Genomic DNA, 55,376 nt, shown 5'->3' with positions numbered 1-55,376 from the left:
CCAGCTGGAACTCGTAGACGAAGGTCTTGCCGGGCGGGATATGCGGCTGCGTGAGGCCGCCGACGCCATCCATCCCGTTCGGCAGCCGCAGCCCGTGCCAGTGGATCGTCGTGTGCTCGGGCAGGCGGTTGGTCACGAAGATGCGCACCTTGTCGCCTTCGACGGCCTCGATCGTCGGGCCCGGCGACTGGCCGTTGTAGCCCCACAGGTTCGCGTTCATGCCGGGCGCCATCTCGCGCACGACGGGCTCGGCCGTCAGGTGGAACTCCTTCCAGCCGTTCTTCATCCGCCACGGCAGCGTCCAGCCGTTCAGCGTCGCGACGGGCGTGTACGGGCGGCCGTTCGGCGGCACGAGCGGCGGCTGCGTGGCGGTTTTCGCCATCGTGGGCGCTTCGGGCAGCGACGCGGCGCCGGCCTTGCTGACCATCGCCGCACCGAGCAGCGCGGCGCCCGAGCCGCTGAGAAATTGTCGACGGGACACCATGTCAATTACCTTCCGGATGGGTTTGCACCGCGGGCGCCGTTTGCGCCGCGGGGGTGGAAGCCGGCTGCGGTGCAGCGTCAGCATTTGAAGTGGATTCGGGTTGGGTAGATGGCGACGCGCCCGGCGACGGCAACCGGCCCCCGACGGCCATCTGCAGATCGGTTTCGGCGAGCCAGTAGTCCTTCAGCGCATCGATATAGCCGTTGACCGCGCCGACCTGTTCGCGCGCATCGGTCAGCAGCTCGAACACGCTCGCGAGCATCCCGTTGTAGCGCAGCAGCAGCTCGTCCGAGATCGTCTTGCGCAGCGGCACGACTTCATCGCGATAGTGGGTCGCGACGTCGTAGCTCGTCACGTATGCCGCATACGATTCGCGTACTTCGGAGCGCGCATCGATCGCCGTCTTCGCGAGCCGGTTCGCCGACTGCATGTAGACGGCCTCGGCCCGCGCGACCTTCGCACCGCCCCAGTCGAACAGCGGAATCTCGACACTGATCTCGTAGCCGTGCTCGTGGCCCTTGCCGGTTTCGTAGTTGTTCACGTAGCCGAGATCGACCGCATTGACGAAGCGCGTCGCCTTGCTCAAGCCGAGCGACGACGCGACACCCTGCGTCTGCAGCTTCGCGGCCTGGATGTCGAAACGGTTGCTCATCGCAAACCGCTCGAGATCGGGCAGGTTCGGCCGCGCTTTCGGCAGGTCGGGCAAGCGCTCGGGCAGCGTGTACTGCGTGCGTTCGCCCCACAGGCCCATCGCCCGCGTGAGCTTCTCGCGCGCGGCGACGGCCTGCTGGCGCGCCTTCGCGTGCTGCGCGACCGCATCGGCATGGAACGCCTGTTCGCGCGCGTAATCGAGGCGGCTGAGGTTGCCGGCCTGCCGCATGCGCAGCGCGAGTTCGGCGGCCGCGCTCGCGGCATCGCGCACCTGTTGCGCGTAGTTCGCGGCCTGCTCGGCGGCAACGGCCTCGACGTACGCGCGGCGTGCGTCGGCGGCCACCTTCAGCATCGCGTCGGCCGTTTCGAGCTTGGTCTGCTCGAAGCGGCGGCGTTCGATGTTCGTCGCGAGCGGCATCGTCAGCAGCGCGAACACGTTCGCCGAGAACGTACGGCCGAGCGTCAGCTCGCCGTCTCCGGCACGTGTGCGGCTGAACGCGAAACGCGGATTCGGCAGCCGGCCGGCCTGGACGAGATCGGCTTCCGACAACCCCAGTTCCGCGTAGGACGCCTGCAGGCCACGGTTGTTCAGGAGCGCGACCTGCACCGCGTCGTCCATCGACAGCGGCTTCGCAAGCAGTTCCTTCGTGCGCCTGTCGACGGCTTCGCGGTCGGCGTCGGTCTTGACCACGACCGCGTCTTTGCCGATGCGTTCCGACGCGGCGGACGACACCGCGTCGAAGCCGCCATCCTTCGAGAACGTCGTGCAGCCCGCGAGGAAGGCCAGCACGGCTGCGGCCGCGCCGATCCTCGGTGATATCGCAAGCATCGTCATGGCGCGGTGCCTCCGTGCTTCGAATGCGCGGCGCCGCTTCCGGTCGCGCCGCCAGTCGTACGTCCTTTCGCGGGTCGCTCCATCACGTCACGGTTCAGTTGTGTCCAGCCCGGGCCTTCGTCGTCCCGATACGGCCGATAGCCGTCGAATGCGGACGTCACGGTGACATCCGGCACCGCCGCGGCGGCGTCCGCCGGATCGGGCAGCGGGGTTTGCGCAGGCGCGAGCGACGGCACGAGGGCCGCCGCGCCAAGCAGCGCCGCAGTAATCAATCGCATGAATGGGTCTCGTCGTGAGTCGTCCGGCGGGCGTGATGCCGCCGCCGGAGCGGATGGCAGAGCGCGGCCGGTCGGGGCCGCGGGCAGGGTCTAGACGAGAAGCCGGCGCGGCGGCCGGTCGATGCCGCCGGTCAGGAACGACACGACGACCGGCGTCGGCGCGAAAGAGACGATCGCGATACCGATACCCGAAGCAACGGACATCGCGGGGAGATCCGCCATGCCGGTGCCAAGGCAGCAGGAACCGCACGCGGAGCACGGCGGTGCATGTCGCGCAGGGTCGGCGTGTTCGTGCTGATGCTCATGCTGGCCACCCTGCGCGTTCGGCATTGCATGTGGCACTGCCTCGACAGCACTTGCCCCGTCTTCCGCGTGCGGCATGGCAACGACCGCATCCGCGCCCGCGCATGCCATCGACACGGTCGCGAACGACTGGATCGGCAGGCTCAGCGCCAGCAGCACGACGAGGAGGAATTTGCGCCAGTACGACATGGATGCGAAATCAGGCAGGCAACGACCGGATGGGCCGGTGCGCGCCGCGATGGCGCGCTCCGGGGACAAGACGGCCGCAGCTTATCGCCGCCGCGGTGACGACGACATGGCCGAAACATGACGGAATTTTCATGAACCGCGGGCGGCGCAACGCACACGCTTCATGAAAATTCCGTCATCCCGCGATCATCCTTCGCGCACACACGACGCCGTAAGCTCACGCGTTACACTGACCGGCTGGAATCAAGGATGAATCACGGACGGCCTGCCTCACCATGCGGATACTGATAGTCGAAGACGAACCGAAGATGGCGTCGTACCTCCGGAAAGGGCTGATGGAGGCGAGCTACACGGTCGACGTCGCGGAAAACGGCAAGGACGGATTGTTCCTCGCGCTGCACGAGGATTTCGATCTCGTCGTGCTCGACGTGATGCTGCCGGAAATGGATGGCTTCGAGGTGCTCAAGCGGCTGCGCGCGCAGAAGCAGACGCCCGTGCTGCTGCTCACGGCGCGCGAGGCGATCGAGGACAAGGTCGCCGGGCTCGAACTGGGCGCCGACGACTACCTGCTCAAGCCGTTCGCGTATGCCGAGTTCCTCGCGCGCATCCGCTCGCTGCTGCGCCGCGCGCCGCGCAACATGCGCGACATCCTGCATGTCGCCGATCTGGAAGTCGACCTGATCCGCCGCCGCGTGCGGCGGGCCGACACCCGCATCGACCTGACCGCGCAGGAATTCGCGCTGCTGCAGTTGCTCGCCGAGCGCGAGGGCGAAGTGCTGACGCGCACCTTCATCACGTCGCAGATCTGGGACATGAATTTCGACAGCGACACGAACGTCGTCGATGCGGCGATCAAGCGCCTGCGCGCGAAGATCGACAACGCCTATGAGAAGAAGCTGATCCACACGATCCGCGGAATGGGCTACGTGCTCGAGGATCGTTCGTGACCACGAGCCCGGCCTCGTATTCGCTGTTGCGGCGCCTGACGCTCGCGTTCGCCGTCGTCGCCGCGCTCGTGTTCGCACTGACCGGCGCTTACCTGTATCGCTCGCTGTCCGCCGAGCTGACGCGGCGCGACGACATCGAGATCTCCGGCAAGCTCAACCAGTTCCTGCAGCTCGCGCGCGCGAGCGGATCGATCGCCGCGCTGCGCGCCGATCCGGCCGTGTTTCACGAGGTGCTGCTGTCGCATCCGGGCGTCTATCTCGGCATCTACGATGCGCAGAACCGCGCGCTCGTCGAACATTCCGACGAAGCCGGCAACACGCTGGCCTCGGTCATCTCGGCACCGCACCCGGCCAGCAGAGCCAGCAGGCCGTTCACCTGCTCGCCGCCCGGCATCGGCACGTCGCGTTGCGTGTACGCACGCGCAACGCTACCGTCCGGCGATGCGATCCAGGTCGCCCTTGCACGCACGGCAACCGATCGCCAGTCGCTGCTCGAAAGCTATCGTGTCGACATCTGGCTCGCGGCGGCGCTGGGTGCACTGCTGGTCGGCGCGCTCGGCTACGCAGTCGCGTCGCGCGGCCTGCGCCCGGTCAAGAGCCTCGGCCGGCAGACGTCGCGCATCGAGGCGCACAACCTGAACGCACGGCTCGACGCGCGCGGCGGCCCGGTCGAACTCCACGAACTCGCAACGTCGGTCAACCGGATGCTCGACCGCCTCGAACGCGCGTTCGTGCGGCTGTCGCAATTCTCGTCCGATCTCGCACACGACATGCGCACACCGCTCGCCAACGTGATCAGCTCGTCGCAGGTCACGCTGTCGCGCGCACGCACGACCGAGGAATACGAAGCGCTGATCGATTCGAACATCGAGGAATGCGAACGGCTGCAGCGGATGATCGAGAACATGCTGTTCCTCGCGCGCACCGACAATGCGCGACAGCACCTGAAAACCGCCGAACTCGACGCGGGCAGCGAGCTGCGCCGGCTCGCGTCGTATTTCCAGGCACTGGCCGACGAAGCCGGCGTGCGCATCGACGTGCATGGCGAAGCGCCGGTCGTCGCCGATGCGACGCTGTTCCGGCGCGCCGTCAGCAACCTCGCGTCGAATGCGCTCGAACATGCGGAAGCCGCGTCGACGATCGAGCTGGCGGTTTCCACGCAAGCCGGGTATGCGGTCGTCGAAGTCACGAATCGCGGCGCCGCGATTCCGCCCGAACAGGTCGACAAGATCTTCGAGCGCTTCTACCGCATCGATTCGTCGCGGCACGGCGCGGCGCGCAATGCGGGGCTCGGGCTCGCGATCGTGAAGTCGATCATGGAGCTGCATCGCGGCAAGGTCGAGGTCGCGAGCCGCGACGGGCGCACGACGTTTGCGCTTTATTTTCCGCGCGGCGCCGCAGGATAAGCCGTTCGTCTCGCATTTCGCATCGGCATGACGACCGGTGCAACGCGGAGCGAAGCGCGACGACCACCACCGCCGAACGCCTTCACTCCCCCGGTTCGCGCCGGATCTTCGCCTGCCTGCGCACACGGTCGTTCAGTATCTGGTGCCGGCGATGATCGGTCAGTTTCTTCCAGTCACGTGCCTCGTCGCGCGTCCTCAAACAGCCCACGCAGAATCCGGTGCGGCCATCAAACGCACACAGCTCGATACACGGCGATTTCACGGCCACGATCAGGCCGCCTTCGCAGGCGTCATCACTTCGACGGTCACGTGCGACACGCCGTCGAAACCTTCGACCAGTGCATGGTAAAAGCGTGCGTCGCGCGCCGCATCGACGGTCTCGACCGACACGATCGCGCTCATGTGGCCGGGGCCGACGCGCCACACGTGAAGATCGTTGACCTTGTCGCCGAGCGCCTCGATCGCATGACGGACGCGCTCGGCCAGCTTGCGATCGACATTGACGTCGAGCAGGATGCCGCCCGTATCGCGCATCAGCCCATACGACCAGTTCGCGATGACGAGTGCGCCGATGATGCCCGCGACGGGGTCCATCCAGACCCAGCCGAATGCACGCGCGAGCAACAGCCCAACGATGGCCAGCACCGACACGGCCGCGTCGGCGATCACGTGAACGTAGGCCGACCGGATGTTGTGGTCGCGACGGGCTGCCGCGTGCGAACCGTGATCGTGATGCGCGTGATGGTCATCGTCGTGATCGTGCCCATGATGATGACCGTGCCCGTGACCATGCGCATGGTGATGGTCGCCGCTCAGCAGCCACACGCTGGCGAGGTTCACCGCGAGCCCCAGGACGGCAATCGGAATCGCTTCACCGAAGTGAATGGGAACGGGCGCCAGCAAACGCGCGACAGCCTCGTAGCCGATCAGGATCGCGATCATCGCGAGCACGATCGCACTCGTGAACCCGGCCAGGTCGCCCAGCTTGCCGGTGCCGAACACGAAGCGCGGATCGTCGGCGTGCCTGCGCGCATAGGTATAGGCCAGCGCGGCGATCAGCATCGCCCCTGCGTGCGTCGACATGTGCAGCCCGTCGGCGATGAGCGCCAGCGAACCGAACAGCGTACCGCCGACGATCTCGGCCACCATCATCGCCGAGCACAGACCGATCACCATCCATGTCCGCCGCTCGTTCTGCTTGTGCGCCGCGCCGAGGAAGATATGGTCGTGCCCCGCGCCGAACGCGTCATTCGTGAAATTGCCCATGTTCCGCCCCGATTACTTGAAATAGCTGTGCACCACGTCGATCAACTGCTCGGTCGCGCTGCCTTCGTGCTCGTCCGGCCCATGTGCATCGACCATGTGCTCGCGAATGTGGTCCTCCAGCACGACCGCCAGCAGCCCGTTCATCGCGCCGCGACAACTCGTGATCAATTGCAGCACCTCGTTGCAGCCGCGCTCTTCCCCGAGCGCGCGCTCGATCGCCTCGACCTGGCCCTTGATACGGCGCACGCGGTTCAGCAGCTTCTGTTTTTCACGAACGGTATGGCTCATCGCCGGCAGACTCCTGGATAGGGCGGGGGAGTATATCTCCAGAAGGCTCCCCATATAGGGGAGAGGGGTATATTTTTCTGAGATGAAGGCTTGTCGAAAGCAAATCGCTCGGCTAGACTGCCCTTCGTCTTTGGGGAGTAGCCTGCTTTCCATCCCCGGAAAGCGAACGCGTCAACACACTCGGCCTGCGGCCGTGGCGCGTTCAGCCTGATCGGCCTGGCGAGACCATGGGCGCATCGCGTCGTTCCTGGTCGGACGTCGTCGGATGCGCCATGGTTCGTCAGCGTCCGACCACGGAGTCCCCATGTTCCCCACCGCCCTCTCCCCGCGTTTCGCCGCCGTCCGCGCGCATGCCTGCGGAGGTGCCGCGTGACCTTCATGTTCCTCGAACTGGCGTTCATGCTGCTCGTCATCCTCGTCGCCGCCGAGGTCTTCACCAACGCACTCGAACATCTCGGCGAGCGCCTGAAGATTTCCGAAGGCGTCACCGGTTCGCTGTTCGCCGCCGTTGGCACCGCGTTGCCCGAAACGATGGTGCCGCTGCTCGCACTCGCCGGCGGCACGGCGAACCAGACCGTGAACGAGGAGATCGGCGTCGGCGCGATTCTCGGCGCACCGCTGATGCTCGCGACGCTCACCACCTTCCTGATGACGCTCGCCGTGATCCGCTCGCGCGGGCTGCGCGGCACGATCGCGCCCGAACGCACGGGCTTCGTGCGCGACATGAACTACTTCCTCGCCGCGTTCTCGCTGGCCACCGCCGCGATGTTCGTCCCGCATCACAACTGGGCCGTGCGTGCGCTGCTCGCGGCGATGCTGGTCGGCATCTACGTGATGTATGTGGTGATGACGTTCCGCGCATCGAACCAGCTCGTCGATGCCGGGCACGGCACCGAGGCGCCGCACAAGATGTTCCTGTCACGCCTCGGTATGCCGACCAACCTCGCGACGATCGCGCTGCAACTGCTCATCGGCCTCGCGCTGCTGGTCGGCGGCGCGAAGGGCTTCATTCACGGGGTGGAAGGCGTGTCGCACGTGCTCGGCGTATCCGCGCTGCTGCTGTCTCTGATCATCGTGCCGATCGCAACCGAATTGCCAGAGAAGGTCAACAGCGTGCTGTGGATCCGTCGCAAGAAGGACACGCTCGCGTTCGGCAACATCACCGGCGCGATGGTGTTCCAGGGCACGCTGCTGCCCGCGATCGGCATCATGCTGACGCCATGGGAGCCGCGCCCCGAAGTGCTGACCGGCGTGATCATCACGCTCGCGGCGGCGGCATGGCTGCGCTTCAATGCACGCACGCGCGGGCTCGCGATCTGGGCGTTGCTGGCGAACGGCGCGGGCTATGCGGGGTATCTGTTCCTGACGCTGGCGCGCTGACCTTGTTCAACGGACACGCCGGGCACGATCGCGCTGCCCGGCGCGAACGAAACATCGTCGCGCCACCCGCCCGCAAGCGATTCAGATGCGCGTCTGGTTCACACGCTGCGACAGTTGCTCGGCGCTTTCCTTGCGCTCGCTGTACCGGTCGGTCAGATACGCGCCGACGTCGCGCGTCAGCAGCGTGAATTTGACCAGTTCCTCCATGACGTCGACGACCCGGTCGAAATACGCGGACGGTTTCATCCTGTCGTCGTCGCCGAATTCCATGAACGCCTTCGCGACGGAAGACTGGTTCGGGATGGTCAGCATGCGCATCCAGCGCCCGAGCACGCGCATCTGGTTGACCGCGTTGAACGACTGCGATCCGCCGCTGACCTGCATGACCGCGAGCGTCTTGCCCTGCGTCGGCCGCACCGCGCCGACCGACAACGGAATCCAGTCGATCTGCGATTTCATCACGCCGGTCATCGCGCCGTGCCGCTCGGGGGAGCACCACACCATGCCCTCCGACCATTGCACGAGTGCGCGCAGCTCCGCCACTTTCGGGTGGTTGTCCGGCGCATCGTCAGGCAGCGGCAAGCCGGACGGATTGAAGATCCTTGCTTCGGCACCCATCGCCGTCAGCAGCCGCGCCGCCTCCTCGACCAGCAGCCGGCTGAACGAGCGCGTACGCAATGACCCATAGAGCAGGACGATTCGAGGCGGATGCGTCGACGGCTGCGCGGGCTGCAGCCGGCTCGCGTCCGGTACGCTAAACAGCGTGGCATCGAGTTGCGGCAAATCGTTCAGACAGTCAGACACGCTTGCCCTCCGCATCGATCACGATTTCGCCGTCTTCCTTCGCAAACGGCCCCTTCTGCGGATCGGGCAGGATATCGAGCACCTGCTCGGACGGACGGCACAGCCGCGTGCCGAGCGGGGTGACGACGATCGGGCGATTGATCAGGATCGGGTGAGCGACCATGAAGCCGATCAGGTCGTCGTCGCTCCATTTCGGATTGTCGAGATCGAGCGCTTCATAAGGTGTCCCCTTGCGTCGCAGCACGTCGCGCACCGGGATGCCCATCGCCGCGATCAGCGCGCGCAGTTCTTCGTGACCCGGCGGCGTTTCCAGATAAAGGACGACGCGGGGCTCGACGCCCGTGTTGCGAATCATCGCCAGCGTGTTGCGCGACGTACCGCAATCGGGGTTGTGATAGATCGTGATGTCGGTCATTTCCGGATTCCTGAATGATTTCACGCGCGCTCGTACCAGCCCTTCGAACGGTTGACGACGCGCACGACGAGCAGCATGACCGGAACTTCGATGAGCACACCGACGACGGTCGCGAGCGCTGCGCCGGAGTGGAAGCCGAACAGGCTGATGGCGGCCGCGACGGCCAGCTCGAAGAAATTGGACGCGCCGATCAATGCCGACGGACACGCGATGCTGTGTTTCTCGCCGACGACGCGATTGAGCCCATAGGCGAGCGCCGCGTTGAAGAACACCTGGATCAGGATCGGCACCGCGAGCAACGCGATCACCAGCGGCTGCTTCAGGATCGCCTCGCCCTGGAACGCGAACAGCAGCACCAGCGTGGCCAGCAGCGCGGCAATGGAACAGGGGCCGATCTTCGCCATCGCGCGATCGAACGCCGCTTGCCCCCTGGCGAGCAACAGCCTGCGCCACACTTGCGCGAGGATCACCGGGATGACGATGTAGAGCACGACCGACGTGAGCAGCGTCGCCCACGGCACCGTGATGGCGGACATCCCGAGCAACAGGCCGACCAGCGGCGCGAACGCGATCACCATGATGCTGTCGTTCAGCGCGACCTGCGACAGCGTGAACAGCGGATCGCCGCCCGTCAGCCGGCTCCACACGAACACCATCGCCGTGCACGGCGCGGCAGCCAGCAGGATCAGGCCGGCGATATAGCTGTCGATCTGGTCGACCGGCAGCATCGGCGCGAACAGTTGCCGGATGAACAGCCAGCCGAGCAACGCCATCGAAAACGGCTTGACGAGCCAGTTCACGGCGAGCGTGACACCGATCCCCCGCACATGCTGCCGAACCTCGTGCAACGCACCGAAGTCGATCTTGACGAGCATCGGCACGATCATCACCCAGATCAACATCCCGACGGGCAGGTTGACCTGTGCGTATTCCATGCGGCCGATGTGCTGAAAGAGTTCCGGCAGTGTGTGGCCCAGCGCGATGCCGAGCACGATGCAGAGCGCCACCCACACGGTCAGGTAGCGCTCGAAGAAACCGATGGCGGGCCTGGCGGCCACCGCATGCGACGGCGCAACGTTCGAACCGGTCATGTGCGATCCGCGCAGCAGGCGGGCGCCGCCGGTACGCCACAGGCCGCGCCGGCGCAGCAGTTCTCGGTCAGAAACCCGATGAGCCCGCTCATCGATTCGAAATTCGCCGCGTAATAGATGAACCGGCCTTCTTGTCGCGCGGTGACCAGATCCGCATGCGACAAATCCTTCAGATGGAACGACAGGCTCGATGGCGACAGCCCGATTTGCTGGGCGATCGCACCGGCCGGCAGCCCTTCGGGCCCGGTCACCACCAGCGCGCGAAAGATGGCCAGGCGCGCTTCATGAGCAAGCGCGCCCAGGGCGCGCACGACGAGATTGGAGTCCATGGCGCGAAGGATAGCGCCATCATTTCGATATTTCAAGTATTGTTGAAATATAAACACCGCCCTGCCGCGCCGTACCTAACCCGTCGCGCACCGTCACATACCGACGCACGAGCGGCATCCGACGCGACAGGGGCGGCGCCGGTGCGGCCGCCGTCCCGGTTCACGGGGGGCGGTGCACCGGCGCGCCTTCAGGTCAGGACGCCTTCACGAGCTTGACGATCGTCAGCGTGCCGTCGACCTTCTCGATCCGCACCTTGACCTTGTCGCCCGCATGCGCGTGCTCGAGCATCGCCGCGTCCTTCGCCTTGAAGGCCATCGTCATCGGGGGCATCCCGACGTTGTCGAGCGCGCCGTGCTTCAGCGTGATCTTGCCGCTCGCGGCATCGACCTTCTTCACTTCGGCGTCGGTCAACGCGGCATTCGACTCGCCCGCGCCGCCCGGCGACATCTTCATGCCGGACATGTCCATGCCCGCCATGTCGCCTGCTGCAAAGGCGGGTGCGGCGAACGCGCCGATCGCGAGAACGGCTGCGGCGGTGGTGACAGTGATCAACTTCTTCATCGGGATTCTCCGGTTGGGATGGATGGCACGTGTGTGCCGTGAGGAACTGCATCGGAATGCCGCGTGTCGCGCATGCGTCGCGCACGACGGCGCTGCAGCAGGAGCCACGCGGCTGGAATGACGAACATCGACAGCAGCGGCGCCGTGACCATGCCGCCGACCATCGGCGCAGCAATGCGCTGCATGACTTCGGAGCCGGCGCCGTGCCCGACCATGATCGGCACGAGGCCGGCGAGCACGACGGCGACCGTCATCGCCTTGGGCCGCACGCGCAACACCGCGCCTTCGCGGATCGCGTCGAGCAGCAACGCATCGGTCAGCGGTTCGCCGGCATCGAGCCGGCGCTGCAGCGCGCCCTTCAGGTACAGCAGCATCACGACGCCGAACTCGGCGGCCACGCCCGCGAGGGCGATAAAGCCCACCGACGTCGCGACGGACACCGCATGGCCGAGCGCCCACACGAGCCAGAAGCCGCCGACCAGCGCGAACGGCACCGTCGACATCAGCAGCAGCGCATCGGCCGCCGAGCCGAACGTCAGGAACAGCAACACGAAGATCACCACGAGCGTGACCGGCACGACGGTGCGCAGCTTGGCCGCCGCGCGTTCGAGATACTCGAACTGCCCCGACCACGCGATCGAATAGCCGGGCGGCAACGCGACCCGCTGCGCCACGGCCTGCTGCATCGCGCGCACGGCGCTCTGCAGATCGGTGCCGCGGATGTCGACGTACACGTAGCCGGACAGTCGCGCGTTCTCGCTGCGGATCATCGGCGGCCCGTCGGCGATCGCGATGCGTGCGACGTCGCCCAGGCGGATCTGCGCGCCGCGCGCGGCGACGACCGGCAGTTGCCGCAGATTCTCGACCGAATCGCGCACCTCGCGCGGGTAGCGGACGCTGATCGGGAAGCGCTCGCGCCCCGCGATCACCTCGCCGACGTCGTCGCCGCCGACCGCCGACGACACGACCGACTGGATATCGGCTACCGACAGCCCGTAGCGTGCGGCCGCGAGCCGGTCGATGTCGACGTCGATGTAGCGTCCGCCGTTCAGCCGCTCCGCGAGCGCGGACGCGACACCCGGCACGGGTTTCACCGCTGCCTCGACCTGCTTCGCGATCGCGTCGATGCCGGCCAGGTCAGGCCCGGAGATCTTCACGCCGACCGGTGTCTTGATCCCGGTGGACAGCATGTCGAGCCGGTTGCGGATCGGCGGCACCCACACGTTCGACAGGCCCGGCACCTTCACCGTGCGATCGAGTTCGTCGACGAGCTTCTCCGGTGTCATGCCGGGCCGCCATGCGCTGCGCGGCTTGAACCGGATCGTCGTCTCGAACATCTCGAGCGGCGCGGGATCGGTCGCGGTATCGGCACGGCCCGATTTGCCGAACACCGTGTCGACCTCGGGCACAGTCTTGATCAGCCGGTCGGTCTGCTGCAGCAGCTCGCTCGCCTTGTCGGCGGAGATGCCCGGCAGCGCGGTCGGCATGTACAGCAGGTCGCCTTCATCGAGCGGCGGCATGAATTCGCCGCCGAGCCGCGACACGGGCACGGCCGTCAGCACCAGCGCGACGACCGCGACGCCGATCGCGAACCACGGGCGCGCGAGCGTCGCTTCGAGCAGCGGCCGGTACACGCGGATCAGCACGCGGTTGATCGGATTCGCGTGCTCGTGCGGAATGCGGCCGCGCACGAGATAGCCCATCAGCACCGGCACCAGCGTCACCGACAGCCCGGCGGCGGCGGCGATCGTGTAGGTCTTCGTGAACGCCAGCGGCGCGAACAGCTTGCCTTCCTGCCCTTCCAGCGAAAACACCGGAATGAACGACAGCGTGATGATCAGCAGCGAGAAGAACAGCGCGGGCCCGACCTCCGCGGCCGACGTCGCGACGAGCTCCCACCGCCGCGCCGGCGTAATCGGTTCGCCGGGATGCGCGTGGTCGTACGCCTCCAGGTGCTTGTGCGCGTTCTCGATCATCACGATGGCCGCGTCGATCATCGCGCCGATTGCGATCGCGATCCCGCCAAGCGACATCAGGTTCGCATTGACACCCTGGTATCGCATCACGATGAACGCGGCCAGCACGCCGAGCGGCAGCGACAGGATCGCGACGAACGCGCTGCGCAGATGGAACAGGAACACCGCGCAGACGATCCCGACGATCACGAACTCCTCGATCAGCTTGTCCTTCAGGTTGCCCACCGCGCGCTCGATCAATTGCGAGCGGTCGTAGGTCGTGACGATCTCGACACCGGGCGGCAACGAACGCTTCAGGTCGGCCAGCTTCGCCTTCACCGCGTCGATCGTGGTCAGCGCGTTCTTGCCCGAACGCATCACGACGACGCCGCCCGTCACCTCGCCCTGCCCGTTCAGCTCGGCGATCCCGCGCCGCATCGCGGGGCCGACCTGGATGCGCGCGACATCGCCGAGCAGCACCGGCGTACCGGCGTCGTTCGTGCGCAGCACCACCTGCCGGAAATCGTCAAGCGTGCGCAGGTAGCCGGTCGAACGCACCATGTACTCCGACTCGGCCAACTCGACGACCGAGCCGCCGGACGCCTGGTTCGCATTGCCGAGCGCGTTCGCGACTTCCGCCTGCGTGATGCCGTACGCGCGCAACCGATCCGGATCGAGCACGACCTGGTACTGCTGCACCATGCCGCCGATGCTCGCGACTTCCGACACGTCCGGCACCGCCTTCAGCTCGAACTTCAGGAACCAGTCGTTGAGCGCGCGCAATTGCCCGAGATCGTGACGGCCGGTGCGATCGACGAGCGCGTACTCGTACACCCAGCCGACACCGGTCGCATCCGGCCCGAGCGACACGGTGGCGCCTGCGGGCAGCCGGCTCTGCACCTGGCTCAGGTATTCGAGCACGCGCGAGCGTGCCCAGTACGGATCGGTGCGGTCGTCGAACAGCACGTAGACGAACGCGTCGCCGAACGACGAGTACGCGCGGACGGTTTTCGCGCCGGGCACGCCGAGCAGCGTGGTCGTCAACGGATAGGTCACCTGATCCTCGACGATCTGCGGCGCCTTGCCCGGATACGACGCCTTCACGATCACCTGCGTATCCGACAGGTCAGGCAATGCATCGAGCGGCGTCTGCCCGAGCGAGTGAATGCCCCATGCGGCGATCAGCACGGTGGCGAGCAGCACAAGGAAGCGGTTGTGGACCGACCAGCGAATGATGCGCGCGATCATCGTTCGCCTCCCTGCGGCTCGACCTTCGTCAGCCGATAGCCGTCGTCGCTCGGCGTGAACGCGAAGCGCACCGTCTGGCCCGGCTTCACGTCCGGGAACGCGCCGGCCGACGGCTTGCCGAACGCCATCGTCATCGCGCCCCAGCCGAGCGCCGGAACGGGACGATGCGAGAACGTGATGTCGTCGGCCGTGACCTGTTCGACCTTGCCGGTGGTTTCATAGATCGGTGCCGCCGCCGTGCTGGCGCCGCTGTCGCGCGCCAGCCGCGGCAGCACGCTTTTCAGGCTCGCCTCGGAGTCGATCAGGAACTGGCCCGACGCAACGACCGTGTCGCCTTCGCTCAGCCCGCCGAGCACTTCGGTGTCGCTGCCGACGTCGTTGCCCACCGTCACCGTCGCGGGCTGAAGCCGGCCGTCGCGGTTCTTCACGATGACGATCGAGCGCTTGCCTGTCGCGATCACCGCTTCGGACGGCACGAGCAGGCGCGACACGGTCTGCCGCGCGGCAACCTGCACGCGCATCAGCATGCCGGGCGTGAGCTTCAGCGCGGTGTTGTCGAGCTCCACGCGCGCCTGCAGCGTGCGGCTGCTCGTGCTGATGCCGGGCAGCACCTCGCGGATGCGGCCGGTGAAATGCCGCGTCGGGTCGCCCGCGAACGTCGCGTCGACCGGCATCCCCGGCTGCACGTTCAGCGCAAGCGCTTCCGGCACCTCGACGATGAGCCACAGCGTCGACAGTCCCGCGATCTTCGCCAGCGTCTGGCCGGGCGCGACCATCGCGCCGTCCCGCACGTTCAGCTCGCTGACGACGCCGGTTTCCGGCGCGCTCAGCACGACGTGCGTCTGCACGCGACCGGTGCGCTCGAGGCTCGCGATCATGCCGTCGGGAATCGACAGCGCCCGCATCCGTGCGCGCGCTGCATCGAGCAGGCTGCCGTCCATCCCGCCGCGCCTGAGCGCGAGGTACTCCTCCTGCGGCGCAAGCCAGTCGGGCACGAACAGCGATGCCACCGGCGCGCCCTTCGCGATGCGCTGCATCGGTGCGCGCGCATACAGACGGTCGATGTAGCCGGTCACGCGCGACTGGACGACGTCCGCGCGCGATTCGTCGAACTGGGTGGTGCCCACCGCATCGAATCCGGCCGCCGTCTGCTGCCGATGGACGGTCGCGAAGCGGATGCCGAGATTCTGCTGCAGGCCCGGATCGATCCGGATACCGGACGCGCCGCCGCCTTCGTCCGCATAGACGGGCTGCAACTGCATGTCCATGAATGGCGACTTGCCCGGTTTGTCGAAGTGCTGGTTCGGTACCATCGGGTCGTGCCAGTACAGCACCTTGCGTCCGGTCTTCGGGTCGGTTTTGGCGATCGAGGTCGACCCGGTGGTATCCGTGGCCGTCGCGGCGGTCGCCGCATGGCGCATCCCCGCGAAATAGCCCGCGCCGAGCAGCGCGGCACCAGCGAACGCCAGCAAGGCCGCTCGGGCCCGTGTTTGCTTCGTCATGTCGTTCTCCTTTATTGCGAGGCGGCCAGCGTCGACGGCACGACCTGGTATTCGAGCTGTGCCCAGGTCTGCGCAACCTCGCGCCGGAGATCGAGCACCTGCAGTTGCGCATCCAGTTGCGCGCGGCGCGCGGCGAACGTCTCCGCGAGCGAGCCGGTGCCGGCGCGATACGCGGCATTCGCCAGCTGCACGCGCTGGTCGGCCGCGGGCAGCAACGCAGCGCCGAGATTCGCGATGCGTGCACGACCGCTCGCGAGCGTCGCGGACTGCGTGCGGATATCCGCCTGTACCTGGCGCAGCGTGTCCTCGTACATCAGGCGCGCCTTCGTCGCGAGCGCGGCCTTTTCGGCGACATCGCGGTTCTGGCGGTTCCCGCGATTGAGCGGCAGCGGGATCGTGACGCCGACGGACACCATGTTCGAATACGCGCCGCCCCGCTGCTGGTACGCCACTTCCCATGTCCAGTTCGGGCTGCGTTCGCTGTTCGCGACGGCGGTATCGGCTTCGGCGACGGCGATATCGTCGGCGGCCGTGATCAGCGCCGGCTGCGACAGGCGCAGCGTGTCCGGCGGCAACGACGACACGAAGGATTCCGGCGCGGGCGGCGCGCCCGTGACGTCCGACGCCGGCACGGCGGTCCAGCGCGACAACGCGATGAGCGCGGTCTGGTAGACCTGCTGCGCCTTCAGCCACTGATCCTGCGTCTGCGCGAGCATGGCCCGCGCCTGGACGACATCGGCCGCACTCGCCTTCGCGCCGCGATACGACGCCTTCGTCGCTTCGAGTTCGTGGTTCATGTGATCGAGCAGCGCCTGCTGCAGCGCGAGCGCCTGCTTCGCGTAGACGGCGTTAAGCCACGCCGTCGCGGTTTGCTGGCGTACGGCCGCGAGTTGCGCGAGATAACCGGCGCGCTCGCGCCCGACCTGCTCGTCGGCGAGCGCCGTGCGCAGGCGCCGCTTGTCGCCGGACACCCACTCCTGCTCGATGCCGATGCGACGCATCGTCATGAAGTCCTGGCCGATCGTGAAGCGCTGGCCGCCATTGACCGGCAGGTTGTCGATGCCGGCCTTGAGCATCGGGTCGGGCAACTGCCCGGCCTTCACGGCCGCCTCCGAGCTGGCGCGCACCGATGCCTGGGCGGCCTGCATCGACGCGGAATGATCGGTGGCGGACTGCAGCGCGGCGTCCAGCGTGAACGGCGGTTGCTGCGCGTGAACCGCGCCCGCGACCAGCAGCGCCGCCCAAAGCATGGGCGCGCGCCGACGCGCACGCCGCGCAGGCGGCGTGCCGAAATGGAATGACATGGTTTAACCCCAACGGCGGAACCCCATAGGGATTCCACGTCCTGATACAGGACGAACCTCACCGCGAATGCGGCGAACCTATCGGATCGGGATCAGCTGATGCGTGGCGGGCGCCACAACCCGTTCGGGTCGCGGACCGGGAGGATCTGCGCGTAGTGGAAGGCGACAGTGCTGGCGAATGCAGCGGGGCGACTGACTTCGGCACGAGCGGCCGGATGATAGAGACTGCCGAACTGGCATTGCGCCGTCAGCTTGCAGGACATGCCCTTCGCTTTCGCGTGGGCCTTGCCGGCAGGCGACGACTTCATCGAATCGCAACCCGGCATGTCGGCGGTCATGCCGGTACCCATGTCCATCGACATGCCCTGCTGCATCATCGGACATTCCCCGGCCAAGCCGCTGGCTGCCAGCCCGCTGATGGGCAGCACCGCGCAGAGCAGCAACAGGATGATGGTCCGGAGGAATTTCATGGCGGCGATTATAGCGCGGGGCCTTGATGTGTGGCGGTGCGTCGATACGGCGCTACGACGCGCCGTATCCGCGACCGCCGCCGCACGCTACCGCGCCAGAGCGTCAGCCTCCAGCACGGCCCGCACCGCCGGACGCGCCCGCACCCGCTCGTACCACGCATGCAGATGCGCATACCGGGTCAGGTCGATATCCGCGTGGTACACCGAGCGCATCCAGTCGGCCTTGCCCCAGCCCGTCAGCGCGAACAGGTACGCATCGGCAACCGTGAACGTGTCGCCCATCAGGAACGTATGGCCGTCGAGCTGACGGTCGATCCATGCAAAGCGGCTGTCGAGCTTCGCTCTCGCCGGGTCGACGTACTTCCCCGCCTGCACCGCGTACAGCAGCGGAATGAAGCCCTTGTGGATTTCCGCCGTGAGAAAATTCAGCCACTCCATCAGCCGATAGCGGCCGAGCGTGCCGTACGCGGGCGCAAGTGCGGCTTGCGGGCAGCGGTCCGCGAGATACTGCGCGATCACGGGGCCTTCGCGCAGCAGCGTGCCGTCGTCGAGTTCGAGCAGCGGCACGTAGCCGAGTTCGGTCACATCGTAGTAATTGCGCCCGTCTTCAATGACATGCTTGCGCGCGTCGACCTTGACGATCTCCGCATCGATGCCGCCTTCGCGCAGCACGATGCAAATGGCCTGCGAACAGCTGCCGGGAGCGTGATAGAGCTTCATGCGTTTCCTTCGTGGGTGGTCCATGTATCGATTCGCCGCGACGCGGGCGCTAATATCTCGCATCGGCGCAGGGCTGAGAAGACGGCAGTCGTTTGTGCCGTAGTCACAAAAAATTTACCGACCAGGATTGAGCGCGATGAAAACGAGTGCGACCGGATGTTCCGTCGAAGAAGCGATGCGCCTGCTCGGCGGCCGCTGGCGGCTGCTGCTGGTGTCGTATCTGCTCGACGGGCCGCGGCGCTTCAGCGACCTGCGGCGCGACATGCCCGGCATCTCGCAACGGATGCTGACGCTCGACCTGCGCGCGCTCGAAGACGCCGGGCTCGTATTGCGAACCGTCTACCCGGAAGTGCCGGTACGGGTCGAGTACGACCTGACCGCCGACGGCGACCGGCTGCGGCCCGTCGTCGAAGTGATGCGCGAATTCGGGCTGTGGCTGAAGGCGCGCGATGCCGATGCGGCGTGCGCTACCGGCGTGACGCCCGGCGCGGCAGCCGCGATCGACACGGCCCTCCATTCAACCCGATAACCCCTACTCCCTTATGCAGGAACCCACCTTCATGGAACTTCACGCCACTATCGGCGCGGCGACGTCCGATCTCGACGACGACGAAAGCTTCGCCAACATCTACTGTCACGACGCCGAGCAGGACTATTGCTTCGCGCTGTCGCGCTTCCCGGACGACGCGCTGATCGAAGTGATGGTGCGCGACCAGATCAACGTGCGCGTCAAGGATCTGTCGGTGCGCCTGACGGACGACACGATCGACGTCGAGATCGAACCCGCCCTCGCCGCGCGGCTCGACGGCCAGACGCGCTACGTGATCCATCTCGCGCCCGGTCAATACGATCCGGTCGCGCTGCGCGCCGCGCTGAAGGAGATCTTCGTCGGCAAGAACGGCTTTCAGGACGACAGCACGCGCGGCTAACGGCTCAATCGTACGGTCATCGTCGCCTGCGCGATGGCCTGGTAGTGCGCGGTGAAGCCGACGACCGCCGGCGTCGCGTCACGCTCGACCGGCAGCTTCGCCACCTTGAGCGCGGTCAGCGTGATGACGTAGCGATGTGTCTCGCCTTGCGGCGGGCACGGGCCGAGATAGCCGGCGTGGCCGGTGTCGTTCTTCATCGGGACGGCACCCGCCGGCAGCCTGCCAACGTCATTACCCGAGCCAGGCGCGACGCCACGCGCAGACGCCGGTATATCGGCGACGACCCAGTGCCAGAAACCCGAGCCCGTCGGTGCATCGGCATCGAACATCGTCAGCAGGTAGCTTTGCGTACCCGCCGGCGCATCCGTCCATCTTATGGATGGCGAAACATTCTCGCCGTGGCAGCCGAAGCTGCCCGATACCTGCGCGTGATCGAACGCGCCGCCAGCCAGCTCCGCGCTTTCGATCGAGAAATCGCCGGCCCGCGCCGTCCCGACGGCGATCATGGCGGCACACAGGGCCAAACCGGGCTTGAGTGTCTTCATCGTCAATCTCACGAGCGAGCAGGAATGGAACGGCCATTCTTGCAATCGCGCCGATCCCGAACAAGGCGAGCAAAGGTACCGGTATCGCGACTACCCGGCAGCGGCCGGTCCGGCGAAGCGATGCCGGACGACCCGCGCGACCGGTTCGACATCGATTCCGGCCCGTCGTCGGTGCTGCTGACCTGCGACGCACACGGCAAGCGCGTCTCGCGCCACGATCGCCGCCCTTTCCCACATATTGAGCGCCGTTCGTCCCATTAATAGGGATACCTGTCCAAATGTTGACGCGCTGCGCGCCACGGCTCTAACGTTCGCCCCAACGCCATTCGATTCGGCCGCCCCGCTCGCGGGCGACGGCCGGGCATAGAACACAGGAGACAACCGTGGCCCATTCTGCGTCACGCACGCACGCCAACCCGCCGGAACAGCGGCCCGCACACACCGGCATCGCATCCGATTCCGCCGCCCGCGCGGCCGCGACGCAGGCTGCGCCACCGAGCCGCAAGCGGCTGCTGATCCTCGCGTTGCTATTCGTCACCGTCGTGATCAATTATCTCGACCGCAGCAACCTGTCGATCGCCGCGCCCGCGCTGTTCAAGGAGCTGAACATCGATCCGGTGCGCGCGGGCCTCGTGTTCTCCGCGTTCGGCTGGACCTACGCGCTGATGCAGATCCCGGGCGGCTGGCTCGTCGACAAGGTGTCGCCGCGCGTGCTGTACGCGGGTGCGCTCGCACTGTGGTCGGCCGCGACGCTGCTGCTCGGCTTCGCGGGCTCGTTCGTCGGGCTGATCGTGCTGCGCCTCGCGGTGGGCGCGCTCGAGGCGCCGGCCTACCCGATCAACAACCGCGTGGTGACGACGTGGTTCCCGACCCGCGAACGTGCGAGCGCGATCGGCGGCTACACGTCGGGCCAGTTCGTCGGCCTCGCATTCCTCACGCCGGTGCTCGCATGGTTGCAGGTGCATCTCGGCTGGCACATGGTGTTCGTCGCGACCGGCCTCGCCGGCATCGCGTGGGCCGCGATCTGGTACGCGGTGTACCGCGAGCCGCGCGCGTTTCGCGGCGTCAACGCGGCCGAGATCGCGCTGATCCGCGACGGCGGCGGGCTCGTCGATCTCGAAGACCGCGTCGCGGCACGCAGCGAACGCGCACCGTCGACGTGGCGCGACCTCGGCGTCGTGCTCGGCCGGCGCAAGCTGTGGGGCATCTATCTCGGCCAGTTCGCGCTGAACTCGACGCTGTGGTTCTTCCTCACGTGGTTCCCGACCTACCTCGTGAAGTATCGCGGGATGGACTTCATCAAGTCGGGCTTCCTCGCGTCGCTGCCGTTCCTCGCCGCGTTCGTCGGCGTGCTGTGCTCGGGCGTGCTGTCGGACTGGCTGATGCGCCGCGGCGCATCGCAGGGCTTCGCGCGCAAGCTGCCGATCATCTCGGGGCTGCTGATCTCGACCTGCATCATCGGCGCGAACTACGTCACGTCGACGGGCTGGGTGATCGCGTTCATGACGATCGCGTTCTTCGGCAACGGCTTCGCGTCGATCACGTGGTCGCTCGTGTCGGGGCTCGCGCCCGCGCGGCTGCTCGGCCTGACGGGCGGCGTGTTCAACCTGATCGGCAACCTGTCCGCGATCGCAACGCCGATCGTGATCGGGCTGCTGGTGGACGGCGCGGACTTCTCGCGCGCGATCACCTACATCGCCGCCATGGCGCTCGCGGGCAGCCTGTCGTACGGGCTGCTGGTCGGCAAGGTCGAGCGCATCGACGCATAGGCGTCGGCAACGCACGGGCGGCCCGCGCACGCCGCCCTGCTTTACCGCTACCGCTGAACGCGCGTCGCGTCAGAACCGCTGAGACCAGCCGCGCGCCAGATCGTGCGGATTGCCTGCCACGTAGTCGAGCACGCACGCATCGGTATCGATGCCGACGGTCAGCAGCGTTTCCCAGCGCTCGGTGTCGGGCATCGACAGGTCCGGATGGAAACACACGACGGCCTGGTCGCCGGCCACTCCGCACATCGCCGCCGCGCGTTCGCGCACATCGGCACTCGTCATCCCGTTCACGACGTCGTTCAGGTGCGAGAAACGCTCGCGCGTGGTCGAGCTGTCCGGCATGCACTCGCCGCCGCTCAGCGCTTGGTCGAGGAAGTGATTCGTATGCAGCAGCCATCCGTCCGGACGCGGCACGACGATACCCACGCCCGACGGGCTCAGCTCGATGCTCGCCGCGCGCGGTTTCGCGTCATGCCGCGTGAATACGGTCAGCACCGTCGACGCGCTCACGCGTGCGGTGCGGGCCAGTTCGATCGCTTCCTGAACCGTCGTCGCGTCTTCGAGAATCCGCCGTGCGATCGCATGCACGGGCACGCCCGCGCTGCCGTTGTCGCTCGTATGGTGCAGGATGTTGAAGTGCAGCCCGAGCCCCGCGCTGTTCACGCCGAGCTTCGCGAGCATCCCGAATTCGGAGAACAACTTGACGGTGCGGCCGTGCCGCGTCTCCAGCTTCAGCAGCAGCCCCTGCGGCGCGAGGCTGTCGTGCCAGTCCCACGTCTGCAGCGTGCGCGGCGCCTGCGGGCCGGCCGGCGCGTAGACGGTCGTCGAACATTCGCCTTCCGTCGATGCCGGCGCGATCGCGAGAATCTCGGTGCGCGCGTTCAGGCACGCGAGCTGCCAGCGCGGCAGGTCGACGGCATGTGCGATCGCGTCGATTTCGCCGACCAGGTCAGGCGCCCACGCCTCGAGCGACGCGACGCTCGCCTCGCCGATCTCCCGAGCCCGCTGCGGATCGATGCCGAGCTTCGGGAAGAACGCGAGATAAAGCGCGACGGTCTGCCGGATCTCCGGCGCGAAACGCTCGCCGATCTGGCGGCCGCGCTCGCGCGAATCGCGGGTGTCGGTCACGAAGGTGTGCAGTTTCACGATGGTTTCTCCTGGGTTGAATGCGGACCGAGGGATGCCCGGCCCAGAATGTCACGCGTCGCGAGCGACGACAATGAAAAAAGCGGGGCCGTGCCGCGCGACGCGGCGCGGCCCCGTGCTCAGAACGAATAGATGAACTGCATTCCGGCGAGATCGTTGCTGCGCGAGTACGTACCGTTGCTCTTCAGGAACACCGGATGGTTCGCCGCGTCGTGGCGGTATTCGAGCTTCACGGTGATCTGCTGCGTCGGATAGAACAGCAGGTCGGCCGTGATCGCGTAGCGCTGCGCGCCCTTGCACTCGGTGCCGTTGCTCGACGAGCCGTGGAAGCACGCCGGATCGATGCCGAAGCCGCTCGACCCGTTCACCGACGGATTGCCGCCCGCGAGCCCGTACTGGATGTTGGTGCCGCCGCCGCCGTTCGACGTGTTGTTCAGGTAGTCGAAACGCAGCGTCGCGCCCATGCGGCCGACCCACGACGTCGTCCACTTCGTATGGCCGAGCAACGACATCCCGTACCAGCGGGCGGTACCGCCGTTCCATGCGCCCTTCTGCAACTCGCCGTAATCGACCTGCGCGTTGACCTGGGTCTTGTCGTGCGTATAGGTCACGTCGGCCTCCACGTACTTGTAGAGACCGGTCGGCGACGAGCCGTTGCACTGGTAACCGTAGCCGCCCGGCGTCGCGCACGGCGAGAACAGCGACTGCCGGCCGAGCATCCCGGAGATGCCGAAGTCGAAGGCGGTCGATGTCGCGTTGTCAAAGCGCGCGGTGATCGTCGGCGTCCAGTTGGTCTTCGTCGTGTTGTTCGCCGCGTTCGCGATCGCGCCGGCGGTGCGCAGCACCTCGTTGCCGATCACGACCTGCCAGAAGCGCGTCATCGCCGCGTTGGAGCCCTTCAGCCCGACGCCGATCAGGTTGCCCGGTTCGCTGAAGTCGTACAGCAGCCCGTGCGTGAGCGTCAGCATCTGGTTCGACGGCTGCACCTCGTAGCCGGCGAGGCTCGGCATCATCCCGACCTCGAAGGTGCGCGTCGTGCTGAGCGGCACCGTGACCACCGCCTGCGTGACGATGTTGTTGCCGATGCCGCCGTGCGAATTGCTGAACACGTTGCCGAAGCCTCGGTTCGGCTGGATCACGACCTCCGCCGACGGCGCCATCGGGCCGACGCCGAAGGTCTTCTTGATGTCGAGGTAGACGTCGCCGATCGTGCTGTTGAAGTAGTCGTACGCGCCCGGATCGTGGTTCAGGAACTGGAAGCCGGACGTGCGCTGCGCGCGGTTGAACAGATACACGGGATCGACGTAGCCGGTGATGCTCAGGCCCGCGAGCGGGCCGGTGGTCGCCGCTTCCTGCAGCGAGTCGACCTTCAGCGATGCGTTCGCGATCTGCTCGCGCATCTGCTGCAGGTCGTCGTTCGTGAATGCCGGCGCCGAGTCGGCGGCCGGCGCGGCGGCCGCTGCCGTGTTGATCGAACCGATCTTCGCGCCGCCCGAGGCGGCGGTGGCCGTCGTTGCGGCGGCGGCAGGCTTCGCCGCCAGCATGCTCGCGCGCAGCTCGTTCACCTGCTGCTGCAGCGCGGTGACCTGTGCCTGCAGCGCCTTCATCTTGCTCGCGTCGGTCGCCTGCGGCGTGTGCGCGAATGCCGAAGCGGCTTCGAACGCGAGCACGCACAGCGCCGTCATGTGTTTGATTTTCATGTCGTGGGTGGTCGTCGGGACGAGCGCGCCCCCGCCCGCCGCGATGAGCGGCGGGGCGCGCGAAAGGTAGACGGGAGTGGGGAGAGCGGCGGCCGGCTTACTCGGTCTTCAGCTTCGTCCAGAGACGGTTCTGCAGACGCATCAGCTCAGGCGGAACCGGCTTGCTGAGGCTCAGCTTGCGGATCACGTCGGCGGGCGGGAACACGGCCGGATCGCTCGTCACTTCGGCGCGCACCAGATGCTTCGACGACGGCACGGCCGACGGGTACGACGTGTCGTTGGTCAGGTTCGCGCTCTCCTTCTCCGACAGCACGAAGTTGACGAACTTCAGCGCGGCGTCCGGGTGCGGCGCATCCTTCGGCACCGCCATCATGTCGAACCACATCGCGCTGCCCTCGGCGGGGATCACGTACTTGATGTGATACGGCTTCTTCGCGGAAGCAGCCGCGATCCGCGCGGAGTTCACGTCGCCCGACCAGCCGAGCGCGAGGCAGATGTCGCCGCCCGCGAGGTCGTTGATGTAGCTGCTCGAATTGAACTGCGTGATGTACGGCCGCACCGTCTTCAGCAACTCGTACGCGGCCTGGTAGTCGGCCGGGTTCGTCGTGTTCGGGTCCTTCTTCAGGTAGACGAACGCCATCCCGAACGCATCGACCGGCGAATCGAGCACCGATATGCCGCAGTGCTTCAGCTTCTGCGCATACTTCGGGTCGAACAGCAGCGCCCAGCTGTCGAGCGGCGCGTCGTTGCCGAGCGCGGCCTTCACCTTCTCGACGTTCATCCCGAGCCCGTCGGTGCCCCAGGTCCACGGAATGCCGAACTGGTTACCCGGATCGTCCTTCGCGAGCACCTTCATGATTTCCGGATCGAGCAGCCCGTAGTTCGGCACCTGGCTCTTGTCGATCTTGCGGTAGATGCCGGCCTGCAGCTGCCGCGCCCAGAAGATGTCGGACGGCACGACCACGTCATAACCCGACGTGCCTGACAGCAGCTTCGCCTGCAGCGTCTCGTTCGAATCGAACTCCTGGTAGACCACCTTGATGCCGGTCGCCTTCTCGAAGTTCGCGATCGTCGCCTTGCCGATCGAGTTGCCCCAGTTGTACACGTTGACGACGTCCGCCGCGTGCGCGACCGGCGCGCCGGCCCACAGGACGCCGCCCAGCGCGAGCGCCGCGCATGCCGTTTTCAGATGCTTGCTCCAATCCCCTGCCATGGTTTCCTCCGTCGATATCATGATCCGCTCGCGATGAACGGTGTGTGCTTCGGTCCGGAAAAATGTAGCCAGAGGAAATTGGCCGGTCTGCCCTGCCAATAGGGGGACACGCCGCACAATCGGGGCATCCGGTTCCGGACGGCGGCCCCGATCGGCACAACACGGAAGCGATATGAAAGCTTCCGCTGCCGCGTCGCCGGCGTAAAACCGCTCAGGATGCCTGCACGCCCGTGCGCACGCCGAAGTCCTCGCCCACGTGCGTGACGCGGCCGTCCATCATCGTCAGCGCGACGTCGATGCGGCCGATGTCGTACTGGCCGACCTCGAACAGGTCGTTTTCCAGCACGACGAGATCCGCGCGCTTGCCGGGCGTGAGCGAGCCGACCTCGTGCTCCATCCCGAGCTGGTACGCGCCGTGGATCGTGTACGCGGCGATCAGCTGCGGAATGCTCAGGCGCTCGGCGAGGTCCGGAAACACCGGCGCATCGGGCTCGCCCGCGAGCTGGCGCGTATGGCCCGACTCGATGTGTTCGAGCGGCTTGTGCTGGCAGCGGCACTGGCACGCGAGGCCGTCCATGCCGATCGACACCGTCACGCCTTCGTCGAGGAACGTGCGGAACTTGTACATGTTGCTCCAGCGCGCGTGGCCGTAGTGGTCGCGCAACTGCTCGGTGTATGCGTCGACCACGCCCCACTGCAGCTGCGTGTTCGCCATCACGCCCGTGCGGCGGAAGCGCGGGATGTCGTCCGGATGCGTGAGGAACGCGTGCGTGATCACGTGGCGGCGGTCGCGCGGCGGGTTCGTGCGGTTGACCGCGTCGAAGCCGTCGAGCGCCATCCGCACCGCCGCGTCGCCCACGCAATGCACCATCACGTTCGCGTTCGCGCGATCGGCTTCGACGAGGTAGCGGTTGAACGTATCGGCCGGCATCGTCGGCGCGCCGCAGGTGTCGGGGCGGTCCGCGTACGGTTCGAGCAGGTAGGCGGTGTGGTTCGCCTCGGTGCCGTCGAGGAACAGCTTCAGCGCGCGCGCCTTCACGAGCGGCGAATCGTACTGCTCGCGGTATTTGACGAGCGTGCCGACCGGATCGTCGATCTCGCCGATCACCGCGACGCTGCCCACCACGCGCAGCTTCAGGTCGCCCGCGCGCTCCATCGTCTGCAGCGTCTCGTACAGCAGCGACTGGTCGCCGCTCGCGTCGAAGAAGCCCGCATCGAACACGGTCGTCACGCCGGCCGCGCACAGCTTCTTCTGCCACGGCGGGATCGATTTCAGGTACAGGTCGATGCCGGTCGGCAGCAGGCCGGCCGCGCTGATCCGCTGCAACACCAGCGAATACGCAGCGCCGTCGACGATCAGGCCGGTCGGCTCGCCGGTCACGGCGTCCTTCTCGAACCAGCTCGCGCCTTCCTGCACGGGCGGCGTCGATGCGTCGATGCCGGCGATCTCCAGCGCCTTCGAGTTCACCCACATCGAATGGAAATCGGTCGACAGCAGGCACACCGGGCGATCCGCGCAGATCGCGTCGAGCGTCTCCTTGCGCAGCAGCGCCGGCGGAATCGTCGCCTGGATCCAGCCCATCCCGGTGATCGCCGGCTCGTCCGGATGCGATTCGACGTAGCCGCGCAGCGCGCCGAGCACCTTCTGCGGATCCTCGTAGTTCACGAACGCCTGGAACGCGAACGCGGTCGTCTCGAAGTGCCAGTGCGATTCGACGAAGCCCGGCAGCACGAGCCGGCCGGCCGCGTCGACGACCTTCGTGTCCGCACCGATGTACGCCTGCACGGCCGCCGTATCGCCGACGTGGACGATCCGGCCGCCGCGCACGGCGACGGCCTGCGCCCAGGGCTTGTGCGGGTCGACGGTGTAGACCTTCGCGTTGGTGAGGATGAAATCCGCCGGCGTCGAATCTTTTGCGGCGTGCGTCGGTTGCATCTGCATGGCCTGTCCTTTCTGGTGATCATGTTTTCGAAGTGCTTTCACTATAGGCAGACGATTCGCGCCGGTATGCCCCCCCGCCGCGGGGGCTCGGGCGAATTCCGGCCACCGCGCGCCCGTTCTTGTCGTCGTTTTGGGGACAACGCGCGAAATCCACCGCGCGAATCCGGTGAATTCCCGGCTGACGCGTGCACGGCGTTCGCGTAACGTCGCGCTGTCCCCTGCCCCCCACGCCCGACCATGCGACTTCTCCAGCCCGACCCGGCCGCCCGCGGCCACTACCTGATCGGCGTGCGCCCCGACACGCTCGGCGCCACGTTGCGCGCGGTCGGCACGCCGGATTTCGTCGGCGCGGTCACGGCGTTCGTCAACGACAGCATCGACGCCGACGCCGTGCACCTCGAACGCTGGCGAGCCGATACGGGCAGCACGTCCGGTTTCGTCGTCGAATGGCTCGGCAGCGGCAGCCTGCGTTTCGCGGCCGATACGCTGCGCGTGATGGATGTCTATTACCAGGACTACTGCCAGGTCGATCCGCTGGTCGCGCCGCTGCGCGGCAAGGCCGGCACGCTGCTGGTGCAGCGCCATGTCGACGGCATCGCGCAGGGCGAATTCCGCCGCCGGATCTTCGACGAGCCCGGCATCGCGCAGGAATGCCTGCTGGTGCACGGCAACGCGCACCAGCAGTACGCGCTCGGGCTCGCGCGCACCGTCGGGCGGGCCGCGTTCACGACGGACGAGCTGTTCCACTTCCGGCAGATGGTCGACCTGCTGTTTCCGATGTTCGAGCTGCATGCGCGCACCTGCGCGGCGCGGCGCGTGGCGGCGGTGTCGGTGAATGCCGCGTCGCAGGCAGGCTTCGACGCGCGCCTCGAACGGCAGGACGTGCAGTTGTCGCGCCGCGAGCACGAGATCTGCCGGCTGATGCTGTGCGGACGCTCGGTGCCCGAGGCCGCGCAGCAGCTCGACGTGAAGCTGTCGACGGCCGAGTCGTACGTGAAGCGCGCGTTCGCGAAGCTCGGCGTGCGCACGCGCCGCGAGCTGTTCGACTGGGTGCTGGTCGACTGCTGAACGCGTAGCGCGTGCTTATGCGGCCAGTGCGGCCGCCTTGATGTTGAACGCGCGTAGCAGGTCCTCGCAGAATGCGTCGACGATCGGCTTGTCGCTTGCGCTGCGCTTCATCGCGAGATGCAGCGGCACGTCGAAGCTGAACGTCGTGCGGCCGACGGCCTTCACGAGCCCGCGCTGCTCGAACGGCTCCGCGTAATGCGCGGGCAGGTAGCCGAGATGGCCGCCCGACAGGATCAGGATCGTCGCGGCCTCGATGCTGTCCGCACTCGCGGTCACGCGCCGCTCGGGCAGCGGATACTGCTCCTCCGGCACCGGATAGGTGCGCCATACCCAGTCGTGAAGCTGCAGGTCGTCCGCCGTCACGGGCCGCGACGCATGGAACAGCGGATGCCCGCGCCCGCAATAAATCACCTGCTGCTCGGTAAAGAGCGGCGTGTAGAGCAGCCCCGGCACGCGATGCCAGAAATAGCCGATCGCGAGATCGAGCTGGTTGTTGACGAGGCTTTCCTCGAGTTCCTGCGGCGACGCGACCTTCATCGCGAACGTGACGGCCTGGTCGCGCTTGCGGAACGCGCCGATCGCGTCGGCCACGCGCGCGTTCTCGACGAGTGGCGCCTGGCCGATCAGCCCGATCGACAGCGTGCCGACCAGCTTGCGATCGATGTCGCGCACGCGCGCGACGAATTCGGAGGTCGCCGCGACGAGCGTGCGCGCGGTGGCCGCGAAGCGCTCGCCCTTCGACGTCAGGCGAAAGCCGCCACGCCCGCGATCGCACAGCTTGAAGCCGACGCGCGCTTCGAGCGCCGACAGCTGCGTGCTGATGGTCGACTGCCGAACGCCGAGCGACGCCTCGGCGGCCGTGATGCCGCGTGCGTCGACGACGGCCAGAAAGACCCGGATGAGCCGGAGATCGAGATCGGAGGTATTCGAGAACATGCTTCAAGCCGCTGCGCGTGTGCGCGTTACCCGGCCAGCCGGCACGATGCGCATCGCGCACCGCGCCTGCCGCCTGCGCCGATGAACCGAACCGGATGCGCGCCGCCATCGGCAGCGGCGCGCGTCGCCACCGTCATTCCGATACGACCGCGAGCGCGCGTTCCATCCCGAACACGGCCGGCCGCAGCCGCCGGTAGCAGAGGAACGCCACCGCGCACAGCACGATCGCCGCGATCAGCGCCGACTGCGTGCCCGCGCTCTCGATCAGCGAGCCGCCCGCGACCGAGCCGACGCCATAGCCGAGCGCGACGCAGCCCGGCGACAGCGCGGCCGACTTGCCGACCAGGTCGTACTGCGGAATCGTCGCGTAGATCAGCAGCGCGCCGCCGGTCCAGCAGCCGATGAAGACGATCGCGCCGAGCGTGAACGTCGCGGCCGATGCCGGCAGCGCGAGCAGCACGGCCGCAACCGCGCAGCCGCCGAGATTCACGAGCGCCCAGCGGCGCAGACCCGCGCCCGCGCCGAGCTTCGGCATCGCCGCGCAGATCACGAGGCTCGCAATGTTCGCGATGCCGAGCACGAGCGACACCGACTTGCCGCTCAGGCCCGCCGTGGTACCGATCTTCTCGAGGAAGGTCCACACGACGCCGACGCCGCCGTACAGGGCGAGTTGCGCGCACAGCACCAGCATCGCGCCCTTGCGGTCGATGCGGCCGGCGACGCCGGCCGGCGCCGGTGTGGCCATCGTCTCGCCGCGGCGAAACAGCGGCGTCGCGAGCACGAACATGCCGAGCACGCACGCAACGAAACCGAACACGCCGTGCGCACCCCACGTGTCGCTCAGCATCGGGAAGATGTAGGCGAGCAGCACCATGCTCCACGTCACCTGCCCCATCAGCATGATCCCGAGATTGCGTTCCGGTGCGCGCGAATACGACAGGTAGCGCAACGCGATGCCGTTCAGCCCGCCCGAGCCGACGCCCGCGATGAACTGCAACGCCGAATAGGCGACGAGCCCGTGCGTCGCGAGCGTGCCGAGGTTCGCGCCGGCCGCGAGCGTCACCGCACCCGCGAGCACCCACCGGACCGGCTGGCGGCCGAGCACGAACGCGACGAGCAGCGTGCCCGTCGATTCGCCGAGCACCTCGATGAAGCTCGACAGCCCGAGCGCCGCTTCGCCGAAGCCCCAATGACGCTCGACCTGCCCGACGATCGCGGGCAGGCCGAGGAAGACCGTCGGCCCGAGCATGCCGAGCAGCAGCATCACGACGACGAACAGCGCGTTTTCCTGTCGCGCCTCATCCTGCAGGTTGACTACATTCATCTGGTGTCTCTCTCCGTGTCCGCGGCGCGGACCGTCTCCTCTGGGGATCGTTTTGGGTGTCGCTACGACGCGGCGGCCCGGCGCGGGGCCGCCACGCCGCCGCTTACATCGGGAAGCCCATCGCCTTGATGCCGCTGATCCACGCGCGCTTCCAGCCGCCTTCCGCATCCGCGCCATCGAACGCATGGAACGTGATCTTCGCGGCCATCCAGCGCATCGGTTCCGGCGGGATGTAGCTCGGGCTCTGGTTCGCGATGTCGAGCTTGCGCTCGGGGCTGTCGCGATCGAACAGGATGTTCAGCCCCATGAATGCGCCGAACCGGCTCGCCGCGACGCCGAAGCCCGTATAGCCGGCGACGAACACGGCCTTGTCGCCGAGATAGCGCTTCGCGAACACCGAGCCGCGCGAGCAGTAGTCGATCGGCCCGCCCCACGCGTGCGAGAAGCGCACGTCGCACAGTTGCGGGAACGTGCGGTAGAACGCTTCCGCGAGCCGGTAGTACGTTTCGCGCTGGCCGTCCTGGTGCGGTTCCGGATCGCCGTCGAAGTGATAGCTCACCAGCCCGCCGAAGATGATGTTGTTGTTCTTCGTCAGACGGAAATAGTTGAGCTGCGTGCGCGTGTCGTACACGCCCTGGCGATTCTTCCAGCCGATCCGCGCGAGCTGTTCGTCGGTGAGCGCCTCGGTTGCGAGCACGTGATCGCGCACCTGCATCACGCGACGGTTGATGTCGGGAATCCCGACTTTCGCGGTGCCGCTGCCGAACACGACGCGCGGCGCACGCACGCTGCCCTTCGGCGTCTTCACGAATACCGTGCTGCCTTCGTCGGTCACGGTCACGAGCGGCGTGTGTTCATACAGCTTCACGCCGAGCGACAGCGCCGCGCGCTTCAGCCCCCACGCGAGCTTCGCCGGGTGCACGATGCCGCTGCGGTTGCGCGACCACAGCGCGCCCGCGAACAGCGGCGAATTCAATTGTTCGAGCGTTTCCTCGCGATTCAGCAGCACGACGTTGTGGCCGTACTCGCGATGCAGGTCGTAATCGCCCTTCAGGTGCGCGATGTGCTCGGGATCGACCGCGACCGTCATCTCGCCGTTCCACTCGATGTCGGCGTCGATGTCGTAGCGCTTCAGCGTGTCCTCGAAGCCGTCGAGGTTGTGATGGCCGAAGGCCTCGAGCTGCGCGATGTCGTTCGGGAACACGCGCACCGCGTTCGGCAGCCCGTGCATCACCGATGTCGAGATGATCCCGCCCGCACGGCCCGACGCGCCGTGCGCCACCTTGCCGGCCTCGATCAGCACCACGTTCAGGTGCGGCATCTGTTCCTTCGCCTGCACGGCCGCCCACAGCCCCGTGAAGCCGCCGCCGACGATCAGCAGATCGGCCGTCACGTCGCCGACGAGCTCCGGCTCGGTCGCAGGCGCCGCCGGGTTGTCGAGCCAGTACGGGAACAGCTTCGTATTCGCGAGCGCCGCCTCGACGCCCAGTGCGACCGGCGCGCCACGCATTGCGTGCGCCTGCACCGGCGCAGTCTCTCTTGCTTTGACTTCCATTTCCATGATCCCAGCCATCACACGCGAAAAACGAAACCGCCGCCGGGCGCGCGTCACACGGACGACGACACCACGGCGGCGGCTTCGGACATCACGACTTCTCGAGCAGCACGTAGAACTTCTTCGCGTCCTCGATCGTTTCCCAGCGGCCCGCGAAGCCGGCCGGCAGCAGGTAACCCTGGCCCGGCGTGAATTCCTTGCGGTTGCCTTCGACGTCGGTCAGCGCGATCCGGCCCTCGACGAGCCACACCGCCTCGTCGGCCGCGGTTTCCGGAAACTCCACCGAGCCGACCTTCCCTTCCCACCAGCCGATGATGTAGTTGCCGCTCTTGCCTTCCGCCGCGCGCCAGTCGCTTTCGTCCATCCCGAAGTCGAGCTTCGTGAATTCGCCGATACCTGCGCCGAGCGGCAGGATGTCCTTGATCAGTTTGGTCATCTGAATCTTCATCTCTTGATTGAAAAAAGCAGAGACAAAGTTACTCATTTACACTGCCCCGGTATGCCCCCCTTCGGGGGGGACAAGCGGTGTTTTCCGGGGCGAACGGGTCGACAGGACAACCGACGGTGTTTCCCCCTAATGACGTTTTCGGTTGCGAACGCTACAATCCGCCGGCTTTTCACCCGGGGAACCGCATGCTGCTCAACGTGAACCCCTTCCACCGCGACAACGACCGTTTCAACGTGTCGTTCAAGGCGCTGGGCGAGCTGATCGAGACGGTCGGCACGCCGCACTTCGTGCCGCGCCTCACGCAACTGCTCAATGACGTGGTGCCGCTCGACGTCGCACACGTCGAACGTTCGCGCGTCGACGGCTCGATGCCCACCGGCTATCGATGCGAATGGATCGGCAGCAGCGGCATCGATACCGAATCCACCGAAATCTCCGATGTGATGACGCTCTACTACGAGCGCTTTCTCGACAGCGACCCGCTGTTCGCGGGGCTGCGCGGCAAGACCGGCACGATGCTCGTGGTGCGCGACATCGCCGCGATCCCGCCCGGCGAATTCCGTCAGCGCCTGTTCGACGACGTGCATATCGGCCATGAATGCGTGCTCGCACGCGGCACCCGCTATGCGCAGCATTCGATCGCGCTGGAGCGCGGCCGCGACCGGCCGCCGTTCACGCTCGCCGAGATGAACCGCTTTCGCAGCATCAGCGACATGCTGTTCCCGCTGCTCGAACTGCATGCGTCGACCACGGCCGCACGGCGCGTCGCGCACCCGACGCCCGAGGTCCATCCGCTCGCGCAGTTCGATACGCGAATCGCGGCCGATGGCGTCAAGCTGTCGAAACGCGAATACGAAACCTGCAAGCACCTGCTCTCCGGCAAGACCGTGCCCGAAACGGCCGAGATCCTCGGCGTGCGCGTCGCGTCGGCCGAGTCGTACGTGAAGCGCGCGTTCGCGAAGCTCGGCGTGCGCACGAAGCGCGAACTCGCCGCGTGGGGCTCGGCCACCACCGCGTTCCCTTCCGCCGGCTCGCACGACGGCACCGCGCCGCCGGCCATCCCGCGCTGACGCGACCCGGCCTCACCCGCGCGGCCGCGTTCGGTTGCGCCGCGTCGATGCGGCGGCGCCACTTGCATCGAGACCCGTCGATGTAAACGTTGCGACTTCAAAATCTTCGCGCGGGCGTTCTCCTCTACCATCGGCCGATCGCTTTACCTCAGAAAAAGGAGACGGCCCATGCCCCGCGAACTGAATCAACCGATGGGCGGCAATGAAATGCCGCGCTTTGGCGGCATCGCCACGATGATGCGGCTGCCGCAAGCCGCGACGACCGACGGCCTCGACGTGTGCTTCGTCGGCGTGCCGCTCGATCTCGGCACGTCGAACCGCTCGGGCTCGCGCTTCGGCCCGCGCCAGATCCGCACCGAATCCGTGCTGCTGCGCCCGTACAACATGGCCACGCGTGCGGCGCCGTTCGATTCGCTGCAGGTGGCCGACATCGGCGACGTCGCGACCAATCCGTACGACCTGAAGGACTCGGTGCGCCGCATCGAGGAGGCATATGACGAGATCGTCGCGAACGGCTGCCGGCCGATCACGCTCGGCGGCGACCACACGATCGCGTGGCCGATCCTGCGCGCGCTGCACAAGAAGTACGGCAAGGTCGCCGTCGTGCACGTCGACGCGCACGCGGACGTGAACGACACGATGTTCGGCGAGAAGATCGCACACGGCACGCCGTTCCGCCGCGCGGTGGAAGACGGGCTGCTGCAATGCGACAAGGTCACGCAGATCGGCCTGCGCGGCACCGGCTACCACGCGGACGATTTCGACTGGTGCCGCCAGCAGGGCTTCACCGTCGTGCAGGCCGAAGCATGCTGGAACAAGTCGCTCGCGCCGCTGATGGCGCAGGTGCGCGAACGCGTCGGCGACACGCCCGTCTATCTGAGCTTCGACATCGACGGCCTCGATCCGTCGTTCGCGCCCGGCACCGGCACGCCGGAAATCGGCGGCCTCACCGTACAGCAGGGCCTCGAGATCGTGCGCGGGATGAAGGGCCTGAACATCGTCGGCGCGGACCTCGTCGAAGTCGCACCGCCGTACGATCCGACCGGCACCACCGCGCTCACGGGCGCGAACCTCGCGTTCGAGATGCTCTGCGTGATGCCGGGCGTCGCCTACCGCTAACCCGACCGACAGGATGACCCTCATGTCCACCGCCGAGCTTTCCCGTTCCACTGCCACGTTCGTGCTGCCCGCGGCGCACATCGCCGGCCAGCCCGTGCGCGCGCAGGCCGACGCGCCCGGCGCGCCGATCTTCGACGCGTCGACGGGGGCTGCGATCGGCTGGCAGGAATTCGCGACGGCCGCGCACGTCGACGCCGCGGTGCGCGCCGCGCGCGATGCATTCGCCGGCTGGCGCGATACGCCGCCCGCCGAACGCGGCCGGATTCTCGCGACGATCGCCGAGCGCGTCGAAGCGTCGCGCGATCGCCTTGCCGCGCTGCAAATGCAGGTGAGCGGCAAGCCGCCGTTCGAGGCCGAGGCCGATGTCGCCGACGTCGCCGCCACGTTCGCGTACTACGCGAAGCTGTGCGAAGACCCGGCACTGTTCGCGGCGGAGCCGGTCGCGTTGCCGAGCGACGCCGTCACGGCCGAACGCTTCTACGATTCCGTCGGCGTCGCGGCGCTCGTCATGCCGTGGAACTTCCCGATGGTCACGACCGCGTGGAAGCTCGCGCCCGCGCTCGCGGCCGGCTGCGCGGTCGTGCTGAAGCCGTCCGAACTCACGTCGCCGACCGAACACGCGTTGCTCGAGATCGTCGCCGAAGCCGGCGTGCCAGCCGGCGTGGTCAACGTCGTGAATGGCGGTGCCGAGGTCGGCGCGACGCTGACCGCGCATCCGCTGATCGACAAGATCTCGTTTACCGGCAGCACGGCGGCTGGCCGCAAGGTCATGCAGGCCGCCGCCGTCGACATGAAGCGCGTGACGCTCGAACTCGGCGGCAAGTCGTCGCTGATCGTGCGCGACGACGCCGATCTCGACGTCGCGGTGTCGCTTGCGGTTGCAGGCGCCTTCACGAACGCGGGCCAGATGTGCTCGGCCACCGCGCGCATCCTCGTGCACGACAGCGTGTACCGTAGCTTCATGGCCGCGTTCGAGACCGCCGTGCGCGCGCTCGTCGTCGCGCCGCCGGCTGCGGAGCAGGTCGCGATGGGGCCGCTGATCTCGGCCGCGCAGCGTACGCGCGTCGAAGCGATGCTCCAGCACGGCATCGATGCGGGCGCACGCGTCGCCTTCAGCGGCCGCGTAACGGATGCCGGCGGCGACGGCTTCTTCATGGCGCCCGTCGTGATCGCCGAACCGGCGGCCGACAACCCGCTGTGGACCGACGAAGTGTTCGGCCCCGTCGCATGCGTGAAATCGTTCCGTACCGACGACGAAGCGATCGCGCTCGCGAACGACACACGCTACGGGCTCGTCGCAACCGTCGTGACGCGCGATGCGGAAATCGCGAAGCAATTCCAGCAGCGCGTGCGCGCGGGGCTCGTATGGATCAACGCGCCGCAGCTCATCTACCCGCACGTGTGCTGGGGCGGCTTCGGGCTCAGCGGCATCGGCCGCGAACTCGGCGTTGCAGGGCTGCGCAGCTATCAGGAATTGCGCCACGCGATGCGCGCGATCGACTGACCAGGGCGGCCGTTCAGGCCGTTGGCGGCACCGTGTCACGTGCACGGTGCCGTTTTTTTTTTGCCGATTGCCGGGGAGAGGCCCGGCAGCCGGCGTTCGTCAGCCATGCGTTTGCACGGCGCATGCGCAACCGTCAATGCGACCGCGCCGCGGCGTGATCGTGCTCGCGCAGCTCGCCGGGAATCGCACACTCCGCGAGCCCGCCCGCGTCGATCCATGCGCGCGTGCGTTCCGCGGCCTTGTCGATCAGCTGCGCGCACTGCGAGTAATCGTATGACGAGACGTCGAGCGGACAGAGCGGCGGCACGACATGGATGTGCGCGTGTGCCGCGTACAGCGCCAGATCGCGCACCAGTTGCCGCGCGATCACAAGCGTCAGCGCGTGCGTCGCATGCGCGATCGGGCTGCGCGGCGGGACGCGCAACGCGCAGGCGAACCCGGCCGGCAGCACGACGATCCGCTTGACGCCAAGCGCAATCGCAACGGAGATCGGCGTATTGTTCGCGACGCCGCCGTCGACAAGTTCCACGCCGCCGATGCTGACCGACGGAAACACGCCGGGAATCGCCGTGCTGGCCTGCACGGCATCCACGACCGAGCCGGCGGACAGCACGACTTCGCGGCCATTCAGCACGTCGGTCGCGACGATGTGGAGCGGCAGCGCGGCCTGCTCGATCCGGCGGTACGGCAGATTCTTTTCCAGCAGCAGACGCAGCGCATCGGCGTCGACCAGATGCGGCCGGTTGCGCAGCAGCATCGCGATGATGCTGCGCAACGAGAATGGCATGACGTCCTGGCGGCGGATCCTGCACCACAGCGCGGCGAGCATCGCAACACCGTCCGCGTCCGGCCGGCCGGCGAAATAGGCGGCATTGATCGCGCCCGCCGACGCGCCGACGACGCAATCGGGCCGTTCGCCGCTCGCGACCAGCTCGCGCAGCATGCCGACCTCGATCGCGCCAAGACTGCCGCCGCCGGCGAACACGAAGGCGGTCGAGGGAGTGGGATCGGACGTCACGGTGCGCCCTCCTGCAGTTGGCTGCGACAGTGCTTTCACCATGATGGATCGTGCGGCGCCCCGGATGTCCTGATGAAAACCCTGCCGGCACGCGGATCCAGCCGGCGGCCGACGACGGACGAAACGGCCGGCGCCCGGGCCGCCGTGCTGCCCACGGCGCTCACGCGGCAGCAATAGGCGTACGCGCGATCACGCACGCGGGCCGGATGTGCGCGGCTACCGTGCATATCCTCGTGCCCGACAGCGCGTACCTCCGCTTCATAGCCGCGTTCGGAACGGCCGTGAGCAACATCGACTGACCAGTCGGCCGTTCAGGCCGTTGACGGCACCGTGTCTCATCGACGGTGCCGTCTTTTTCTGCGCACGCGATATATTCCGTAGAATATATCGATACCTGCACTTCCGGAGACTCACCATGCCCCGCACGCCGACGGATCGCGCCCCGCAGCGCACCGCACGGGAACAGCCGCTCGCGCGCAAGATCCGCGCGCTCAGGCCGCTGTCGAGCGACGCGCGCGCGCAGCAGGTCACGGATGTCGTCGACGCGTTCCGGCGCCTGCGCGGCAGCATCGTGCGCTTCATCCTGATGTTCTCGGCCGCGCATGCTGACGACGCGCTGTCCGCCCTGGGCTTTCGTGACCTGTTGTCGACACTCGAAGACCATGCTCGCACCGCCCGCTTCACGCGCCTGCCCGAACTCGAACGGGCGATCGGCCACGCGCGCCGCCTCGAACGCACGCGCGACGACGTGTTCTCCGATTCGTTCAGCAACGACCCGGCCGCGATGCGCGACGCGGTCGCCGCACTGGAGCGTGTCGACCTGCTGTTCGTCGGGCTGTGCGTCGAGTACGTGATGGCGCGTCATGCGCCGGCATCGCTCCCCGTTTCGTCCGAGGCCCCGTCCGCACGATCGCTCACCGACCATTCAACCGCGCTCTGCTGACCGCGCGACGCGACCTTGCTCCGTGATTTCCCCGGAATTTCGTTCGTTATATTCCGTGGTATATTTCGCGCATCCGTCTCCGGCCCGACCACGCCGGACAGAGGTCAACATGCACGCTCCGCCCTTTCGCCTTGCCCGCACGGCGGATCTCTCGTCGCCCGGCGGTAACCTGCCCGCGGCAACCGGCACGCGGGTCGACGCATGCTGCGCGCCGTCACGCGCGCAACTGACCGAGCTGAAGCGCCGCGCGCGCCTGTCCGAGCTCGATGCGAACCTGCACTGCTCGATCATCGGCACCTGCCTGACCACGCACGAACTGCGCAGGCTCGTACCGAAGTTCACCGACCTCGACCGCCAGCACGCGACCGATCTCGACATCCATCACGCGGCCGTCGAGCTCGCGATCGGCGGCACGGCCGGCGCCAAGGCCTTGCACAAGGCGCTCGACGAGCGCTACGCGGGCGCGATCCGCGCATTCGACAGCGCGAAGGACGCGGACGAACTCCTCGCGCGCTGGAAGGAAGCGCTGAAGAGCGGCGACATTCCGCCCGCGTACTGGGCGCTGATGACGCATCCGCGCACGACGATGGGCGTGCGCCAGACCGCGTTCGGCGACCTGCACATGCTGTCGCACCTGGTCGGCGCGGCCAATCGCGCCGATATCCGGCGGCTGGTCGCGCTCGAGGAAGAGAATGCGGCGCTGCACGCGAAGCTCGAACGGCAGCAGGTGCGCCTGCACGACATGAGCACGCAGCGCGACGCGGCGCTGCAGGAACGGGATGCCCTCGCCGCGCGCCAGCACGCGCAGCCGCTGGCGGCCGAAAGCGTCTTGCGCGACGAAGTACACGAATTGCGCGAAGCGCTGGCCGCACGCGACGAACGGCTCGCGCTGCACACGAGCCGCCGCGAAGCGGCCGAGCAGCGGATCGCCGCGGAACAGGCGAGCGCCCGCGCGATGCGCGCGCGGCTCGACGACCTGATGGCGATGGTGAAGACGCTGCGCGCCGAAGCGAGCGCGATCGAACAGGCGGTGCAGGCGTCGGCGGAAGACCCGGCCGAGCGCGCGGCCGATCCGCTGTCGATCCTTCAGGGCACGCGTCTGGTGTACGTCGGCGGGCGCCCGGGCTCGAACCGGGCGATCAAGCGGATCGTCGAAACGGCGGGCGGCGACATGACGCTGCACGACGGCGGCATCGAGGATCGCAAGGGCCTGCTGGCCGCGGCGCTACCGGGCGCGCAGATGGTCGTGTTCCCGGTCGACTGTATCGACCACGATTCGATGAACCTGCTCAAGCGCATCTGCGAACGCCACCACATCGCGTACTACCCGTTGCGGACTGCGAGCGTCGCCAGCTTCGTCGAGCTGATCGGGCGGCTCGATGCGCAGGCGCGCGATGTGATGGCACCGGATGCCGCCACGGGCGACACGCCGCGCTTCTGCCTGCGGCACGGCTAGGGCCCGATTCGCTTCGTCGCTGTCCTTGCGCACTGCCCTTCATGGGCCAGTGAAAGCCCGCCGTTAGGCTCAACAGGCCTCCGGGCAAGCGCACATGCCGCGCACTTTCAGCGCCGCACCATTTTCGTGAGCGCGGTAATTTCGGCGGCGCAAGCCGCGTAAGCACGCGCCTCGATCTCGCGATAAAGGCGGATGATCTCCTCGCCGACCGGTGTGAGCACGCTGCCGCCGCCGCTCTGCCCGCCATGCTCGGACACCGTCGCCGGCGATTTCAGCGAGCGGTTCAGCTCGTCCATCAGCAACCACGCACGCCGGTACGACATCTTCAGGCTGCGCGCCGCCGCCGAAATCGAACCGTGCTCGCGCACGGCTTCGAGCAGCGTGACCTTGCCCGGGCCGAGCGCGATCGTGTCGGCCTGCTGGATACGCATCCTGAACCGCACCTCAGGCTTGGGGTGTGCCGGTGTCTTCATGTTGTCCCGCCCTTTGAACGATGCGGGCAAGCATACACGATGGCCGGTGCAGCGCACGCGGCCGCCTGCGTGCCGGCTCAGACCTCGAGCACGCGCGCAACGATGCCGGCCAGTCGCTTCACGTGGCGCGGCGCGGGCAGGAGGTCGGCGCCCGAGAACAGCAGCGGCGCGCCGTCGTCGATCGACAGCGGCGCGTCGCCGCATTCGAACGCGACGATCACGTGTTCGCCGACGGGCGTGTTGAACAGTTCATGCCAGGAAAACGTGACCGCGTAGCCGTCGTGCGCATGCGCGATGAACACCATGCGCTTGAAGTCGCCCGGCACGTCGCTGCGCAGCCCGGCTGCGTCGAGCAGGTCCTTCAGCCGCGCGCCACGATACGGCGCGACCGAGCGGATGAAGCGGTTCGTCGTGAAGCAGCGCAGGTCGAACGGCTCGGCCGTCGCGCTCGCGTGCCGGCGCAGGTCGTCGAGCGTCACCGTCATCGGCCGCACGAATGCGCCCGTCAGCACGATCGAGCCCGCCACCGCCTGATGCGCCGAAGGCGCCGCCGTCCCTGCCATCTCCATCGCCCGCCTCCATGACGGCCCGCCGGTAGGCGCGCCTGCGTTGTATCGATGGATATATTACGCCGCTAAAAAACCGGCCGACAGAATGCGCGCCGCATGGGCGGCATCACGGCGACCGATCGTGCCCCACGCTGCGCGGCACTACGCCAGCACGATGTTCTTGATGACTTTCTTGAGGCGCTTGAAGCTGTCGACCGATTCCGCCTTCGAGTCCGTCACCAGCGCGCCGATCCGCGCCGGCTCGCAGAAGCTGATCCGGCTGTTCGTGCCGAGCTTGCTGAAATCGGCCAGGATCGCGACGTCCGCCGCGTTGCTGACCATCGCGCGCGCCACTTCGGTTTCCATCCGGTCATAGTTGGTCGCACCTCGGACGGCATCGACGCCCACCGGCGACAGCAGCGCGAGATCGGCGCGATAGCGGAAGATTTCGGCAACCGTGCCGTCGCCGACGGTCGCGGCCGCGCGGCTGCCGATCATCCCGCCGAGCAGGATCGTTTCGTTATTCGCCTGCGCCGGGTCGCTCGACCGCATCTTCAGCGCGACGTCGATCGAGTTCGTGACGATCGTGAGGCCCGACAGCTTCGCCAGTTCCTCGGCCAGCAGCGTCGTGGTTGTGCCCGCGTCGATAAACAACGTCTGCGAGCCCGTGACCAGCCTGGCCGCCGCGCGGGCGATCGCCAGCTTCGCCTTCACGTGCGTCTGCGCGCGCTCGGCGATTGGCGCTTCGTCGCCCACCTGCACCGCGCCGCCGTGTACGCGCTTCAGTTCACCGAGCGCCTCGAGGTCGACGAGATCGCGGCGCACGGTTTCCCGCGACACGTTCAGGTCGGCCATGATCCGGTCGGTGGAAACGCGCTGCATCTTCGATAACAGAAGCCGGATCCTCTGGTATCGCTCTTCTTGCCACATGGAATGTCCTCGGAATGAACGTCAATGTTATTCGAACGGCGAACTATGCTGCGCTCTCCTCCATCTTTTTGATGCCGACGAGGGTCTGCAGGGATTGACGGACCGCCTGGACCTCGCTGCTCGTCATCTTTGAAAACACCACGTGGATGCGGTCGTCATCGGGCGCGGCGTCGTCTTGTTCGATGATGAACTGGACGATGCGCGCCTGGTCGATGCCGGGCATCGCCTGCAGCGATGTCAGCTTCACGGCGCCCCGGCTCGCGAGGATGCGCACGCCCCAGCGCTGCCGCGCGGCGAAGAAGCGCTTCTCGATCGGCTTCAGGCCGGCCAGGATCGCGAGCACGATCGCCGTCGCGGCGATCGCAGCCACATACATGCCGCCACCCACGGCCAGCCCGACCGCCGCCACGACCCACAGGCTCGCCGCGGTCGTCAGGCCGCGGATGATCTCGCCACGCAGCATGATCGACCCGGCGCCGAGGAAACCGATGCCCGACACGACCTGCGCGGCGACGCGCGACGGGTCCAGCGACACGTTCTTCGCGTTCTGGATATCCGCGAAACCGAACGCCGACACGATCATCACGAGCGCGGCGCCCACGGCCACCAGCATATGCGTGCGCAACCCGGCCGCCCACGACAGGCGCTCGCGCTCGATGCCGACGATGCTGCCGAGCAATGCCGCCAGCAACAGGCGAGAAATGATTTCCAGCTGACTGATCATGCGAGGTCTCCTTGCTTTGCCTGGTCTACCTGATGAGGCACGGCCCGCGTGGGCCGCCGCCCGATTCTTCCTGCCTTCGCCCGCCCGTTGCCAAGCCAGGTAACCGGCGAGTTGTATTTTTGTGTGATCTTGCGAATTTGTGCGTTCTAATATACGGTACGCAAAACTACAAAGCCAGACCCAAGTTCGTTTGTTTCACCCGATCAGCACGATCAATCGTCAGACCATTCAGGCAACACGATCCGGAACACTTGCTTAGGAGACCAACATGATGAAGAAGGCATGGATGCTGGCCGCAACACTGCTGGCAGCGCTGGCGACGGCCCCCGCTCACGCGTCGGAAGGCGACGTCTGCAAAAAGGTGACGCTCGGCGATGTCGGCTGGAGCGACATCGCAGCCACCACCGGCGTCGCGATGATGCTGCTCGACGGGCTCGGTTACGAGGCGACCAAGACGATCGCGTCGCCGCCGATCGTGCTCGCCGGCGTGAAGAAGGCACAGATCGACGCGTTCCTCGGCTACTGGGATCCGAGCATGACGCCGACGGTGAAGCCGTTCGTCGATGCCGGCGCCGTCCACCAGCTGCCGCAACCGAACCTGGTCGGCGCGCGCTATACGCTGGCCGTGCCGCAATACGCATCGGACAAGGGCCTCAGGAGCTTTGCCGATATCGCGAAGTTCCGCGACCAGCTCGACGGCAAGATCTACGGGATCGGTGCCGGCAACAACGGCAACGCGCTGATCCAGCGGATGATCGACAAGAACGAGTTCGGACTCGGCGGCTTCAAGCTGGTCGAATCGAGCGAGGCCGGGATGCTCGTCCAGGTCACGCGCGCGGTGCAGGAGCACCGGATGATCGTGTTCCTCGCGTGGGAGCCGCATCCGATGAACATCAACTACAAGATCGCCTATCTCGACGGCGGCGACGGCGTGTTCGGCCCGAACTACGGCTCGGCGAAGGTCTATACGCTCGTCACGCCCGGCTACCTCGAACGCTGTCCGAACGTCGGCCGGCTGCTGACCAACCTGAAGTTCACGACCGACGAAGAGAACCAGTTGATGGTGCCGATCATGAATCACGCGGATCCGGTCGCGGTCGCGAAGGAATGGGCGAAGAAGAACCCCGGCGTGCTGACGAAGTGGCTCGACGGCGTCACGACCATCGACGGCAAGAACGCGAAGGACGCGATCGAGAAGCTCATCGGCGCATGAACACGCAACACAAGGAACCCCCCATGTACAAGAATCTCGCGCTGTTCGACCTCGACCACACGCTGCTGCCGCTCGACAGCGACCAGGCCTGGAGCCGCTTCATCACGCGAGTGGGCTGGCGGGAAGACGATGCGCATGTGGCGCTGATCGACGAGCACTACGGCCACTATGCGGCCGGCACGCTCGACATGGACGCGTATCTCGCCGTGACGCTCGCGCCGCTCACCCGCTATCCGCGCAAGGTACTCGAACGCTGGCATGTGCGATTCATGGACGAGGTGATTCGTCCGGCGATCACGCCACAGGCGCGCGAGCTGGTCGACCGCCATCGCGAGAACGGCGATCTCTGCTGCATCGTGACGGCGACCAACGTCTTCGTCACGCGGCCGATCGCAGCGGAATTCGGCATAGAGCACCTGCTCGGTATCGAGCTCGATACCGACGACGGCACGCCGGGCGGTGCATTTACCGGGCGCAGTACGGGCGTGCCGAGCTTCCGCGAAGGGAAGATCGTGCGCACCACCGAGTGGCTGGAATCACTCGGCTACGCGCCGTCCGATTTCGAGCGCACCTACTTCTACAGCGATTCGATCAACGACGTGCCGCTACTGGATTACGTCACGCATCCGGTCGCCACCAATCCCGACGCCAAGCTGTTGCAAGTGGCAGGCACGCGCGGGTGGCCTGTCATGAAGTTGTTCTGATTCGGGCGCTATTCTCTGCGGTTCATTTTTCATGTCTGGAGGGGTAATGAAATACGGAGCACGCAGCAACCATCCCGATCATTCAGGAATCCGATTCGAATCAGATAGAAAGCCAATCGTCAACTCGCGCCAGTCGGAAAGCCGCTTTCCGCACTGGCGCGGCGTTTTCATGATCGCGCTCCTGTGCACGCTGGCCGCTTGCGGCGATGGCGACTCGGGCACCGCGGCCAACGTGGCGGCCGCGCGTGCGGCCGCACCGGGCTCGGCGTCCACGCCCGTCCTGCACTGCGCGAGCGCGTGCCACTGACCGACGCCGGCCGCAAGGCCCGTCATCCAAGACAGAGAGCGATCATGCAAAACAAACCCGCAACCCGACGTCAGTTCCTCGCCGATGCGTTGAAACTCGCCGGTGCCACCGCGATCACGGGCATGCTGCCCGACAGCATCGCGCGCGCGCAGGCCATTCCGGCGGCCACCGTCACCGGCACGATCCAGGACGTGAAGCACGTCGTGATCCTGATGCAGGAAAACCGTTCGTTCGACCACTACCTCGGCACGCTGGGCGGCGCGCGCGGCTTCGGCGATCCGCGGCCGGTCGTGATTTCGAGCGGGTATCCGGTGTGGCGCCAGCCCTGGATGCTGTCCTACGTGTTCCCGTTCAACCCGTCCCCGCCCTTCGGCACGGCGAACGGCGACACCTACTACGGCGACCTCCCTCACGACTGGGGCACCACGCACAGCGCCTGGAACAACGGCCGCTACGACAACTGGACCGGCGCGAAGACCAGCGGCACGATGTACTACTTCACGCAGAACGACGTCCCGTTCTACTACGCGCTGGCGAGCGCGTTCACGGTGTGCGACGACTACCACTGCTCGATGCTCGGCCCGACCGACCCGAACCGGCTGTATCTGTGGACCGGCTGCTGCGGCAACGTGCCGGGCTATTCGCCGTACACGGACAACACGATGACCGGCACCGGCTGGACGACCCTGCCGGAACGGCTGAACGCGGCCGGCATCACGTGGAAGTTCTATCAGGACAAGGGCAACGGCCTGGATGCCGGCCATGCGTACGGCAATTCCAACAGCGCCGGCAGCACGCTGTGGTGGAACGGGAACTACGGCGACAACATCGTCCTCAACTTCAAGCAGTACCAGAACCTCGGCGCCAACGATCCGCTGGCGCCCGCGCTCAACGGCACGCAGATCGACCCGAGCGGCGGCGGCAAGGAATACGACGCGAACCTGTTCAGCCAGCTGCAGGCCGACGTCGCGAACGACACGTTGCCGCAAGTGTCGTGGATCGCCGCGCCTTACGCGTACTGCGAGCATCCGTCGTGGGCCGCGAGCGGCGGCGAATGGTACGTGAGCAACGTGCTGAATGCGCTGACCTCGAATCCGAAGGTCTGGGCCAGCACGGTCCTGCTCGTGATGTACGACGAGAACGACGGCCTGTTCGATCACGTGCCGCCCGCCGTCCCGGCCAGCGCCGCGGCCGGCACCGGGCGGTCGACCGTCTCGACGGCCGCGGAATTCGTCGCCAGCAGCGGCAGCGCATCGGACGGCTCGGCGAGCGGCGACGTGCCGATCGGGCTCGGGCCGCGCGTGCCGATGTTCGTGATCTCGCCGTGGTCGAAGGGCGGTAAGGTGAATTCTCAGGTCTTCGATCACACGTCGGTGGTCCGGTTCCTGGAAGCGCGCTTCGGGTTTCAGGAAACCAACATCTCGCCGTGGCGACGCGCGGTGTGCGGCGACCTGACCTCGGCCTTCGATTTCTCGAACGCCGACCAGACGGTGCCCGCGATCCAGCCGCCGGCGAGCAACATGAACCCGAACGGCCCGGCCGTCCTGATCCCCTACCCGACCACCACAGCGGTGCCGGCACAGACCGCCGGCCGCAGCACTGCCTGCCGCCTGCCCTACGAGTTCTTCGTGCAAGGCAAGGTCAACCGCGCCGGCAACGCGCTGGCGCTGACGATGACCAACACCGGCACCGCGGGCGTGCACCTGCAGGCGTGGGTCGACGGCACGAGCACGATCCCCCGGCATTACACGATCGCGGCCGGCGCGACCCAGTGCGCGAACCTGTCGGATTCGCTCGCGCTGAATGGCGGTGGCAGCTACGACTATTCCGTCTACGGGCCGAACGGCTTCCTGCAGACGTTCCGCGGCAGCATCGGTTCGTCCGGCAACACAGGATCGAGCGCCGAAATCAGCCTGTGCTACGACGTCGCGAACGGCAACGTGCAGATCACGCTCGACAACTCCGCAGGGTCCAGCTCGACGACATTCCAGCTCACCGACAACGCCTACGGGATGAACACGAGGCAGTCAGTCATCGTCGCGGCCGGCGCGACGCAAGCCGTCACGTGGTACGGCGACGGCGGCTGGTACGACGCCAGCATCCGCGATGCGAACGATCCGAACTTCCTGCGCCGCGTGGCCGGCTGCGTGCAGACGCAATCCGGCGCGCTGCTCACGGATTCGGCGATCGGCAATACCGGCAAGCAGTTCGTCGCGTCGCTCGCGTCGCAGGGCTCGACGTTCGGCACGCTGCGCTTCGACTACGTCGCGCCGCCGTGGCGCCACAGCCCGAAGAACTGGGTGGGCATCTTTGCGCATGACGCGCAGCCGACCAAGGGCAGCTACAAATCGTGGGCGTACCTGCCGAAGAGCACCGGCTCGCTGCTGTTCTCGTCAACGGCCAACAGTACGCTGGCGTCGGGGCAGTACGATGCGTGGTACCTGTTCGACGATGGCTACACGCCGCTCGCGGGCCCCGTCACGATCAACATCTGACGGCCTGGCCAGACCGTGCCGGCCGCCCGCATGGGGCCGGCACGCACTCCGGCGTGACGTACCACGTTGCGCCCGAACGCTTTTCAGCCGATGCGGATGCGTTATACGAGCAGATCCTCGTAGAACGCGCCGAACGGCCGCGTCGGGTGCGCGATCTGGATTTCGAGGATCCACAGCCCGGCCGCCGGCGCGGCATCGAAGTCACCGAGATTGCCGGCCTTGTAGATCGCGTGCGGAAAGTCGCTGACGCGATGCCCCTTGATGTCGACGTTAAGCCGGAAGCCGTGCGCGTCGGCGCGTTGCGCGGCGAATTCGTACAGCGCGATACCCGCGCAGCCGGTGGTGCGCCAGTGATGTTCGACTTCGTCGTAGATCGCGCGCGCCGCACGCGCACACGCATGCATGTCGGGATCGTCGCCGCACACGAACGTCGCACCCGCGTCGCCCTCATGCTTCGCCCACACCGCGCCCAGGTCGATGAAGAAGATGTCGTCCGCGGCGAGGACGGGGTCCGCCACCGAGCGCTCCTTGAACGTGCGCAGCGTGTTTTCCCCGAAGCGGACGAGCACCGGATGCCAGATCCGGTCCATCCCGAGATCCTTCAGCACGCTCAGCCCCAGCGCGTTCGCCTCCGATTCCCGCATGCCGGGCCGGATGCCCGCGGCGATCGCGTCGACGGCCTGCCATGTCATGGTTCTTGCGTGCTGCATCGCGTCGAGCGAAAAGGCTTCGCCGACGGCTTCGCGGTGCATCGAATTCAAGATGGTGCTCCCGTACGGGTGAAAGGGGGTGGGTTCCGTCGTTCGTCGTTTCGATATGCACAGGAGAATATAGCGATTCGCGAACCGGTGCCGAGTCGCGCTTCTCCACACGCCACAGCAAAACGGGCGCCCCGATGGAGCGCCCGCTCGCGCGCGGTCGATTAGAACTTGTGACGCAGGCCGATCCGCGTGACGAACTGCGTGTTCGCGCCCGCGTTGCCGATGAACGACCCCGACGAGCCGATCTCGGCCTGGACCGGCACCGCGCGGCCGTTGATCGTGTTGCTGCCCGACGCCTTCTGATAGGCCGCGCTCACGTAGACGTCCGTACGCTTCGACAGCGCATAGTCGACCGCGGCGTTGACCTGGTGCCATTTGCCGTCAAAGCGGCCGTCGAGCTTCGAGAACGTATAGCCGAGACCGCCGCTCAAGGCCGGCGTGAACGCATAGCGGCCACCGATTTCGTAGTTGTTCAGCTTCGACGATTCGCCCGACAGCGGCACGAACTTCGTATGCGTCCAGTTCGCCCACACGAGCGCCGCCGCGATCGCATAGCGCGCGCCGACGCCGACCGTCTCGAGATCGCGCAATCCTTGCGTGTTGATGTTCGCGATGCTCACGCCGAACGCGGGCGTCGCGCCGTTCGGGAAGCGGATGTTCGTGTACGCGGCGCCGATGCCGAACGGCCCTTGCGCATAGTTCGCACCGAAGCTGTACGCGCTCGACGAACCCTGCGCGCCGTTCGCACCGGTCGTGGTCGGCGTGCCCGCGAACTGCGTCGAGTTCGAGAAGCCGTACATCGCGCCGAACGTGAGACCCGCAAAGTTCGCACTCTGGAACTTCACCGCGTTGTTGATGCGGCTCGACGTCAGCTGGTCGAGGTCGTTGATGTGATACGCGTAGTTGCCGGCCGGCGTCTGGCTGCCCATCGAATAGTTCGCGCCGATGTAGTCGGTCGAGAACGAGTACTGACGGCCGAACGTCAGCGAACCGATTCCGTTCTTCGACAGGCCGACGAACGCCTGCCGGCCGAACAGCGCGCCACCCTGGCCGATCGAGCCATCGCCGCTGCTGAAGCCGTTTTCCAGCACGAACAACGCCTTCAGCCCGCCGCCGAGATCCTCGGTGCCGCGGATGCCCCAGCGGCTGCCCGATGCGACGCCGTCGCCGTACTTGACGAGCTTGCCGTGCCCGCCCGACGTCGCGACCTTGTTCGAATACGTGATACCCGCATCGATCAGCCCGTAGAGCGTGACGCTGCTTTGCGCGTGGACGGCGGTGCCGAACATCCCGAGTGCGGCCGCGGCCACGATGGTCTTTTTCACGTTCACTTCCTTTTGTTGTTGACGCACGTTGTTGACGCGCGCGCCTGCGTCGCAGCGCGACGCGCGGCGTGTTGACGAAGAACCGACTGACGAACAAGCGCAAGCCACGGGATCGCCGCACACACCTACCCCTCATGCGCGTGCACGATGCGTCGTTTCGATGCCAGTGTGGGCTTGCGGAAGCGGCATGCCGCAGGGCAGCCGCTCGTATTGCAGCGTCGGGAAGCGTGCGCACCGGTTGCGCATGCCGCGACGACGCATTGCTCCGGCGATGCCGGTCAGAATCTCTTCCGGCTTTCGTGGAGCGGGTGGACGACGTGGCGCCAGACGACGCCACGACCTTCGATATGTTTTGCGGAATATATCGAGTTGTCACGCAACGGTAAACATTTATTCGGGTTCCTGTCGTCTTTCATCCACATGCGATCGACGGCCATGCGGATCGGAAGCAAGACGCGCGGCAGCGGGCACCGCCCCGATGCCGGCCGCCGTGCCTACGCCGAAATCCCGCATAATCAGTCGGTTGAACGAGCGCCGCAGCCGGCGCGCGAACCCCGCACACGTTTGCGTCGCCGTTCGGTTCATGGCTGGCCCGCGTTCCGCGGTCACGGACGCAGCCAGTCTGTACCGGTCTCGCGCACGGCGAATTGTGCGGGCGCAAAAAATCGACACAAGAACAAACGCGATGCGGCGCCCATCACGACGCCGGCGATCGCGTGACGGACGACACCACGCCATCCCGAAGAAGACAGGACACCGACACATGGACCGAGCCGAACACATCAGCATCGAACAGACGAGCGGGCTGCCCGCCGACGAACTGGACCGATGCGACTTCTCGTTCGACATCGCCTGGGAATTGAACGCGCCGTATCAGGACTTGCTCGATCTCCGCGCGCTGCCGGCGCGCCGCAAGAATTACGGCTTCGATCCGGCCGGCTGGGCGGACGAGGCGTCCGACAAAACGGCGCTCTTTCGCGCGACGGCCGGCGGTCGGCTCGCCGGGTTCGTGGCGATCGGCCAGAGCTGGAACGGGATGGCCGAGATCGCAGAGCTGGCCGTCGACCGCCACTGCCGGCGGCAAGGCATCGGGCTGTTGCTGCTGGCGGCCGCCGAATCCTGGGCGCGCGGACACGGGTTCGGCTTCATGCGGCTGGAAACGCAGTCGAACAATGTCGCCGCGTGCAGCACGTATGCGCGCTCGGGCTTCGTGCTGGGCGGACATGATCGCCTGCTGTACGCGGACGACGAGAACGACGGTGAAGTGGCGCTGTTCTGGTACAAGGACCTGCGCGACGGGCAGACCGCGCGGATCCGCACGGTCGACCCGGAATCGATGCGGCCGGCGCGCTGACGCACCGCCGCCCGCGCTTCAAGGCCGGGTCATGGCTGAGTCATGGCTGAGTCATGGCCGCGTCGCGACGATGAACAGACGCGGGAACGGCAACAGCACGGTGCCGTCGGCGAGCGCCGGATAGCCGCCCGGCCCCGCGATCGCCTCGCGATACCGCGCGAGAAACGCCGCGCGCTCGCCGTCGTCGAGCGCTGCGAGGAACGGCCGCAGCGCGCTGCCCTTGAACCATTCGACGACCGCGTCGGCACCACCGCGCAGTGGGTGGTAATAGGTCGTGCGCCACACGTCCACCCGCGAGCACAGCGGCGACAGCAGCGCGTGGTAATAACGCGCGTCGAACCGCTCAGTGCGCGCCGCGCCTTTCAGCTTGTCCGCCCACGGCCCGGCCGCGGCAACCTCGCGCATCAGCCGGTGCGCGGGTTCGTCGAGGTTGTCGGGCATCTGCACCGCAAGGTGGCCGCCCGGCGCGAGCCGGCCGACGAGCGCCGGAAACAGCGTGTCGTGCGCAGGCACCCATTGCAGCACCGCATTCGCGAGAATCAGGTCGTAGCCGCCCGGATCGTCCCAGGTGGAGATATCCACGACATCGAAACGCAAGTCCGGCAGGCGCTTGCGCGCGGCGTCGATCATGTCCGCCGAGGCATCGATCCCGTGAACCGTGGCGTGCGGCGCACGCGCGATCAGCGCCTCCGTCGAATTGCCGGGCCCACAGCCGATGTCGATCGCGGTATGGATCGGCGTGTCCGGCACGGCGGCCAACAGATCGCGGATCGGCCGCGTGCGTTCGTCCTCGAATTGCACATACTGGGCGGCGTATCGATCGAGTGGGGTCGTCATGTCGTTTCTCCTGGTCGGCGTGGACGGCCTTGCCTTCTACACGGATGGGACGCCGCTAGCCGTCGAACCATCGCATTCTGCGATCGCAACGGAGTTCAGTAAAATGAATTTAATATCGTGATTGATTCATATATCTGATGAAAATCGATACGCTCGGTGTTCAGGCCTTCGTCGCGATCGCCGACGGCGGCAGCTTCCGGCAGGCAGCCGACACGCTGCACGTCACGCAGACGGCCATCACGCAGCGGCTGCGCAAGCTCGAAACTTTTCTCGGCGTCGCGCTCGTCGAGCGCACCACGCGCCGCACCACACTCACCGAAATCGGCCGCCGCTTCCTGCCGCAAGCACGCCGGCTGCTGAACGAGCTGTCCGACGCGCTCACCGAAATTCGCGAAACCGGCCTGAGCCAGCGCGGCGACGTCACGATCGCGTGCGTGCCGACGGTCGGCGTGCAATACCTGCCGCGCATCCTGCGCGCGTTCTCCGCGCACCGGCCACACGATCGCGTGAAGATCCTCGATCACGCGTCGGCGTCGGTGCTGCAGGCCGTGCTGCATCGCGAGGCCGAGTTCGGCATCGGCATTGCCGGCGACCAGCATCCCGAACTGGTCAACGTGCCGCTGACGAGCGATCCCTATGTGCTGGTGTGCCGCGACGATCATCCGCTCGCGAAGCGGCGGCGCATTCGCTGGGCGGCGTTACAACCGCATCCGCTGATCTTCGCCGGCGAAGTGAGCGGCAATCGCGGGCTGCTCGACGGCGCGCTGAAGACGAGCGGCGTGTCGCTGCATTCGTTCTACGAGGTGCAGCGCAGCTCGACGGCGCTCGGGCTCGTCGCGGAGGGGCTCGGTGCGGCCGTGGTGCCGAAACTCGCGATCCAGAAGAACGCGTATCCGATGATCCGCACGATCGAGCTCGTCGAGCCGGCGGTATCGCGCACGCTCGTGCTCGTCACGCGCAAGAGTGCGCAACTGTCGCCGGCCGCCCGTGCCCTGTACGACATGATCGTCGAACAGGCGACACCCTGACGATAGTGTCAGGGGTGCGTCACGAAGCAGCGCCTTCGGAGTAGTATCGCCACACACGGTCGCGACGCCCGGTGCCTACCCGGCACCGCACGCATCATGCCACCGCTGCAACGGCCGTTCCTCACTACCCTGCACGGAGCACTCCATGGCCTATCGCAACTATCACAAGCGCAAGATTGCAGGCCGGGAACTCCACCCCGAAACCCAGATGATGTCGTACGGCTATGATCCGTTCCTGTCGGAAGGATCGGTGAAGCCGCCCGTGTTCCTCACGTCGACCTTCGCGTTCCGCACGGCCGAGGACGGCGCCGAATTCTTCGACGTCGTGGCCGGGCGCAAGCCTTCGCCCGAAGGCGAAGGCGCGGGCCTCGTCTACAGCCGTTTCAATCACCCGAACCTGGAAATCGTCGAGGATCGCCTCGCCCTGCTCGACGATTCCGAAGCGGCCGTCGTGACGTCGAGCGGCATGTCGGCCATCGCCGCGATCCTGCTGACGTTCCTGCGGCCGGGCGACTGCGTCGTCCAGTCCGTGCCGCTGTATGGCGGCACCGAAACACTGATCTCGAAGTTCCTGCCCGAGTGGGGCATTCGCTCCGAAGTGATCGCCGACGGGCTGTCCACCCACGCGATCCGCGATGCGCTCGAAGCGGCCGCGCAAAAGGGCAACGTGCGGATGTGCTACATCGAGACGCCCGCCAACCCGACCAACGCGCTGTTCGACCTCGAAGGGTTGCGCAACGAGATCGATGCGTTCGAAGCACGCCACGGCTGTCGCCCGCTGTCGGTCTGCGACAACACGCTGCTCGGGCCGCTGTACCAGAAGCCGTCGCGGCAAGGCATCGACCTGAGCGTGTACTCGCTGACGAAATACATCGGCGGGCATAGCGACCTCGTCGCCGGCGGCGTCACGGGCACTCGCGAGTTGATCACGAAGATCCGCTCGATCCGCAGCACGCTCGGCTCGCAGCTCGACCCGCATTCGTCGTGGATGATCACCCGCTCGATGGAAACGCTCGTGCTGCGCATGCAGCAAGCCGCACGCAGCGGCAGCGCCGTCGCCCGCTGGCTCGCCGGCAATCCGCATCGCCCGGTACGCGTGCTGCACCCCGAGCTCATCGACGATCCGGCCTACCAGGCCGTCTACCAGCGCCAGTGCAGCGGGCCCGGCTCGACCTTCGCGTTCATCCTCGACGGCGGCCGCGAGCAGGCGTTCAGGTTCATCAACCACCTGACGCTCTTCAAGTCGGCCGTCAGCCTCGGCGGCACGGAGTCGCTGATCTGCCATCCGGCGTCAACGACGCATTCGGGCGTACCGGCCCAGGCGCGTGCGGCGGCGGGCGTGTCGGAAGGATTGATTCGTGTGTCAGTCGGGCTCGAACATCCGGACGACCTGATCGCCGACCTGTCGTACGCGCTCGAGCATTGCTGACGCGCGTGGCATGCGCCCCGCGGCGGTTCGCACGAAAGCAGTTCAGCCCGCGCGAGGGCGGGCATTCAGTGACGCCGCCCTCTCGTGGGGCCGGCGCCTGGATGCCGACGCCCGAACGCCGTCGTTCGCGCTGCGTCGGCGTGCGTGCCGCGCGGCGCGAACGGGCTGAAACGATTCAAAGCACCTTCACCATGAACACGCGCGACGTGCCTTCCGGCTCGCACGGCACTTCGCCGAACGCTTCGTAGCCCTGCTTCCGGTAGAAATCCGGCGCCTGGAACGAGATCGTGTAGAGCACCGCACGCGCGCATCCGCGTCGTTTCGCTTCCGCTTCGGCCTCGCGCAGCAGCCGGCTGCCGAAGCCGCCGCCGCGCAACGATTCGGGCAGGTAAAAGAGATCGATGAAGAAGAGGCCGAGCGACGTGCGCCCCGTGAGGCCACCCACGATCTCGCCGGTCGCGGAATCGGTGACGTACACGTCGAGCGCGGCCGCGTCGGCGCGCCCCGTCATCGCATGATTGAATTCGCCGAGCTTGCGGCTGATGAGATCGTGTGCGGCCGGCTGCTCGGTGTCGGTCAGTTGAAGCGTAACGTCGGGAACGGTTGTCATCGGGAGAACGCACGTCGTTGAATTGTCCGACATGATGCCAGCAAAGCGCGCGGCACACGACCGACCGGTTACCCCGCCCTGCAAGCGAGCGCCCCACGCAAACGGCGGGCCCGTCACGCGCCCGCCGTCGCTTTCGTCACGCCATTACGCCCGACATCACGCCACCGCAAACGCCGCCTTCATGTCCGCCATGCGGCGCCGTTCACGCGCGATCATCATCCGGTTCACGACGATCACGCCGATCGTCACGGCCGTGATGAACAGCGTCGCCAGTGCGTTCATCTCCGGGTTCAACCCCAGCCGCACGCGCGAGAACACCACCAGCGGCAGCGTCGTCGAGCCCGGCCCGGACAGGAACGCCGACAGCACCAGATCGTCGATCGACAGCGTGAACGACAGCAGCCACCCCGACAGCAGCGCCTGCGAGATCAGCGGCAGCGTCACCACGAAGAACACCTTCAGCGGCGTTGCGCCGAGATCCAGCGCCGCCTCTTCGAGCGACTTGTTCATCTCCTTCACGCGCGAC

Annotated in this window: 56 protein-coding genes and 1 riboswitch (1 of these 57 running past the window's edge); of the genes, 20 read left to right on the top strand and 36 right to left on the bottom strand. The window is 66.9% G+C overall.

The genetic code is table 11. The annotated features are described in order from the left end of the window. From QZM67_RS35500 to QZM67_RS35485, 4 genes are all read right to left on the bottom strand, one after another. Nucleotides 1-484, bottom strand: the 5' end (the start) of a protein-coding gene (locus QZM67_RS35500) for a multicopper oxidase family protein (protein WP_301810637.1). It extends 812 nt beyond the left edge of the window; the window shows 484 of its 1,296 coding nt (coding positions 1-484); it begins with the start codon at nt 482-484; its stop codon lies beyond the left edge, outside the window. 1 nt (nt 485) lies between these two features. Further along, complete coding sequence (locus QZM67_RS35495; RefSeq protein WP_301810636.1) at nt 486-1,970, bottom strand: TolC family protein; 1,485 nt, start codon at nt 1,968-1,970, stop codon at nt 486-488. Next, on the bottom strand, nt 1,967-2,248 hold the full coding sequence (locus QZM67_RS35490; protein WP_301810635.1) for a hypothetical protein: 282 nt from the start codon (nt 2,246-2,248) through the stop codon (nt 1,967-1,969). Before QZM67_RS35490 ends, QZM67_RS35495 begins: the two co-directional genes overlap by 4 nt. 90 nt (nt 2,249-2,338) lie before the next feature. Then, nucleotides 2,339-2,740 carry a hypothetical protein gene (locus QZM67_RS35485; protein ID WP_301810659.1) on the bottom strand — a complete coding sequence of 134 codons (402 nt, stop codon included), beginning with the start codon at nt 2,738-2,740 and terminating at the stop codon, nt 2,339-2,341. 275 nt (nt 2,741-3,015) lie between these two features. Here QZM67_RS35485 and QZM67_RS35480 point away from each other — a divergent pair, with 275 nt between their 5' ends. Next, nucleotides 3,016-3,687: a heavy metal response regulator transcription factor gene (locus QZM67_RS35480; protein WP_301810633.1), complete on the top strand. Its 672-nt coding sequence runs from the start codon at nt 3,016-3,018 to the stop codon at nt 3,685-3,687. After that, complete coding sequence (locus tag QZM67_RS35475) at nt 3,684-5,093, top strand: heavy metal sensor histidine kinase (protein ID WP_301810631.1); 1,410 nt, start codon at nt 3,684-3,686, stop codon at nt 5,091-5,093. The genes QZM67_RS35480 and QZM67_RS35475 overlap by 4 nt, the downstream gene beginning before the upstream one ends. A gap of 82 nt (nt 5,094-5,175) precedes the next feature. Here the strand turns inward: QZM67_RS35475 and QZM67_RS35470 are convergent, their stop codons facing one another. From QZM67_RS35470 to QZM67_RS35460, 3 genes are read right to left on the bottom strand one after another with little or no spacing between them, the layout of a single operon-like run. Continuing rightward, nucleotides 5,176-5,361 (bottom strand): DUF1289 domain-containing protein, encoded by a 186-nt coding sequence (locus QZM67_RS35470; RefSeq protein ID WP_175025095.1) that lies wholly within the window; start codon nt 5,359-5,361, stop codon nt 5,176-5,178. A gap of 2 nt (nt 5,362-5,363) precedes the next feature. Next, a complete protein-coding gene (dmeF, locus tag QZM67_RS35465) occupies nt 5,364-6,359 on the bottom strand; it encodes a CDF family Co(II)/Ni(II) efflux transporter DmeF (RefSeq protein ID WP_301810628.1) in 996 nt (331 codons plus the stop codon). 12 nt (nt 6,360-6,371) lie between these two features. After that, nucleotides 6,372-6,647, bottom strand: a complete 276-nt coding sequence (locus QZM67_RS35460; RefSeq protein WP_039354022.1) for a metal/formaldehyde-sensitive transcriptional repressor — start codon at nt 6,645-6,647, stop codon at nt 6,372-6,374. A 120-nt stretch (nt 6,648-6,767) separates the two neighbouring features. Next, nucleotides 6,768-6,931: riboswitch (yybP-ykoY riboswitch) on the top strand. Nucleotides 6,932-7,016: 85 nt separating this feature from the next. Here QZM67_RS35460 and QZM67_RS35455 point away from each other — a divergent pair. Beyond that, nucleotides 7,017-8,027 carry a sodium:calcium antiporter gene (locus QZM67_RS35455; RefSeq protein ID WP_301810626.1) on the top strand — a complete coding sequence of 337 codons (1,011 nt, stop codon included), beginning with the start codon at nt 7,017-7,019 and terminating at the stop codon, nt 8,025-8,027. Between the two features lie 81 nt (nt 8,028-8,108). Here the strand turns inward: QZM67_RS35455 and arsH are convergent, their stop codons facing one another. The 10 genes from arsH to gstA form a co-directional block, all read right to left on the bottom strand. Further along, nucleotides 8,109-8,846 (bottom strand): arsenical resistance protein ArsH, encoded by a 738-nt coding sequence (gene arsH, locus QZM67_RS35450; protein ID WP_175025098.1) that lies wholly within the window; start codon nt 8,844-8,846, stop codon nt 8,109-8,111. Continuing rightward, nucleotides 8,824-9,246 carry an arsenate reductase (glutaredoxin) gene (arsC, locus tag QZM67_RS35445; protein ID WP_301810624.1) on the bottom strand — a complete coding sequence of 141 codons (423 nt, stop codon included), beginning with the start codon at nt 9,244-9,246 and terminating at the stop codon, nt 8,824-8,826. Before arsC ends, arsH begins: the two co-directional genes overlap by 23 nt. 20 nt (nt 9,247-9,266) lie before the next feature. Further along, on the bottom strand, nt 9,267-10,337 hold the full coding sequence (gene arsB / locus QZM67_RS35440) for an ACR3 family arsenite efflux transporter (protein WP_301810622.1): 1,071 nt from the start codon (nt 10,335-10,337) through the stop codon (nt 9,267-9,269). Then, entirely contained in the window at nt 10,334-10,666 is a 333-nt protein-coding gene (locus QZM67_RS35435) for a helix-turn-helix transcriptional regulator (protein WP_175025101.1), read from the bottom strand. Before QZM67_RS35435 ends, arsB begins: the two co-directional genes overlap by 4 nt. A gap of 193 nt (nt 10,667-10,859) precedes the next feature. Beyond that, nucleotides 10,860-11,228: a copper-binding protein gene (locus QZM67_RS35430; protein WP_175025102.1), complete on the bottom strand. Its 369-nt coding sequence runs from the start codon at nt 11,226-11,228 to the stop codon at nt 10,860-10,862. Then, nucleotides 11,225-14,431, bottom strand: coding sequence for an efflux RND transporter permease subunit (locus QZM67_RS35425; RefSeq protein WP_301810618.1), 3,207 nt, complete (start codon nt 14,429-14,431; stop codon nt 11,225-11,227). Before QZM67_RS35425 ends, QZM67_RS35430 begins: the two co-directional genes overlap by 4 nt. Further along, complete coding sequence (locus QZM67_RS35420; RefSeq protein ID WP_301810617.1) at nt 14,428-15,933, bottom strand: efflux RND transporter periplasmic adaptor subunit; 1,506 nt, start codon at nt 15,931-15,933, stop codon at nt 14,428-14,430. Before QZM67_RS35420 ends, QZM67_RS35425 begins: the two co-directional genes overlap by 4 nt. A gap of 11 nt (nt 15,934-15,944) precedes the next feature. After that, a complete protein-coding gene (locus QZM67_RS35415) occupies nt 15,945-17,237 on the bottom strand; it encodes a TolC family protein (protein ID WP_301810615.1) in 1,293 nt (430 codons plus the stop codon). Between the two features lie 92 nt (nt 17,238-17,329). Continuing rightward, nucleotides 17,330-17,707, bottom strand: a complete 378-nt coding sequence (locus QZM67_RS35410) for a hypothetical protein (RefSeq protein WP_301810613.1) — start codon at nt 17,705-17,707, stop codon at nt 17,330-17,332. A gap of 87 nt (nt 17,708-17,794) precedes the next feature. Next, a complete protein-coding gene (gene gstA, locus QZM67_RS35405; protein ID WP_301810611.1) occupies nt 17,795-18,427 on the bottom strand; it encodes a glutathione transferase GstA in 633 nt (210 codons plus the stop codon). Between the two features lie 136 nt (nt 18,428-18,563). Here gstA and QZM67_RS35400 point away from each other — a divergent pair, with 136 nt between their 5' ends. Then, nucleotides 18,564-18,956, top strand: a complete 393-nt coding sequence (locus tag QZM67_RS35400; protein WP_175025108.1) for a helix-turn-helix domain-containing protein — start codon at nt 18,564-18,566, stop codon at nt 18,954-18,956. 31 nt (nt 18,957-18,987) lie between these two features. Continuing rightward, nucleotides 18,988-19,356, top strand: a complete 369-nt coding sequence (locus QZM67_RS35395; protein ID WP_122948700.1) for a hypothetical protein — start codon at nt 18,988-18,990, stop codon at nt 19,354-19,356. On the opposite strand, the gene QZM67_RS35390 is transcribed toward QZM67_RS35395, so the two are convergent. Next, nucleotides 19,353-19,901 (bottom strand): YbhB/YbcL family Raf kinase inhibitor-like protein, encoded by a 549-nt coding sequence (locus QZM67_RS35390; RefSeq protein WP_301810610.1) that lies wholly within the window; start codon nt 19,899-19,901, stop codon nt 19,353-19,355. The two genes, QZM67_RS35395 and QZM67_RS35390, sit on opposite strands and share 4 nt — an antisense overlap. Before the next feature lie 383 nt (nt 19,902-20,284). Here QZM67_RS35390 and QZM67_RS35385 point away from each other — a divergent pair, with 383 nt between their 5' ends. Then, a complete protein-coding gene (locus tag QZM67_RS35385) occupies nt 20,285-21,670 on the top strand; it encodes an MFS transporter (RefSeq protein ID WP_301810608.1) in 1,386 nt (461 codons plus the stop codon). Between the two features lie 69 nt (nt 21,671-21,739). On the opposite strand, the gene QZM67_RS35380 is transcribed toward QZM67_RS35385, so the two are convergent. The 4 genes from QZM67_RS35380 to QZM67_RS35365 form a co-directional block, all read right to left on the bottom strand. Further along, a complete protein-coding gene (locus tag QZM67_RS35380) occupies nt 21,740-22,816 on the bottom strand; it encodes a C45 family peptidase (RefSeq protein ID WP_301810607.1) in 1,077 nt (358 codons plus the stop codon). A 119-nt stretch (nt 22,817-22,935) separates the two neighbouring features. Then, nucleotides 22,936-24,516 (bottom strand): DUF3138 family protein, encoded by a 1,581-nt coding sequence (locus tag QZM67_RS35375; protein ID WP_301810605.1) that lies wholly within the window; start codon nt 24,514-24,516, stop codon nt 22,936-22,938. A 97-nt stretch (nt 24,517-24,613) separates the two neighbouring features. Beyond that, complete coding sequence (locus tag QZM67_RS35370; protein WP_175025112.1) at nt 24,614-25,729, bottom strand: polyamine ABC transporter substrate-binding protein; 1,116 nt, start codon at nt 25,727-25,729, stop codon at nt 24,614-24,616. Nucleotides 25,730-25,940: 211 nt separating this feature from the next. After that, nucleotides 25,941-27,671: an amidohydrolase gene (locus QZM67_RS35365; protein ID WP_301810602.1), complete on the bottom strand. Its 1,731-nt coding sequence runs from the start codon at nt 27,669-27,671 to the stop codon at nt 25,941-25,943. Nucleotides 27,672-27,908: 237 nt separating this feature from the next. On the opposite strand from QZM67_RS35365, the gene QZM67_RS35360 reads away from it, so the two are divergent. Continuing rightward, the gene (locus tag QZM67_RS35360) at nt 27,909-28,739 is read left to right on the top strand and encodes a helix-turn-helix transcriptional regulator (RefSeq protein WP_301810601.1); all 831 of its coding nucleotides are present in this window, start codon (nt 27,909-27,911) and stop codon (nt 28,737-28,739) included. Between the two features lie 15 nt (nt 28,740-28,754). On the opposite strand, the gene QZM67_RS35355 is transcribed toward QZM67_RS35360, so the two are convergent. The 4 genes from QZM67_RS35355 to QZM67_RS35340 form a co-directional block, all read right to left on the bottom strand. After that, complete coding sequence (locus tag QZM67_RS35355; RefSeq protein ID WP_039353976.1) at nt 28,755-29,675, bottom strand: LysR family transcriptional regulator; 921 nt, start codon at nt 29,673-29,675, stop codon at nt 28,755-28,757. 133 nt (nt 29,676-29,808) lie between these two features. Further along, the gene (locus tag QZM67_RS35350; RefSeq protein WP_301810599.1) at nt 29,809-30,999 is read right to left on the bottom strand and encodes an MFS transporter; all 1,191 of its coding nucleotides are present in this window, start codon (nt 30,997-30,999) and stop codon (nt 29,809-29,811) included. Between the two features lie 103 nt (nt 31,000-31,102). Continuing rightward, the gene (locus QZM67_RS35345) at nt 31,103-32,560 is read right to left on the bottom strand and encodes an FAD-binding oxidoreductase (RefSeq protein WP_175025116.1); all 1,458 of its coding nucleotides are present in this window, start codon (nt 32,558-32,560) and stop codon (nt 31,103-31,105) included. An 85-nt stretch (nt 32,561-32,645) separates the two neighbouring features. Further along, nucleotides 32,646-32,990, bottom strand: a complete 345-nt coding sequence (locus tag QZM67_RS35340) for a cupin domain-containing protein (RefSeq protein WP_011356376.1) — start codon at nt 32,988-32,990, stop codon at nt 32,646-32,648. A 197-nt stretch (nt 32,991-33,187) separates the two neighbouring features. On the opposite strand from QZM67_RS35340, the gene QZM67_RS35335 reads away from it, so the two are divergent. From QZM67_RS35335 to QZM67_RS35325, 3 genes are all read left to right on the top strand, one after another. After that, on the top strand, nt 33,188-34,072 hold the full coding sequence (locus tag QZM67_RS35335; RefSeq protein WP_089453829.1) for a helix-turn-helix transcriptional regulator: 885 nt from the start codon (nt 33,188-33,190) through the stop codon (nt 34,070-34,072). A gap of 168 nt (nt 34,073-34,240) precedes the next feature. Beyond that, a complete protein-coding gene (gene speB / locus QZM67_RS35330) occupies nt 34,241-35,191 on the top strand; it encodes an agmatinase (protein WP_301810595.1) in 951 nt (316 codons plus the stop codon). 22 nt (nt 35,192-35,213) lie between these two features. Continuing rightward, nucleotides 35,214-36,695: an aldehyde dehydrogenase family protein gene (locus QZM67_RS35325; protein WP_301810594.1), complete on the top strand. Its 1,482-nt coding sequence runs from the start codon at nt 35,214-35,216 to the stop codon at nt 36,693-36,695. Nucleotides 36,696-36,828: 133 nt separating this feature from the next. On the opposite strand, the gene QZM67_RS35320 is transcribed toward QZM67_RS35325, so the two are convergent. Further along, complete coding sequence (locus QZM67_RS35320; protein WP_043179234.1) at nt 36,829-37,713, bottom strand: patatin-like phospholipase family protein; 885 nt, start codon at nt 37,711-37,713, stop codon at nt 36,829-36,831. Between the two features lie 415 nt (nt 37,714-38,128). On the opposite strand from QZM67_RS35320, the gene QZM67_RS35315 reads away from it, so the two are divergent. Both QZM67_RS35315 and QZM67_RS35310 read left to right on the top strand, forming a co-directional pair. After that, entirely contained in the window at nt 38,129-38,656 is a 528-nt protein-coding gene (locus QZM67_RS35315) for a hypothetical protein (protein ID WP_175025118.1), read from the top strand. 109 nt (nt 38,657-38,765) lie between these two features. After that, on the top strand, nt 38,766-40,112 hold the full coding sequence (locus QZM67_RS35310) for a DUF2325 domain-containing protein (protein WP_301810591.1): 1,347 nt from the start codon (nt 38,766-38,768) through the stop codon (nt 40,110-40,112). 107 nt (nt 40,113-40,219) lie between these two features. Here QZM67_RS35310 and QZM67_RS35305 read toward each other — a convergent pair whose 3' ends face one another. From QZM67_RS35305 to QZM67_RS35290, 4 genes are all read right to left on the bottom strand, one after another. Then, nucleotides 40,220-40,585, bottom strand: coding sequence for a winged helix-turn-helix domain-containing protein (locus QZM67_RS35305; RefSeq protein WP_301810589.1), 366 nt, complete (start codon nt 40,583-40,585; stop codon nt 40,220-40,222). Between the two features lie 77 nt (nt 40,586-40,662). Continuing rightward, nucleotides 40,663-41,154, bottom strand: a complete 492-nt coding sequence (locus QZM67_RS35300; protein WP_175025120.1) for a molybdopterin-dependent oxidoreductase — start codon at nt 41,152-41,154, stop codon at nt 40,663-40,665. Nucleotides 41,155-41,295: 141 nt separating this feature from the next. Beyond that, nucleotides 41,296-42,063 (bottom strand): DeoR/GlpR family DNA-binding transcription regulator, encoded by a 768-nt coding sequence (locus QZM67_RS35295; protein WP_301810587.1) that lies wholly within the window; start codon nt 42,061-42,063, stop codon nt 41,296-41,298. A gap of 43 nt (nt 42,064-42,106) precedes the next feature. Then, nucleotides 42,107-42,787: an MgtC/SapB family protein gene (locus QZM67_RS35290; protein WP_043178727.1), complete on the bottom strand. Its 681-nt coding sequence runs from the start codon at nt 42,785-42,787 to the stop codon at nt 42,107-42,109. Between the two features lie 271 nt (nt 42,788-43,058). Between QZM67_RS35290 and QZM67_RS35285 the strand changes: the two genes are divergently transcribed. The 4 genes from QZM67_RS35285 to QZM67_RS35270 all read left to right on the top strand — a co-directional run bounded on the left by QZM67_RS35285 (nt 43,059) and on the right by QZM67_RS35270 (nt 47,506). Beyond that, entirely contained in the window at nt 43,059-44,000 is a 942-nt protein-coding gene (locus tag QZM67_RS35285) for a choline ABC transporter substrate-binding protein (protein ID WP_235996224.1), read from the top strand. A 23-nt stretch (nt 44,001-44,023) separates the two neighbouring features. Continuing rightward, the gene (locus QZM67_RS35280; protein WP_301810585.1) at nt 44,024-44,704 is read left to right on the top strand and encodes an HAD family phosphatase; all 681 of its coding nucleotides are present in this window, start codon (nt 44,024-44,026) and stop codon (nt 44,702-44,704) included. 169 nt (nt 44,705-44,873) lie between these two features. After that, nucleotides 44,874-45,011 (top strand): hypothetical protein, encoded by a 138-nt coding sequence (locus QZM67_RS35275; RefSeq protein ID WP_226127085.1) that lies wholly within the window; start codon nt 44,874-44,876, stop codon nt 45,009-45,011. Nucleotides 45,012-45,055: 44 nt separating this feature from the next. After that, on the top strand, nt 45,056-47,506 hold the full coding sequence (locus QZM67_RS35270; protein WP_301810583.1) for a phosphocholine-specific phospholipase C: 2,451 nt from the start codon (nt 45,056-45,058) through the stop codon (nt 47,504-47,506). A 101-nt stretch (nt 47,507-47,607) separates the two neighbouring features. Here QZM67_RS35270 and QZM67_RS35265 read toward each other — a convergent pair whose 3' ends face one another. Together QZM67_RS35265 and QZM67_RS35260 are read right to left on the bottom strand one after the other, a co-directional pair. After that, nucleotides 47,608-48,267 carry a M24 family metallopeptidase gene (locus QZM67_RS35265; RefSeq protein ID WP_367620461.1) on the bottom strand — a complete coding sequence of 220 codons (660 nt, stop codon included), beginning with the start codon at nt 48,265-48,267 and terminating at the stop codon, nt 47,608-47,610. A 161-nt stretch (nt 48,268-48,428) separates the two neighbouring features. After that, nucleotides 48,429-49,592 (bottom strand): porin, encoded by a 1,164-nt coding sequence (locus tag QZM67_RS35260; protein WP_301810581.1) that lies wholly within the window; start codon nt 49,590-49,592, stop codon nt 48,429-48,431. A gap of 147 nt (nt 49,593-49,739) precedes the next feature. Here QZM67_RS35260 and QZM67_RS35255 point away from each other — a divergent pair, with 147 nt between their 5' ends. Together QZM67_RS35255 and QZM67_RS35250 are read left to right on the top strand one after the other, a co-directional pair. Beyond that, complete coding sequence (locus QZM67_RS35255) at nt 49,740-50,312, top strand: hypothetical protein (protein ID WP_301810580.1); 573 nt, start codon at nt 49,740-49,742, stop codon at nt 50,310-50,312. A 43-nt stretch (nt 50,313-50,355) separates the two neighbouring features. Next, nucleotides 50,356-50,946 carry a GNAT family N-acetyltransferase gene (locus QZM67_RS35250; protein WP_301810578.1) on the top strand — a complete coding sequence of 197 codons (591 nt, stop codon included), beginning with the start codon at nt 50,356-50,358 and terminating at the stop codon, nt 50,944-50,946. 51 nt (nt 50,947-50,997) lie between these two features. Here the strand turns inward: QZM67_RS35250 and tam are convergent, their stop codons facing one another. After that, the gene (gene tam / locus QZM67_RS35245) at nt 50,998-51,783 is read right to left on the bottom strand and encodes a trans-aconitate 2-methyltransferase (protein ID WP_301810576.1); all 786 of its coding nucleotides are present in this window, start codon (nt 51,781-51,783) and stop codon (nt 50,998-51,000) included. A gap of 137 nt (nt 51,784-51,920) precedes the next feature. On the opposite strand from tam, the gene QZM67_RS35240 reads away from it, so the two are divergent. Further along, nucleotides 51,921-52,811, top strand: coding sequence for a LysR family transcriptional regulator (locus tag QZM67_RS35240; protein ID WP_089457484.1), 891 nt, complete (start codon nt 51,921-51,923; stop codon nt 52,809-52,811). 145 nt (nt 52,812-52,956) lie between these two features. Further along, entirely contained in the window at nt 52,957-54,240 is a 1,284-nt protein-coding gene (locus tag QZM67_RS35235) for a cystathionine gamma-synthase family protein (protein WP_301810572.1), read from the top strand. Nucleotides 54,241-54,415: 175 nt separating this feature from the next. On the opposite strand, the gene QZM67_RS35230 is transcribed toward QZM67_RS35235, so the two are convergent. Together QZM67_RS35230 and QZM67_RS35225 are read right to left on the bottom strand one after the other, a co-directional pair. Continuing rightward, complete coding sequence (locus QZM67_RS35230) at nt 54,416-54,850, bottom strand: GNAT family N-acetyltransferase (RefSeq protein WP_043178741.1); 435 nt, start codon at nt 54,848-54,850, stop codon at nt 54,416-54,418. A gap of 156 nt (nt 54,851-55,006) precedes the next feature. Then, a partial coding sequence (locus QZM67_RS35225; protein WP_301810569.1) for an ABC transporter permease subunit occupies nt 55,007-55,376 on the bottom strand: 370 nt, incomplete at its 5' end.

Source organism: Burkholderia sp. AU45251 (genome assembly GCF_030482905.1).
Taxonomy (GTDB): Bacteria; Pseudomonadota; Gammaproteobacteria; order Burkholderiales; family Burkholderiaceae; genus Burkholderia; species Burkholderia aenigmatica.
The sequence above is the reverse complement of the archived record's forward strand: the minus strand, read 5'-3'. Positions and strand labels throughout refer to the sequence as shown.

What these genes read in the sequence shown, in the direction of transcription:
- QZM67_RS35495 (WP_301810636.1), bottom strand. Translation starts at nt 1,970, where the DNA reads ATGACGATGCTTGCGATATCACCGAGGATCGGCGCGGCCGCAGCCGTG.
- QZM67_RS35490 (WP_301810635.1), bottom strand. Translation starts at nt 2,248, where the DNA reads ATGCGATTGATTACTGCGGCGCTGCTTGGCGCGGCGGCCCTCGTGCCG.
- QZM67_RS35485 (WP_301810659.1), bottom strand. Translation starts at nt 2,740, where the DNA reads ATGTCGTACTGGCGCAAATTCCTCCTCGTCGTGCTGCTGGCGCTGAGC.
- QZM67_RS35480 (WP_301810633.1), top strand. Translation starts at nt 3,016, where the DNA reads ATGCGGATACTGATAGTCGAAGACGAACCGAAGATGGCGTCGTACCTC.
- dmeF (WP_301810628.1), bottom strand. Translation starts at nt 6,359, where the DNA reads ATGGGCAATTTCACGAATGACGCGTTCGGCGCGGGGCACGACCATATC.
- QZM67_RS35460 (WP_039354022.1), bottom strand. Translation starts at nt 6,647, where the DNA reads ATGAGCCATACCGTTCGTGAAAAACAGAAGCTGCTGAACCGCGTGCGC.
- arsH (WP_175025098.1), bottom strand. Translation starts at nt 8,846, where the DNA reads ATGCGGAGGGCAAGCGTGTCTGACTGTCTGAACGATTTGCCGCAACTC.
- arsC (WP_301810624.1), bottom strand. Translation starts at nt 9,246, where the DNA reads ATGACCGACATCACGATCTATCACAACCCCGATTGCGGTACGTCGCGC.
- arsB (WP_301810622.1), bottom strand. Translation starts at nt 10,337, where the DNA reads ATGACCGGTTCGAACGTTGCGCCGTCGCATGCGGTGGCCGCCAGGCCC.
- QZM67_RS35435 (WP_175025101.1), bottom strand. Translation starts at nt 10,666, where the DNA reads ATGGACTCCAATCTCGTCGTGCGCGCCCTGGGCGCGCTTGCTCATGAA.
- QZM67_RS35430 (WP_175025102.1), bottom strand. Translation starts at nt 11,228, where the DNA reads ATGAAGAAGTTGATCACTGTCACCACCGCCGCAGCCGTTCTCGCGATC.
- QZM67_RS35425 (WP_301810618.1), bottom strand. Translation starts at nt 14,431, where the DNA reads ATGATCGCGCGCATCATTCGCTGGTCGGTCCACAACCGCTTCCTTGTG.
- QZM67_RS35420 (WP_301810617.1), bottom strand. Translation starts at nt 15,933, where the DNA reads ATGACGAAGCAAACACGGGCCCGAGCGGCCTTGCTGGCGTTCGCTGGT.
- QZM67_RS35415 (WP_301810615.1), bottom strand. Translation starts at nt 17,237, where the DNA reads ATGTCATTCCATTTCGGCACGCCGCCTGCGCGGCGTGCGCGTCGGCGC.
- QZM67_RS35410 (WP_301810613.1), bottom strand. Translation starts at nt 17,707, where the DNA reads ATGAAATTCCTCCGGACCATCATCCTGTTGCTGCTCTGCGCGGTGCTG.
- gstA (WP_301810611.1), bottom strand. Translation starts at nt 18,427, where the DNA reads ATGAAGCTCTATCACGCTCCCGGCAGCTGTTCGCAGGCCATTTGCATC.
- QZM67_RS35400 (WP_175025108.1), top strand. Translation starts at nt 18,564, where the DNA reads ATGAAAACGAGTGCGACCGGATGTTCCGTCGAAGAAGCGATGCGCCTG.
- QZM67_RS35395 (WP_122948700.1), top strand. Translation starts at nt 18,988, where the DNA reads ATGGAACTTCACGCCACTATCGGCGCGGCGACGTCCGATCTCGACGAC.
- QZM67_RS35390 (WP_301810610.1), bottom strand. Translation starts at nt 19,901, where the DNA reads ATGAAGACACTCAAGCCCGGTTTGGCCCTGTGTGCCGCCATGATCGCC.
- QZM67_RS35375 (WP_301810605.1), bottom strand. Translation starts at nt 24,516, where the DNA reads ATGAAAATCAAACACATGACGGCGCTGTGCGTGCTCGCGTTCGAAGCC.
- QZM67_RS35370 (WP_175025112.1), bottom strand. Translation starts at nt 25,729, where the DNA reads ATGGCAGGGGATTGGAGCAAGCATCTGAAAACGGCATGCGCGGCGCTC.
- QZM67_RS35365 (WP_301810602.1), bottom strand. Translation starts at nt 27,671, where the DNA reads ATGCAGATGCAACCGACGCACGCCGCAAAAGATTCGACGCCGGCGGAT.
- QZM67_RS35360 (WP_301810601.1), top strand. Translation starts at nt 27,909, where the DNA reads ATGCGACTTCTCCAGCCCGACCCGGCCGCCCGCGGCCACTACCTGATC.
- QZM67_RS35355 (WP_039353976.1), bottom strand. Translation starts at nt 29,675, where the DNA reads ATGTTCTCGAATACCTCCGATCTCGATCTCCGGCTCATCCGGGTCTTT.
- QZM67_RS35350 (WP_301810599.1), bottom strand. Translation starts at nt 30,999, where the DNA reads ATGAATGTAGTCAACCTGCAGGATGAGGCGCGACAGGAAAACGCGCTG.
- QZM67_RS35345 (WP_175025116.1), bottom strand. Translation starts at nt 32,560, where the DNA reads ATGGAAATGGAAGTCAAAGCAAGAGAGACTGCGCCGGTGCAGGCGCAC.
- QZM67_RS35340 (WP_011356376.1), bottom strand. Translation starts at nt 32,990, where the DNA reads ATGACCAAACTGATCAAGGACATCCTGCCGCTCGGCGCAGGTATCGGC.
- QZM67_RS35335 (WP_089453829.1), top strand. Translation starts at nt 33,188, where the DNA reads ATGCTGCTCAACGTGAACCCCTTCCACCGCGACAACGACCGTTTCAAC.
- speB (WP_301810595.1), top strand. Translation starts at nt 34,241, where the DNA reads ATGCCCCGCGAACTGAATCAACCGATGGGCGGCAATGAAATGCCGCGC.
- QZM67_RS35325 (WP_301810594.1), top strand. Translation starts at nt 35,214, where the DNA reads ATGTCCACCGCCGAGCTTTCCCGTTCCACTGCCACGTTCGTGCTGCCC.
- QZM67_RS35315 (WP_175025118.1), top strand. Translation starts at nt 38,129, where the DNA reads ATGCCCCGCACGCCGACGGATCGCGCCCCGCAGCGCACCGCACGGGAA.
- QZM67_RS35310 (WP_301810591.1), top strand. Translation starts at nt 38,766, where the DNA reads ATGCACGCTCCGCCCTTTCGCCTTGCCCGCACGGCGGATCTCTCGTCG.
- QZM67_RS35305 (WP_301810589.1), bottom strand. Translation starts at nt 40,585, where the DNA reads ATGAAGACACCGGCACACCCCAAGCCTGAGGTGCGGTTCAGGATGCGT.
- QZM67_RS35300 (WP_175025120.1), bottom strand. Translation starts at nt 41,154, where the DNA reads ATGGAGATGGCAGGGACGGCGGCGCCTTCGGCGCATCAGGCGGTGGCG.
- QZM67_RS35295 (WP_301810587.1), bottom strand. Translation starts at nt 42,063, where the DNA reads ATGTGGCAAGAAGAGCGATACCAGAGGATCCGGCTTCTGTTATCGAAG.
- QZM67_RS35290 (WP_043178727.1), bottom strand. Translation starts at nt 42,787, where the DNA reads ATGATCAGTCAGCTGGAAATCATTTCTCGCCTGTTGCTGGCGGCATTG.
- QZM67_RS35285 (WP_235996224.1), top strand. Translation starts at nt 43,059, where the DNA reads ATGAAGAAGGCATGGATGCTGGCCGCAACACTGCTGGCAGCGCTGGCG.
- QZM67_RS35280 (WP_301810585.1), top strand. Translation starts at nt 44,024, where the DNA reads ATGTACAAGAATCTCGCGCTGTTCGACCTCGACCACACGCTGCTGCCG.
- QZM67_RS35275 (WP_226127085.1), top strand. Translation starts at nt 44,874, where the DNA reads ATGATCGCGCTCCTGTGCACGCTGGCCGCTTGCGGCGATGGCGACTCG.
- QZM67_RS35270 (WP_301810583.1), top strand. Translation starts at nt 45,056, where the DNA reads ATGCAAAACAAACCCGCAACCCGACGTCAGTTCCTCGCCGATGCGTTG.
- QZM67_RS35255 (WP_301810580.1), top strand. Translation starts at nt 49,740, where the DNA reads ATGCGTCGTTTCGATGCCAGTGTGGGCTTGCGGAAGCGGCATGCCGCA.
- QZM67_RS35250 (WP_301810578.1), top strand. Translation starts at nt 50,356, where the DNA reads ATGGACCGAGCCGAACACATCAGCATCGAACAGACGAGCGGGCTGCCC.
- tam (WP_301810576.1), bottom strand. Translation starts at nt 51,783, where the DNA reads ATGACGACCCCACTCGATCGATACGCCGCCCAGTATGTGCAATTCGAG.
- QZM67_RS35240 (WP_089457484.1), top strand. Translation starts at nt 51,921, where the DNA reads ATGAAAATCGATACGCTCGGTGTTCAGGCCTTCGTCGCGATCGCCGAC.
- QZM67_RS35235 (WP_301810572.1), top strand. Translation starts at nt 52,957, where the DNA reads ATGGCCTATCGCAACTATCACAAGCGCAAGATTGCAGGCCGGGAACTC.
- QZM67_RS35230 (WP_043178741.1), bottom strand. Translation starts at nt 54,850, where the DNA reads ATGACAACCGTTCCCGACGTTACGCTTCAACTGACCGACACCGAGCAG.